55 protein-coding genes (2 of these 55 cut by a window edge) are annotated in these 57,277 nt (G+C 62.4%); 22 read left to right on the plus strand and 33 right to left on the minus strand.

The genetic code is table 11. The features are described from left to right. On the plus strand, positions 1 to 585 hold the 3' portion of the coding sequence (gene pepN / locus PQ627_RS00520) for an aminopeptidase N (protein ID WP_274257783.1). The gene continues 2,022 nt to the left of window position 1, outside the view; 585 of the gene's 2,607 nt are visible here — the last part of the coding sequence; its start codon lies off the left edge, out of view; the stop codon is at positions 583 to 585. On the opposite strand, the gene PQ627_RS00525 is transcribed toward pepN, so the two are convergent. The 5 genes from PQ627_RS00525 to PQ627_RS00545 all read right to left on the minus strand — a co-directional run bounded on the left by PQ627_RS00525 (position 582) and on the right by PQ627_RS00545 (position 4,573). Then, positions 582 to 1,682 (minus strand): lipoate--protein ligase family protein, encoded by a 1,101-nt coding sequence (locus tag PQ627_RS00525; protein WP_274257785.1) that lies wholly within the window; start codon positions 1,680 to 1,682, stop codon positions 582 to 584. The genes pepN and PQ627_RS00525 overlap by 4 nt on opposite strands. Positions 1,683 to 1,768: 86 nt before the next feature. Then, a complete protein-coding gene (locus PQ627_RS00530) occupies positions 1,769 to 2,026 on the minus strand; it encodes a type B 50S ribosomal protein L31 (protein ID WP_066275740.1) in 258 nt (85 codons plus the stop codon). A 141-nt stretch (positions 2,027 to 2,167) separates the two neighbouring features. After that, a complete protein-coding gene (locus PQ627_RS00535; protein ID WP_274257791.1) occupies positions 2,168 to 2,977 on the minus strand; it encodes a TrmH family RNA methyltransferase in 810 nt (269 codons plus the stop codon). Between the two features lie 7 nt (positions 2,978 to 2,984). After that, complete coding sequence (locus tag PQ627_RS00540; RefSeq protein WP_144658804.1) at positions 2,985 to 3,770, minus strand: sulfite exporter TauE/SafE family protein; 786 nt, start codon at positions 3,768 to 3,770, stop codon at positions 2,985 to 2,987. Between the two features lie 17 nt (positions 3,771 to 3,787). Continuing rightward, positions 3,788 to 4,573, minus strand: coding sequence for an ABC transporter ATP-binding protein (locus PQ627_RS00545; protein WP_274257793.1), 786 nt, complete (start codon positions 4,571 to 4,573; stop codon positions 3,788 to 3,790). Between the two features lie 111 nt (positions 4,574 to 4,684). Here PQ627_RS00545 and serB point away from each other — a divergent pair, with 111 nt between their 5' ends. Then, entirely contained in the window at positions 4,685 to 5,578 is an 894-nt protein-coding gene (serB, locus tag PQ627_RS00550) for a phosphoserine phosphatase SerB (protein ID WP_274257794.1), read from the plus strand. Between the two features lie 405 nt (positions 5,579 to 5,983). Then, a complete protein-coding gene (locus PQ627_RS00555; protein WP_144658801.1) occupies positions 5,984 to 6,352 on the plus strand; it encodes a hypothetical protein in 369 nt (122 codons plus the stop codon). Between the two features lie 69 nt (positions 6,353 to 6,421). Here PQ627_RS00555 and PQ627_RS00560 read toward each other — a convergent pair whose 3' ends face one another. From PQ627_RS00560 to PQ627_RS00570, 3 genes are all read right to left on the minus strand, one after another. Further along, complete coding sequence (locus tag PQ627_RS00560) at positions 6,422 to 7,918, minus strand: ATP-binding cassette domain-containing protein (protein WP_274258315.1); 1,497 nt, start codon at positions 7,916 to 7,918, stop codon at positions 6,422 to 6,424. 208 nt (positions 7,919 to 8,126) lie between these two features. Then, on the minus strand, positions 8,127 to 8,879 hold the full coding sequence (locus tag PQ627_RS00565; protein ID WP_274257797.1) for an SDR family oxidoreductase: 753 nt from the start codon (positions 8,877 to 8,879) through the stop codon (positions 8,127 to 8,129). Positions 8,880 to 8,995: 116 nt separating this feature from the next. Then, complete coding sequence (locus tag PQ627_RS00570; protein WP_144658798.1) at positions 8,996 to 9,721, minus strand: beta-ketoacyl-ACP reductase; 726 nt, start codon at positions 9,719 to 9,721, stop codon at positions 8,996 to 8,998. Between the two features lie 154 nt (positions 9,722 to 9,875). Between PQ627_RS00570 and PQ627_RS00575 the strand changes: the two genes are divergently transcribed. The 4 genes from PQ627_RS00575 to PQ627_RS00590 are packed head-to-tail and all read left to right on the plus strand — an operon-like array spanning position 9,876 to position 11,984. After that, positions 9,876 to 10,379 carry a DUF3099 domain-containing protein gene (locus PQ627_RS00575; protein WP_274257799.1) on the plus strand — a complete coding sequence of 168 codons (504 nt, stop codon included), beginning with the start codon at positions 9,876 to 9,878 and terminating at the stop codon, positions 10,377 to 10,379. Beyond that, a complete protein-coding gene (locus PQ627_RS00580; RefSeq protein WP_144658796.1) occupies positions 10,376 to 10,648 on the plus strand; it encodes a hypothetical protein in 273 nt (90 codons plus the stop codon). Before PQ627_RS00575 ends, PQ627_RS00580 begins: the two co-directional genes overlap by 4 nt. Further along, complete coding sequence (locus PQ627_RS00585; RefSeq protein ID WP_274257803.1) at positions 10,649 to 11,515, plus strand: SURF1 family cytochrome oxidase biogenesis protein; 867 nt, start codon at positions 10,649 to 10,651, stop codon at positions 11,513 to 11,515. It begins immediately after the preceding gene. Further along, positions 11,499 to 11,984: a YbaK/EbsC family protein gene (locus PQ627_RS00590; protein ID WP_274257805.1), complete on the plus strand. Its 486-nt coding sequence runs from the start codon at positions 11,499 to 11,501 to the stop codon at positions 11,982 to 11,984. The genes PQ627_RS00585 and PQ627_RS00590 overlap by 17 nt, the downstream gene beginning before the upstream one ends. A 13-nt stretch (positions 11,985 to 11,997) precedes the next feature. Here the strand turns inward: PQ627_RS00590 and PQ627_RS00595 are convergent, their stop codons facing one another. Then, on the minus strand, positions 11,998 to 13,596 hold the full coding sequence (locus tag PQ627_RS00595) for an ABC-F family ATP-binding cassette domain-containing protein (protein WP_274257807.1): 1,599 nt from the start codon (positions 13,594 to 13,596) through the stop codon (positions 11,998 to 12,000). A gap of 276 nt (positions 13,597 to 13,872) precedes the next feature. Between PQ627_RS00595 and PQ627_RS00600 the strand changes: the two genes are divergently transcribed. The 3 genes from PQ627_RS00600 to PQ627_RS00610 are packed head-to-tail and all read left to right on the plus strand — an operon-like array spanning position 13,873 to position 15,883. Beyond that, positions 13,873 to 14,523 carry a biotin transporter BioY gene (locus PQ627_RS00600; RefSeq protein ID WP_274257809.1) on the plus strand — a complete coding sequence of 217 codons (651 nt, stop codon included), beginning with the start codon at positions 13,873 to 13,875 and terminating at the stop codon, positions 14,521 to 14,523. Then, positions 14,520 to 15,257 (plus strand): energy-coupling factor ABC transporter ATP-binding protein, encoded by a 738-nt coding sequence (locus PQ627_RS00605; protein ID WP_274257810.1) that lies wholly within the window; start codon positions 14,520 to 14,522, stop codon positions 15,255 to 15,257. The genes PQ627_RS00600 and PQ627_RS00605 overlap by 4 nt, the downstream gene beginning before the upstream one ends. Next, the gene (locus tag PQ627_RS00610; protein ID WP_144658790.1) at positions 15,254 to 15,883 is read left to right on the plus strand and encodes an energy-coupling factor transporter transmembrane component T family protein; all 630 of its coding nucleotides are present in this window, start codon (positions 15,254 to 15,256) and stop codon (positions 15,881 to 15,883) included. The genes PQ627_RS00605 and PQ627_RS00610 overlap by 4 nt, the downstream gene beginning before the upstream one ends. A gap of 4 nt (positions 15,884 to 15,887) precedes the next feature. On the opposite strand, the gene PQ627_RS00615 is transcribed toward PQ627_RS00610, so the two are convergent. Together PQ627_RS00615 and PQ627_RS00620 are read right to left on the minus strand one after the other, a co-directional pair. Then, on the minus strand, positions 15,888 to 17,081 hold the full coding sequence (locus PQ627_RS00615) for a thiolase family protein (protein ID WP_274257811.1): 1,194 nt from the start codon (positions 17,079 to 17,081) through the stop codon (positions 15,888 to 15,890). Further along, positions 17,074 to 18,465, minus strand: a complete 1,392-nt coding sequence (locus PQ627_RS00620; RefSeq protein WP_274257813.1) for a class I adenylate-forming enzyme family protein — start codon at positions 18,463 to 18,465, stop codon at positions 17,074 to 17,076. Before PQ627_RS00620 ends, PQ627_RS00615 begins: the two co-directional genes overlap by 8 nt. A 61-nt stretch (positions 18,466 to 18,526) precedes the next feature. Here PQ627_RS00620 and ypfJ point away from each other — a divergent pair, with 61 nt between their 5' ends. Next, a complete protein-coding gene (gene ypfJ / locus PQ627_RS00625; protein WP_274257814.1) occupies positions 18,527 to 19,429 on the plus strand; it encodes a KPN_02809 family neutral zinc metallopeptidase in 903 nt (300 codons plus the stop codon). Between the two features lie 96 nt (positions 19,430 to 19,525). On the opposite strand, the gene PQ627_RS00630 is transcribed toward ypfJ, so the two are convergent. From PQ627_RS00630 to PQ627_RS00655, 6 genes are read right to left on the minus strand one after another with little or no spacing between them, the layout of a single operon-like run. Beyond that, complete coding sequence (locus PQ627_RS00630; RefSeq protein WP_144658786.1) at positions 19,526 to 19,858, minus strand: metal-sulfur cluster assembly factor; 333 nt, start codon at positions 19,856 to 19,858, stop codon at positions 19,526 to 19,528. A gap of 13 nt (positions 19,859 to 19,871) precedes the next feature. Beyond that, positions 19,872 to 20,657: a Fe-S cluster assembly ATPase SufC gene (sufC, locus tag PQ627_RS00635; RefSeq protein WP_274257816.1), complete on the minus strand. Its 786-nt coding sequence runs from the start codon at positions 20,655 to 20,657 to the stop codon at positions 19,872 to 19,874. A gap of 43 nt (positions 20,658 to 20,700) precedes the next feature. Beyond that, positions 20,701 to 21,057: a non-heme iron oxygenase ferredoxin subunit gene (locus tag PQ627_RS00640; RefSeq protein ID WP_144658784.1), complete on the minus strand. Its 357-nt coding sequence runs from the start codon at positions 21,055 to 21,057 to the stop codon at positions 20,701 to 20,703. Positions 21,058 to 21,094: 37 nt separating this feature from the next. Then, entirely contained in the window at positions 21,095 to 22,399 is a 1,305-nt protein-coding gene (gene sufD, locus PQ627_RS00645; RefSeq protein ID WP_262274976.1) for a Fe-S cluster assembly protein SufD, read from the minus strand. A 2-nt stretch (positions 22,400 to 22,401) separates the two neighbouring features. After that, complete coding sequence (gene sufB, locus PQ627_RS00650; RefSeq protein ID WP_144658782.1) at positions 22,402 to 23,877, minus strand: Fe-S cluster assembly protein SufB; 1,476 nt, start codon at positions 23,875 to 23,877, stop codon at positions 22,402 to 22,404. Continuing rightward, the gene (locus PQ627_RS00655; protein WP_274257818.1) at positions 23,877 to 24,695 is read right to left on the minus strand and encodes a helix-turn-helix transcriptional regulator; all 819 of its coding nucleotides are present in this window, start codon (positions 24,693 to 24,695) and stop codon (positions 23,877 to 23,879) included. The genes sufB and PQ627_RS00655 overlap by 1 nt, the downstream gene beginning before the upstream one ends. A 110-nt stretch (positions 24,696 to 24,805) precedes the next feature. Here PQ627_RS00655 and PQ627_RS00660 point away from each other — a divergent pair, with 110 nt between their 5' ends. Genes PQ627_RS00660 through PQ627_RS00670 form a run of 3 tightly spaced genes read left to right on the plus strand, consistent with a single transcriptional unit; the run spans position 24,806 to position 27,511 of the window. After that, entirely contained in the window at positions 24,806 to 25,771 is a 966-nt protein-coding gene (locus tag PQ627_RS00660; RefSeq protein WP_274257820.1) for an ABC transporter ATP-binding protein, read from the plus strand. Continuing rightward, complete coding sequence (locus PQ627_RS00665) at positions 25,768 to 26,532, plus strand: ABC transporter permease (RefSeq protein ID WP_274257822.1); 765 nt, start codon at positions 25,768 to 25,770, stop codon at positions 26,530 to 26,532. Before PQ627_RS00660 ends, PQ627_RS00665 begins: the two co-directional genes overlap by 4 nt. A 34-nt stretch (positions 26,533 to 26,566) precedes the next feature. After that, on the plus strand, positions 26,567 to 27,511 hold the full coding sequence (locus PQ627_RS00670) for a COX15/CtaA family protein (RefSeq protein ID WP_274257824.1): 945 nt from the start codon (positions 26,567 to 26,569) through the stop codon (positions 27,509 to 27,511). Between the two features lie 436 nt (positions 27,512 to 27,947). On the opposite strand, the gene PQ627_RS00675 is transcribed toward PQ627_RS00670, so the two are convergent. Then, the gene (locus tag PQ627_RS00675) at positions 27,948 to 28,910 is read right to left on the minus strand and encodes a heme o synthase (protein ID WP_144658777.1); all 963 of its coding nucleotides are present in this window, start codon (positions 28,908 to 28,910) and stop codon (positions 27,948 to 27,950) included. A gap of 428 nt (positions 28,911 to 29,338) precedes the next feature. On the opposite strand from PQ627_RS00675, the gene tkt reads away from it, so the two are divergent. Genes tkt through pgl form a run of 6 tightly spaced genes read left to right on the plus strand, consistent with a single transcriptional unit; the run spans position 29,339 to position 37,589 of the window. Further along, on the plus strand, positions 29,339 to 31,483 hold the full coding sequence (gene tkt / locus PQ627_RS00680) for a transketolase (protein WP_274257827.1): 2,145 nt from the start codon (positions 29,339 to 29,341) through the stop codon (positions 31,481 to 31,483). Between the two features lie 31 nt (positions 31,484 to 31,514). Then, positions 31,515 to 32,633: a transaldolase gene (gene tal / locus PQ627_RS00685; protein ID WP_144658776.1), complete on the plus strand. Its 1,119-nt coding sequence runs from the start codon at positions 31,515 to 31,517 to the stop codon at positions 32,631 to 32,633. 6 nt (positions 32,634 to 32,639) lie between these two features. Next, positions 32,640 to 34,271 carry a glucose-6-phosphate isomerase gene (locus PQ627_RS00690; protein WP_274257831.1) on the plus strand — a complete coding sequence of 544 codons (1,632 nt, stop codon included), beginning with the start codon at positions 32,640 to 32,642 and terminating at the stop codon, positions 34,269 to 34,271. 15 nt (positions 34,272 to 34,286) lie between these two features. Then, a complete protein-coding gene (zwf, locus tag PQ627_RS00695; protein WP_274257833.1) occupies positions 34,287 to 35,843 on the plus strand; it encodes a glucose-6-phosphate dehydrogenase in 1,557 nt (518 codons plus the stop codon). Beyond that, positions 35,840 to 36,781, plus strand: coding sequence for a glucose-6-phosphate dehydrogenase assembly protein OpcA (locus PQ627_RS00700; protein ID WP_144658773.1), 942 nt, complete (start codon positions 35,840 to 35,842; stop codon positions 36,779 to 36,781). The genes zwf and PQ627_RS00700 overlap by 4 nt, the downstream gene beginning before the upstream one ends. Next, positions 36,771 to 37,589, plus strand: coding sequence for a 6-phosphogluconolactonase (gene pgl, locus PQ627_RS00705; protein WP_274257836.1), 819 nt, complete (start codon positions 36,771 to 36,773; stop codon positions 37,587 to 37,589). The genes PQ627_RS00700 and pgl overlap by 11 nt, the downstream gene beginning before the upstream one ends. On the opposite strand, the gene PQ627_RS00710 is transcribed toward pgl, so the two are convergent. The 15 genes from PQ627_RS00710 to PQ627_RS00780 all read right to left on the minus strand — a co-directional run bounded on the left by PQ627_RS00710 (position 37,542) and on the right by PQ627_RS00780 (position 53,466). Beyond that, entirely contained in the window at positions 37,542 to 37,937 is a 396-nt protein-coding gene (locus PQ627_RS00710) for an RNA polymerase-binding protein RbpA (protein ID WP_144658771.1), read from the minus strand. The genes pgl and PQ627_RS00710 overlap by 48 nt on opposite strands. Positions 37,938 to 38,105: 168 nt before the next feature. Next, positions 38,106 to 38,363, minus strand: a complete 258-nt coding sequence (gene secG, locus PQ627_RS00715) for a preprotein translocase subunit SecG (RefSeq protein ID WP_144658770.1) — start codon at positions 38,361 to 38,363, stop codon at positions 38,106 to 38,108. A gap of 36 nt (positions 38,364 to 38,399) precedes the next feature. Continuing rightward, positions 38,400 to 39,215, minus strand: coding sequence for a triose-phosphate isomerase (gene tpiA / locus PQ627_RS00720; protein ID WP_274257838.1), 816 nt, complete (start codon positions 39,213 to 39,215; stop codon positions 38,400 to 38,402). A gap of 77 nt (positions 39,216 to 39,292) precedes the next feature. Continuing rightward, a complete protein-coding gene (locus tag PQ627_RS00725; RefSeq protein ID WP_274257840.1) occupies positions 39,293 to 40,519 on the minus strand; it encodes a phosphoglycerate kinase in 1,227 nt (408 codons plus the stop codon). A gap of 9 nt (positions 40,520 to 40,528) precedes the next feature. Beyond that, positions 40,529 to 41,539, minus strand: a complete 1,011-nt coding sequence (gene gap / locus PQ627_RS00730) for a type I glyceraldehyde-3-phosphate dehydrogenase (protein ID WP_144658767.1) — start codon at positions 41,537 to 41,539, stop codon at positions 40,529 to 40,531. Positions 41,540 to 41,810: 271 nt separating this feature from the next. After that, positions 41,811 to 42,434 carry a superoxide dismutase gene (locus PQ627_RS00735; RefSeq protein ID WP_144658766.1) on the minus strand — a complete coding sequence of 208 codons (624 nt, stop codon included), beginning with the start codon at positions 42,432 to 42,434 and terminating at the stop codon, positions 41,811 to 41,813. Between the two features lie 174 nt (positions 42,435 to 42,608). Then, complete coding sequence (gene whiA, locus PQ627_RS00740) at positions 42,609 to 43,589, minus strand: DNA-binding protein WhiA (RefSeq protein ID WP_018777554.1); 981 nt, start codon at positions 43,587 to 43,589, stop codon at positions 42,609 to 42,611. Positions 43,590 to 43,598: 9 nt separating this feature from the next. After that, positions 43,599 to 44,615, minus strand: a complete 1,017-nt coding sequence (locus tag PQ627_RS00745; protein WP_262274956.1) for a gluconeogenesis factor YvcK family protein — start codon at positions 44,613 to 44,615, stop codon at positions 43,599 to 43,601. Further along, complete coding sequence (rapZ, locus tag PQ627_RS00750; RefSeq protein WP_144658764.1) at positions 44,615 to 45,538, minus strand: RNase adapter RapZ; 924 nt, start codon at positions 45,536 to 45,538, stop codon at positions 44,615 to 44,617. The genes PQ627_RS00745 and rapZ overlap by 1 nt, the downstream gene beginning before the upstream one ends. A 117-nt stretch (positions 45,539 to 45,655) precedes the next feature. After that, on the minus strand, positions 45,656 to 47,671 hold the full coding sequence (gene uvrC / locus PQ627_RS00755; protein WP_274257849.1) for an excinuclease ABC subunit UvrC: 2,016 nt from the start codon (positions 47,669 to 47,671) through the stop codon (positions 45,656 to 45,658). 59 nt (positions 47,672 to 47,730) lie between these two features. Continuing rightward, positions 47,731 to 48,399 carry a lysophospholipid acyltransferase family protein gene (locus PQ627_RS00760; RefSeq protein WP_274257851.1) on the minus strand — a complete coding sequence of 223 codons (669 nt, stop codon included), beginning with the start codon at positions 48,397 to 48,399 and terminating at the stop codon, positions 47,731 to 47,733. Beyond that, positions 48,386 to 49,102, minus strand: coding sequence for an HAD hydrolase-like protein (locus tag PQ627_RS00765; RefSeq protein ID WP_274257853.1), 717 nt, complete (start codon positions 49,100 to 49,102; stop codon positions 48,386 to 48,388). Before PQ627_RS00765 ends, PQ627_RS00760 begins: the two co-directional genes overlap by 14 nt. A 62-nt stretch (positions 49,103 to 49,164) precedes the next feature. After that, entirely contained in the window at positions 49,165 to 52,092 is a 2,928-nt protein-coding gene (gene uvrA / locus PQ627_RS00770) for an excinuclease ABC subunit UvrA (RefSeq protein WP_274257855.1), read from the minus strand. A 65-nt stretch (positions 52,093 to 52,157) separates the two neighbouring features. After that, the gene (locus PQ627_RS00775; RefSeq protein ID WP_144658759.1) at positions 52,158 to 52,538 is read right to left on the minus strand and encodes a GntR family transcriptional regulator; all 381 of its coding nucleotides are present in this window, start codon (positions 52,536 to 52,538) and stop codon (positions 52,158 to 52,160) included. Between the two features lie 148 nt (positions 52,539 to 52,686). Then, positions 52,687 to 53,466: a trans-aconitate 2-methyltransferase gene (locus tag PQ627_RS00780; protein ID WP_274257858.1), complete on the minus strand. Its 780-nt coding sequence runs from the start codon at positions 53,464 to 53,466 to the stop codon at positions 52,687 to 52,689. Between the two features lie 70 nt (positions 53,467 to 53,536). Here PQ627_RS00780 and PQ627_RS00785 point away from each other — a divergent pair, with 70 nt between their 5' ends. Beyond that, positions 53,537 to 56,071 (plus strand): DEAD/DEAH box helicase, encoded by a 2,535-nt coding sequence (locus PQ627_RS00785; protein ID WP_274257859.1) that lies wholly within the window; start codon positions 53,537 to 53,539, stop codon positions 56,069 to 56,071. An 11-nt stretch (positions 56,072 to 56,082) separates the two neighbouring features. Next, a protein-coding gene (locus tag PQ627_RS00790) for a CoA transferase (protein ID WP_274257860.1) crosses the window boundary here: on the plus strand, positions 56,083 to 57,277 show its 5' portion. The gene runs 176 nt beyond the window's last position; 1,195 of the gene's 1,371 nt are visible here — the first part of the coding sequence; its start codon is at positions 56,083 to 56,085; the stop codon falls past the right edge of the window.

Consider the following 57,277-nt stretch of genomic DNA (forward strand, 5'->3'; position numbering starts at 1 on the left):
GGTGAGCTCCCGCTGCTGCGGCAGATTCTGGACGGCTCCACTGTTGTTGAGGGTTTGGTTGTCGATGCTGAACTCCGGTGGAGCCTGTGGCAGGCCCTGGCTGCGCACGCACAGGCGACACAGGCGGAATTGGATCATGAACTCGAAACGGACAGGACGGCTTCCGGAAAGGAAGGGCACGCCCTGGCCTCGGCTGCACGCCCGGACCCCGCAGTGAAGGAGGCCGCCTGGGATGCGGCCGTCAACGGCAGTGGCCTGTCCAATGAAATCCTGAGCGCTACGATTGCGGGCTTCTCCATTGCCCCCGCCTACATGACGGCACCGTACGTTGAACCGTACTTCGAGTGCCTGGAAGGTGTATGGGCCGGGCGCAGCATTGAAATTGCCGGCCGGATTGTCAGGGGCCTCTTCCCGGCAGCCCAGGATCTCGCATCGGGCGTGGACCCGGCGGATCATCCGGTGCTGGTCAGAACGGACGAGTGGCTGCGGACCCATGCCGACGCGCCAGGTGCTTTGCGGCGGATCATCATCGAGCAGCGGAGCCATCTCTTACGGTCGCTGACGGCCCAGGCTGCCACGGACTAGGGCACGCGGTTCAACCACTCATCGGTGCCGAACTTGGAGTCCACGCGTTTCCTGGCTTCCCCGAGTTCTGCTTCGGTGAGCTTGGATTCGACCGCACCGTAGCGCTCGGTAAATACTGCCTGCATGGCTTGGATGATCGCGGCCCGGGCCATGCCGGTTTGGCGTCGCAGCGGATCCACGCGCTTCTTGGCACTGCGCGTGCCCTTGTCCGACAGCTTCTCCTTGCCGATGCGCAGCACCTCCACCATTTTGTCGGCGTCGATGTCATAGCTCATGGTTACGTGGTGGAGCATGCCGCCGTTGGCAAGCCGCTTCTGGGCGGCTCCGCCGATCTTTCCCTGGTCCGTGGCGATGTCGTTGAGGGGCACGTAGAAGGCCGTGATTCCCAGCTTTTCCAAGGCGGCCATGACCCATGCATCAAGGAAGGCATAGGAGTCTGCGAAGCTGATGCCGTCCACAAGCGTCTGCGGCACATACAAGGAGTACGTGATGCAGTTGCCGGCCTCCATGAACATGGCCCCGCCGCCACTGATCCGTCGGACCACCGTGATGCCGTGGCGGGCGACGCCCGCAGGATCCACTTCATTCTTCACCGACTGGAAACTGCCGATGACCACGGAAGGTTCTTCCCAGTCCCAGAACCGCAGGGTGGGATTGCGAAGCCCCGCGCCCACCTCCTCTGTCAGGACTTCGTCCAGTGCGACGTTCACCTGCGTTGGAAGGATTGACGGCGGAATAACGTCCCACTGGTGGTCGGCCCAGCTGGTGGCTTTGGACAGTGCACGTCGCACGGTGATGGCTACTGCTTCCGCGGAGAAGCCGAACAGCGTGGCTCCCTCTGGCAGGCCGGCAGTGACGGCCGCGGCAATTTCGGCTGCCGTGGACGCCTCGGGAAGCCCGGTCAGGGCATTGTTGATGCCCTGGAGCGCTTCATCCGGCTCCAGGAAGAAGTCCCCGCTCAGTGAGACGTCAGTGAACCTTCCCTCCCGGACCTCCAGGTCCACCACCACGAGTTTTCCGCCGGGTACCTTGTATTCACCATGAAGGCGGGCGCCGGCGTCGTTATTGTCTTCTGCGGGTCCGGGAAGGGAAGTCATGCTTCCCATCTTGCCGGAAAACGCAAAGGCCCGCATTGCCGGAAAATCCAGCAATGCGGGCCGTTGAAAGCCTTGGGGTGAAGTGGTTACTTCTTGCCGCCGAAGCCCTTGAAGCGGGCGTTGAAGCGCTCGACGCGGCCAGCGGAGTCCATGATGCGCTGCTTGCCCGTGTAGAACGGGTGGGACTCCGAGGAGATTTCGACGTCGATAACCGGGTAGGTGTTTCCGTCTTCCCACTCGATGGTCTTCGAGGAAGACACGGTGGACTTGGTCAGGAACTTCGTACCGGAAGCGAGGTCGTTGAAGACAACAGCTTCGTACTTCGGGTGGATATCAGACTTCATAATGGGACCTTTTGTTCGCGCAACTGGATTTTGCCAGCTGCCAGGTATGAATGGAGGTGGACCGTGGTCTGTAATGCAAAGATTCCAGCTTCCGGGCCAACAACCAATCATAGCCGAAACGGGCACGGCCTACGAACCGGCTCAATCCCGCGGACGAAGTTCCCAGAAGGCGACGGCGGAGGCAGCGGCCACATTGAGCGAATCGACACCTGCCCTCATGGGGATTTTGACAGCGACGTCGACGACGGCCAGCGTCTCGGGACTCATCCCGGCGCCTTCTGTTCCCAGCACCAGTGCCAGTTTTGGAAGCTGCCTGGCCGCGAGATCGTCCAGGTCCACCGCATCATCGGTCAGTTCCATGGCTGCCACGGAGAAACCCTGGTCCCTCAGCCGGGCCAGGTCACCGGGCCAGCTCTCCAGACGCGCCCACGGTACCTGGAAAACAGTGCCCATGCTGACACGGACACTTCTCCGGTACAAAGGGTCGCCGCAGCGCGGCGAGACCAGCACGGCATCCACCCCCAGGGCAGCGGCTGAACGGAAAATGGCTCCGACATTGGTGTGGTCCACGATGTCTTCAAGGACGGCGACCCGCTGTGCTGTGGCCAGGAGTTCCTCCAGCGGCACCGGGGCCGGCCGGTGCATTGCGGCCATGGCACCGCGGTGAAGGTGGAAGCCCGTGATCTCCTCCAGCAATGAGGCCTTGCCAATGAAAACCGGCACGTCCGGGTAGGCCTTGAAGACATCGTCGAGGTCCTCCAGCCACTTCTCGGCCAGAAAGAACGAGCGTGGCTGGTGCCCCGCGGCCAAGGCCCGGCGAAGCACCCTGGAGGACTCTGCGATGTACATGCCTTCCCGGGGTTCGCGAAGCTTTCGCAGGTGCACATCAGTGAGCGTGGTGTAGTCGCTCACCCGCGGATCATCAGCGGATTCGAGGTAGTGGAAGGTCACCGGGAGACTATTTCAGGAGGTTGGCGATCATGAAGCCAAGAGCCACGATGCCGAGCGTGAAGATAACGCCGCGCAGCACCTTGGGTGACAGCTTCCGGCCCACCTTTGAACCGACCAGCCCACCGATGGTGGAGCTGACGGCGATGAGCAGAACAACCCACCAGTTGATTCTGTCGAAGGCGAAGATGAGATAGGACACAGCCGCCACCATGTTCACCGTCAGGGTGAGGATGTTCTTCATGGCGTTGGCATTTTGCATGGTGCCTGAGAGGAACACGCCGAGGATTCCCACCAGGAGGATTCCTTGGGCGGCGACAAAGTATCCGCCGTACACCCCGGCAAGGTAGATCAGGACCACCAAGAGGATGCCATGGCTCTTGTCCTTGATGGCATGCTCGGGGTTCTGTTCCCTGTCGCGGATCCATGCCTGGAGCTTGGGCTGGAACAGTACCATGAGCAGCGCGGCGACCAGCAGGACAGGTGCTACGTAGCCAAAGACTTTTTCCGGGAGGTGGAGCAGCAGCCATGCTCCCGTGATGCCGCCCAACAGCGACGCCGGCATCAGCTTGAGCAGTTGCCTGCCGCGGCCGGCCAGTTCGCGGCGGTAGCCCCAGGCGCCAGCGGCCGTACCGGCAACAAGGCCCATGGCGTTGCTCATGGAAGCAACGACAGGCACGACGCCCAAGGCGATCAATACGGGGAAGGTCACCAAAGTGCCGGAGCCGACTACCGCATTGATGGTGCCGGCCCACAGGCCGGCAAAAAAGACCAGGATGCTGCTAAGAATCTCCATTTTGAACAGGGACCGCCCTAGCGGCGCGCCGTGGCGGTGTAGCGCCCGGCATTTTCGGAAACGTCCAGGGCCAGGCCGAAGGTGTTGCCCAGGTGCTCGTCGGTCAGGACTTCCTTGATGGGTCCGGCAGCAACCACGCCTCCTTCGCGCAACAGCATTGCGTGGGTGAATCCCGGGGGCACCTCTTCAAGATGGTGGGTTACCAGGACCATGGCCGGCGCGTCGGGGTCGCTGGCGAGTTCGCCCAGTTTATGGACCAATTCCTCACGTCCTCCCAGGTCCAGGCCTGCGGCTGGCTCATCCAGCAGCAGCAGCTCGGGGTCGGTCATGAGGGCACGTGCGATCTGAACGCGCTTGCGCTCCCCCTCTGAAAGGGTGGCGAAAGTCCGGTTGAGGAGGGGGCCCATCCCCCAGTCGTTCAGGAGGCCAAAGGCGCGGCGCTCGTCGTCGCGTTCGTACCCTTCCCGCCAACGGCCGGTGACGCCGTACGCTGCCGTGACCACTACGTTCAGGACGTTCTCGTGCTCAGGGATCTGCGTGGCCAATGCGGCCGAGGAGAGGCCGATCCGGGGCCGGAGTTCAAAAACGTCGACCCGCCCCAGCGTCTCATCGAGAATGCCAGCCTTGCCGCTGCTGGGGTGCAGGCGTGCGGCAGCGATCTGGAGAAGGGTTGTCTTGCCCGCGCCGTTCGGGCCCAGGATGACCCATCGTTCTCCTTCGTTGACCTGCCAGTCAACCTTGTCCAGCAGGGTCTTTTTGCCTCGGACAACGCTGACGGAAGCCAAATCCAGAACATCACTCATAGCAGTAGACACTAGGACAAAAGTGAACATGACTGATAACCGGCACTTTCCGCTGGTTTATCAGGCGAAACAGATTCGGGGGGAAGGGGGCCGATCGATAGGATTGAGGCCATGACTTCGAACTTGGCTGCGGTCAGCTATGGCGTGAATTTGTCCCCTGAATCGCTGGAAAGCGTGCGGAAGGTACTGGCCGACGCAGGCGCGGAAGTGTCAGCGGAATCACACGCCGGCGACGGGCGTTTCGGCGTCCACACCGCCGTTGTGCACGTACCGCGCGCTTCAGCGGAGACTTTGTCCGACCTTCGACGCCGGGTGGCTGGGTCAGCATTGACCGGCACCGATACTGCCCTGGTCCCTGCAGAGCTCCGGCAGGCGAAGCGGAAGCTTCTCATCATGGACGTGGACTCAACACTCATCCAGCAGGAAGTCATCGAGTTGCTGGCCGCCTATGCAGGTAAACGGGAAGAGGTTGCGGCAGTCACCGAGGCTGCCATGCGTGGCGAGCTCGATTTTGCGCAGAGCCTGCATGCCCGTGTCGCCGTACTGGCGGGCCTGCCGGCCGACGTCGTGGATTCGGTGCGCGAGGAAGTGCGCCTCAGCCTGGGCGCGGCAGAACTCGTGGCCGCGTTCAAGACGGCCGGTCACGTAGTGGCGGTCGTTTCCGGCGGATTCAACCAGATCCTGGGCCCTATTGCCGAGGAGCTGGGTTTGGACTACTGGATTGCCAATGAGCTTGAAATCATCGACGGCGCCCTGACAGGCAAAGTCCTGGGGGCTGTGATCGACCGGGCGGCCAAGGAGAAGTACCTGCGCCAATGGGCTGCTGCCGAGGGGATCGAGCTGGGGCATACCATCGCGGTCGGTGACGGCGCGAATGACCTCGACATGCTGGGGGCCGCCGGCATCGGCGTGGCGTTCAACGCCAAACCAGCAGTTCGCGCAGTGGCTGATGCTGCGATCAACATGCCCTACCTCGATGCAGTGCGGCACATAGCCAACGTCTGATTCCAGAGCCTCATTAAGCTGAGGTCCACGCCGGCCGCGCACTGCGAAACACTTATTGTGAATTCGTGACGCGAAAATTGAATCAATTTATTTGATTGTTATCAGCGTGGACCGTTGCCCACAACAATTCCGGTATTTCGGAACTGGAATGGTGTTTAATCCTGATCTGCACATATTCTTGGGGTTGTACGGCGAGGTAGCCTGCGACCAGGCATAAGGGAAGTGCAGAGTTCGAAAGTGAAGCATTCACAGCGAACGTGGAAATGGTGGAGAGTCCGCGAGGCCATGAAGTCCGCGGAGCCACGTATTTACTCGAAGGACGAAGGTCTCACGACCTTCCCCGAACTCTTTTCCAGCCACTCCGGGTTTTTCTTCGAAGACATTACTGAACAGGAAGAAAGCAACATGAGCACGCTTGATGAAGCTGTAAAGCAACTGCTGTCCATTGAAGGTGCCACTGGGGCCGCAGTGGTCGATTACTCCAGTGGCATGGCCCTCGCGCAAGGTGGAAGTCCTGGCTTTGATCTCGGTGTGGCCGCTGCCGGCAACTCAAACGTAGTCAGTGCAAAGCTGCGCACTATGGCTGACCTCGGCCTGGACAGCAACATAGAGGACATCCTCATCACCTTGGACGGGCAATACCACCTGATCAACGTCCTGAACTCGGGCGGATCCAAGGGGCTGTTCGTGTACTTGGTACTGGACCGTACCTACGCGAACCTGGCACTGGCCCGTCACAAGCTCAACAACCTTGCAAAGGGAATCACTATCTGAATCCGCTTAAATGACCAGGGACGGCCGCTGACCAGGTGGCCGTCCCTTTTTGCGGAACCTTCGAGGTTGTCAGCTCTTTGCCCTGCGGGCCGCACTGTTCCCCTGCACCGCCGCGCTGCCCAACATGTGATAAACCAGAACGTCCTCGTTGGTGTTGGAATTGGCCTCGATGGTCACAAGTTCACCATCGCGGACCACGCCGATCCGATGACACCAACTGACCAGTTCTGTGAGGTCCGAGGACAGCAGAATGATCGCGACCCCGGTTTGCCTCAGTTCATCCAGCATCTGGTAGACGACATCTTTCGCCCCTACATCGATGCCGCGGCTGGGGTGGCTCATGATCAGCACGTCGCAGCCGGAAGTCATCCATTTGGCCAGTGAGACCTTCTGCCGGTCTCCCCCGGACAGAGTGGTGAGCGTGCCATGGATATTCGTTGTATTGATCCGCATTCGTCGTACCAAATCAATGACGCCCCGGAGCCCTGAGATCTCGTCCTTGAGGTCCTCGTCGTCAGCGTGGACCCGCAGACCTTGAGCGATACTGGTGTCTTCACCGACATTGCCGGCATCCTCGGAAAGGTAACCAATTCTCAGCCGCAGTGCATCCTCCGGGCCTTGGATGCGCACCGGCCGGCCGTGCAGAAAAAGCTGCCCCGAGGTACCCTGCCGTATTCCGACGATGGATTCCAGCACCTGGTGGACGCCCGATTGGTGAGTTCCCAGCAGTCCGAAAATTTCACCTTTGGCGACGTTGAACGAGACGTTCCGGACAGCGTCACCGACGCTGAGGTCCACAACCCGCAGGGCCTCGTCGCTGCCGGCGAGCTCTGTCGGGCGGCTGCTGCCTGCGGGCTTCTGCTGGAGAAGCAGGAAGGCCAGCTCCTCAGGGTTGGTTTCGCTGGCTTCGACGATGGTGTGGACTTTACCGTCCCGCAGTACGGCAATACGGTGTGCAATGGATCGGACTTCGTCAAGGCGGTGGGTGATATAGATGATCGCCCGTCCCTGGTCGATGAGCATCCTCAATACCTGGTGCAAGGTAGCGACGTCATGATCGGGAAGGGACGCTGCCACTTCATCCATGATGACCAGCTGGGCTTCCTCGGCCACCATCCTGAGGACTTCGACCAGGGCCTGCTCTGCCCGGATGAGCGAGCCAACCAGCGCGTCCGGGTCAAGGGCTATCTTGACGTCGTTGATGAGTTTCAATGCCGGACCCCTAAGATCCGCATGGGACTTATCGGCCTGAAACGTACCCCTGTACATTGCCTTGGCCACCGTCATTTGCGGGTCGAGGCGGAAGTTCTGGGGAATGATTCCCACGCCACACGCTTGTGCTTCATCCCGGGAATCGGGTCCGTATTTCTCTCCCGCCAAGGTGAGCAGCCCGGTGTCGTGACGGAGGGACCCCGATAAAACGTCCATCAGGGTGGACTTTCCGGCACCATTAGTGCCTATCAATCCAAGAATCTCGCCCCTATGTATCGAGAGATCGACGCCTTTGAGGATGCGTCGATGATCATACGAAGCGTGAATACCATCAGCATGCAACAGCAGGTCCAAGGAAGCTCCTAGGTGACTTTTCGGATTCTGTGCCGAGTCAACCAGATCAATTGGCGTATTGCAAAAAGAAAGAGTAAAACCCATATGGGCAATTCGTGACGCGAAAATTAGAGGAATTTATCACATCGTAATCTTGAAGTAGCTGGCTGGTGTTTAAACACCGAAGGCCCGGGACAACGTCCCGGGCCTTCGGCCACTGCGGTGGAAGCTACTCAGCGCTCTTCGTGAAGTAATCAGAGCCACCGACATACTCTGTATGGCCCGTCTCGACGTCTGCGGTCACCATTTTGGCAACCTCGGCGGCAAATTCTTCCACCGAGTACAACTTGCCGGCTTCGGCTCGGCGCGCCTCGATGGCGCCCGGGTTCGATCGGTCAAGAAGGGTGGCCGTCACAGTCCCTTCGATCATGTCGCCGGAAACGACCACCAGCGAGATGCCCTTTTCCGCAAGGCTGGGCACCAGTGCACGCAGGGCGTCCTCCCCCGCGCGCTTGCTCTTGGCTACGGGCTCGTACTCAGGCATCGTGGGGACTGTCTCCACGAAATGTGCTTGGTGGCTGGTCACAAAGACCACGCGCGAACCTTCAGGCATCAAGGGCACGGCAGCGTTGAGCATGTTGATCTGGGCGTCGCGGTTCAACTTGAGCGCGTACCCCTCCTCCATGCCGGTTTCCATGCCGCCCGAGGCATTGAGCACCAGGACATCGAGGGAACCGAACTGCTCCATGGCCGTGCTGGCCAAGGCGTGTACGCCTTCGTCAGTGGTGAGGTCGGCGCCGACGGCTGCGGCGCGGCCGCCGGCGGCCTGGATTTCAGCCACAACCTTGTTGGCGCGCGGCGCCTTCTGGCGGTAATTGACGACGACGGCGGCACCCTCGCCAGCGAGGATCTTGGCAACTTCAGCGCCGATTCCGCGGGAAGACCCAGTGACGATTGCGGTCTTGTTATCCAGCGTTCCCATTCGTGCTCCTTTTGTTCAGTTCATCCAAATTCCGAGGGATCGGATTCCATCATGCCAGCGGCAGCCACGAAATCCTTTGTTGACCCCGGACAATTACTACGGTCCCGGGTAGTGGGTCAGTGGCCCATGCCGAGGCCGCCATCGACAGGAATGACCGCACCGGAGATGTAGGCGGCTTCGTCACTGGCTACCCAGCGCACCACGTCGGCTACCTCCGAGGCCTCAGCAAAACGCCCCGCGGGAACGTTGGCGAGGTAGGACTTCTGGGTCTCTTCGGGCAGTTCGGCGGTCATGTCGGTGTTGATGAACCCGGGCGCCACCACATTGGCGGTGATTCCCCGGCTGCCCAGCTCACGCGTCAGCGACCGTGCGATGCCCACCATGCCGGCCTTTGACGCGGAGTAGTTGATTTGGCCTGGTGCCCCGTAAAGGCCGGAGACGGAAGAGATGAGGACCACGCGACCCTTGCGAAGCCTGATCATTCCCTTGGAAGCGCGCTTGATCACACGGAACGCCCCGGTCAGGTTGGTGTCCAGTACCGAGGTGAAATCGTCCTCGCTCATCCGCAACAGCAGCGTGTCTTTGGTGATGCCTGCATTGGCCACGAGTACCTCGACCGGGCCGTGTGCCTCTTCAACTGTCTTGAAGGCTGCATCAATCGAAGCCTCGTCCGTGACGTCTGCCTTGACCCCCAGGATTCCTTCAGGCAGCTCTGTTTCACTGCGATAGGTAACAGCTACCTTGTCGCCGTTGGCAAGGAAGGACTCGGCAATGGCCAGTCCGATGCCGCGGTTGCCGCCAGTAATCAGGACGCTGCGACCGGTGGATACTGCTTCAGACATACTTTCGCTCCAGGTTCTGCGGTCATCGAAGGCCGCTGTGAAGTGGGATTTTCCTGTTCCGATCTTATCCGTCGGCTGAAGCGACGCGCGGGTAACCAGCCAGCTGCGCGGGTTTGGGCGGTCAGGACGTTGGTGAGAGAATTGGAAGAGGCCTTTGGAGCGTGATGATTCAGCTGTGACACGAGAGAACAGTCCCCTGCAGCGGGTGCCCGGGGAACCGGACGCTGTTTCCAGCGACCCCGAAGTCCACAGCATCACCGACGCAGCTGCTGCCCACTCCGAGGATATGCGCGAGCGGATGATCAAGTACGCCGTCGCCATGGGCATCCGCATGGTCTGCATCATCCTGATTTTCGTGGTGGATGGCTGGTTCAAAATCATCGCCATCGCAGGCGCTGTCTTCCTGCCATGGTTCGCCGTGGTCATTGCCAACGGCAACGACAAAGCCGAGGCGCCCAGCGACTCCCTCCTCGATTACGTTGCGGTTCCCGAAATCGAACGTTCGGATGAGCCCGCGGATGACCCGGAGAATGGGGCGCCAACGGTGCTTCAGGGCGAGCTGGTCGATGACGCGCCTGCCGACGGCGGAGCGGAACCAGACACGGAAAAACATGCAGGACAGGCCGGGCAACCCGGCGACGAACGGGCGGCTTCATGAATATCTTCAACCTTGGCGGCGCAGGCTTGGCCGACCAGGAATCGGCGCGCGCCACGGGAACGGCCATGTGCTCCCGGAAAGGGTGCCGCCAGGATGCCCAGTGGCAACTCCTGTGGAACAATCCGCGCATCCACACCCCTGAGCGGCGCAAGGTGTGGCTTTCCTGCGGGGACCACCGGGAATGGCTTGAAGAGTATCTGCAGACCCGTGGGCTTTGGAAAGAGACCGTCCCTTTCGCGGACGGTTCAACAGTGAACGAGGCTCACTGAATGTATCGGTTCCTTTTCTCCAGCAAATGGCTGGGGTACTTCGTTTTGGCCGTGATCTTCGCAACAGCGTGCGTGTTCCTTGGCCGCTGGCAGATGGACCGGCGGGCGGAGACATTGGCCGAAATCAACCGGGTTGTCACCAACTATTCGGCAACACCGGTCCCCTATGCCGAGATCAAGGACCAGTTCGGTTCGCTCGATCCCGAGCGGGAGTGGACCCAGGTTCAGCTGCGGGGCTCCTACGACACCGAAGGGCAGCGGGTAGTCCGTAACCGTCCGTTGAACGGCCAGCCAGGTTACGACGTCGTGGTTCCCTTCCGCCTGACTACCGGCGAAGCAGTAGTCATCGATCGCGGCTGGCTGCCGATCGGCAACAACACTCCTGGCCGTCCCGACGTCGTCCCCGCGCCTCCCGTAGGTGAGGTCACCGTGATTGCCCGCTTGAAACCGGCCGAACCAAAGTTGGACCGTGGAGCGGTGGAGGGCCAGCTCGCCTCCATCGACCTGGCAAGCTTTGCCACGGAACTCCCGTATCCCATCGCCACCGGCGCCTATGGGCAGCTCGCCAGTGAAGACCCCGCCGTGCAGCCCATGCCCACCCCGTTCCCCAAACCGGCCACCGAGGAGGGAACCCACCTGTCGTACTCCCTGCAGTGGTTCGCATTCGGGGTGTTGATGTTTATCGGGTTCGGCTACGCCGCGCGTCAGCAGGCGCGCAACGCTGCCATCGATGCCGAGGACGAAGAAGACGAGCAGATCGTGGCCGCCGGAGCGGTAGCGCGCAAGCGTGCTCCAGCACCCCGGAAGGGCAAACGGCCAACATCGGAGGAAGAGGAAGACGCCATCCTGGATGCCCAAGGCTACTGAGAACATTCCGGCTCCTGTCCTGAACGTCAAGTCGGCGTTGACCACAGCAGGCGTTGACGACACTGTCCGGATCTTTGAGACGCAAGTGCCCACCGCGGCAGCAGCTGCGACGGTCCTGGGATGCGACGTCGCCGCTATTACCAACAGCCTGATCTTCGAACTCGACGGCGGGCCGCTGCTCATCCTCGCCAGCGGCGCGGCCAAAGTGGACACGGCCCTCGTGGCGGCCCAGTTGGGGACGGCAAAGATCCGCCGGGCCACGCCGGATTTCGTCTTGCAGCATACAGGCCAGGAGGTGGGCGGAGTTGCGCCCGTGGGCCATCCAGCGCCGATAAGGACTATCCTGGACGCCTCGCTTCGGGAACACCCAGTGCTCTGGGCAGGCGCCGGAGACCACCACTCGATGTTCTCGATCACCTACCGGGATTTGGCCCGGATTACCGGCGCGGAAGAACTCCGCGTCCGGTAACCCGTAGCTGGGCTTAGGCCAGCGTGATGAGGTCCAGGTAATCCTCGTTCCAGTGGTCCTCGACGCCATCCGGAAGGAGCACGACGCGCTCCGGGTTCAACGCTGACACAGCACCCTCGTCGTGGCTGACCATGACGACAGCGCCGGTGTAGTTCTTGAGCGCGCCAAGAATTTCTGCGCGGCTGGCCGGGTCAAGGTTGTTGGTTGGCTCGTCCAGGAGCAGCACGTTGGCGCTGGATGCCACGATGGTGGCAAGCGCCAAACGCGTCTTTTCACCGCCGGAGAGCACTCCTGCGGGCTTGTCGACGTCGTCTCCCGAGAACAGGAACGACCCCAGGATGCCCCGCACTTCGGCGTCCTTCATGTCCGGTGCCGAGGACCGCATGTTTTCCAGTACGGTGCGTTCGTGATCCAGCGTTTCGTGCTCCTGGGCGTAGTAGCCCACTTTGAGACCGTGACCTGGGATGATGTCGCCGGTATCGGGTTTGTCTACCCCGGCCAGCATGCGCAGCAGGGTGGTCTTGCCCGCACCGTTGAGTCCCAGGATGACCACCTTGGAACCACGGTCGATGGCAAGGTCCACGTCCGTGAAGATTTCGAGGGAACCGTAGGATTTGCTCAGGCCCTCGGCGGTGAGCGGCGTCTTGCCGCAAGGCGAAGGATCCGGGAAGCGCAGCGCCGCCACGCGATCGTTCTCACGAACTGCCTCGAGTCCGCCAAGCAGCCGCTCGGCGCGTTTGGCCATGTTTTGTGCCGCAACAGCCTTGGTGGCTTTGGCTCGCATCTTGTTGGCCTGGTCGATCAGGACCTGTGCCTTCTTCTCGGCGTTGGCCCGCTCACGCTTGCGGGCGCGTTCGTCGGTTTCGCGCTGCTGAAGGTAACGCTTCCAGCCCATGTTGTAGTAGTCGATCTGGGCCCGGTTGGCGTCCAGGTGGTAGACCTTGTTGACGGTGGCCTCGAGCAGTTCAACGTCGTGGCTGATCACGATGAGGCCGCCCTGGTGGTCTTTCAGGAAGTCGCGAAGCCAGGTGATGGAGTCCGCGTCCAGGTGGTTGGTGGGTTCATCAAGCAGCAGGGTCTCAGCTGAGGAATACAGGATACGGGCAAGCTCGACACGACGGCGTTGACCACCGGAGAGGGTCTTCAGCGGCTGGTTGAGGATGCGCTCAGGCAGTGCGAGGTTGGAGGAGATCGCGGCTGCTTCGGCCTCGGCGGCGTACCCGCCGCCGGCCAGGAATTCGGCTTCGAGGCGATCGTAGCGGCTCATGGCTTTGCGTTGGACTGCCGCGTCCTCGCTGGCCATTTCCTGCTGTGCCTTCTTGAGTTTGCCAACAACCACATCCAGGCCCCGTGCCGAGAGGATGCGGTCCCGGGCGAGCTGCTCCATGTCCGGGGTCCTCGGATCCTGAGGCAGGTAGCCAATTTCGCCACTTCGGGTCACTTTTCCGCCAGCAGGCAAACCCTCTCCGGCCAGTACGCGGGTGAGGGTTGTCTTGCCGGCACCATTGCGACCGACAAGGCCGATCTTGTCGCCCTTGTCCACCCTGAAGTTGACTTGGTCCATGAGCAGGCGTGCGCCGGCGCGGAGTTCGAGTTCCTGGACGGTAATCAATTCGGGTGATGCCTTTCAATGGGGAACGCCTGCGGGGCCGGTGGGCCCAGTGACTGCGGCGGGGTATGGCTGTGAGAACAGCCTGTCCAAGTCTACCGGCACCCTGGACGCGGGTAGACATCCTCCTCAAGCAGCGGAAATTGTGTCAACGTCCAAAGTTCGACCGAACACCGTTGTAGGGTGGCTCCAAAATCCGCATCGCTCCGCATCCGTATTCTCGATCCCAGGGGAAACAACCACTCGTCATCGCACCACTTTGATCCGTTAGGACCTGTCATGAGCAAGACCGACCCGGCCGCCGCCGACGCCACTTCCGCGAACGTCACCGTGCGGCCCGCCGCCACACGCAAACGCTGGAACGCAACCGACCTTGGCCTCATCGCCGTTTTCGCCGCCCTCGTGGCGGCGTCGTCGATCGTTCCAGGCATTCCGGTGGGGGCTCTTGGGGTGCCAATCACCCTGGCGACCCTGACCGTCATGCTGAGCGGACTGGTTCTTGGCGCCGGTCGCGGTTTTGCCGCCGTCGGGCTTTATGTGCTCTTGGGCCTGGCAGGTTTGCCCATCTTCAGCGGCGGCCGCAGCGGGTTGGGGATCCTCGCCGGACCCTCTGCGGGATACATCATCGCTTTCCCGCTGGCGGCAGCGGCCGTCGGCTACCTTGCCGGGGTCGTGATCCGCAGGACGGTCAAGTACCGGGGACTGTGGCTCTTTGCCGCAGCCATGGCCAGCAGCATCGTAATCGTCCACGGCCTGGGCATCGTGGGCATGATGGTCAACGCGAAACTCGACTTCGGCAAGGCACTCCTGGCCGACCTGCCCTTCCTTCCAGGAGATACCCTCAAGAACGTCTTGGCGGTGGTCATCGCGTTGGCCATCCACAAGGCTTTCCCCGACGTCCTGGTGCGCCGGGTCAAGAAGAGGTCATGAAAACCATCAATTTCCGCGGAGTCTCGGTGCGTGTCGCCGTAGACTCCAGCGATATGCCCAAAACACTCCTGCAGGATGTTTCCCTGGAGCTCAAAGAGCGTCGGATTGGTGTCATTGGTGCCAATGGGTCGGGTAAGTCCACTCTTCTGCGGCTCCTGAACGGCCTGGTGGAGCCTTCTGAGGGAAACGTCGTGGTGCATGGCCGCGACACGCTCTCAGACGTGCGGCGGGTCCGGGCGAATGTTGGTTTTGTCTTCACGGATCCTTTGTCGCAACTGGTGATGCCGACGGGCAGGGAAGACGTTGAGCTGTCCCTGCGCCGCTCCATCAAGAACTCCACAGAACGGGCCACCCGCGCCGAAGAGGTGCTGGACCGCTTTGGCCTTCTCCGAGTGGCAGACCAGAGTATCTACGAGCTCTCTGGCGGGGAGCGCCAGCTGTTGGCGCTGGCTGCGGTACTGGCAGTCGATCCGGGGGTTCTGGTTCTCGATGAGCCCTCTACACTTCTGGATCTGCGTAACCGGGAGCTTTTGCGCCGGACCATAGCCGGACTGGAGCAGCAGGTCATCATGTCAACACATGACCTCGACTTGGCCTTGGACATGGACCGGGTCTTGGTGGTGGAAGAGGGCCGCATAGTGTTCGACGGCGGCGCGGCCGAAGGCGTCGAGCGTTACCGTGCGTTATGCGCAGCTTCCGTCGATGGGCTGCCGTTGAATGGAACGCTGCCATGAGGGGCCATGGCTTCCTGTTGGCGAACCATGTTCCAGGAAACTCCCTTCTCCACCGCGCTCCCCTCTGGCTGAAGTTCCTGGTGGTCGTGGCCTGCGGGACGGCCTCATTCCTGATTGTGGACTGGGCGGTCTCCCTTGCCGCCTTTGTGCTGATGTCCTTGCTGTTCCTTCTCAGCGGCGCAGGCATCAAGCGATTGCTGCGCACCCTTTGGACAGTGGCGCCCATACTGCTGGCCATAGGCCTCTTCCAGTGGTGGCAGCTGGGCGGTCCCACAGCGGCCCGCATCGTGCTCAACGTGCTCGTCTGTGTGGTGGCTGCATCCCTGCTGACAGTCACCACACCCGTGCAGGAACTGTTGGACGGGGTGGTTTCCCTTGCCACTCCATTCCGCCGGTTCGGCGCCGACCCGGAGCGCTTCGCCCTGACCATCGCGGTGATGCTCAGGAGCATTCCGTTTATCGCCGGGGCTTTTGCCGACGTGCGGGACTCGGCCCGCGCCCGCGGCCTGGAGAGGAATCCGCGGGCTTTGGTCCTGCCGGTGTTCATCACCACTGTGGCATACGCCAGGCAAACCGGCGACGCCTTGGCCGCACGCGGATTGGGAGAGGCGGAGGAAAGACCGTGAGGGACTACAACCGGGTGTAGCGCAGGAGGCTGGCGGTGCCCATACCTCCGGCGATACTGATCATCGCCAATGCGAGGGCAGCTGTTCCTGTCTCCTGGTACCGTGCGCGGGCCTGCGCCAATAGGCGGGTTACCAATACCGCGCCGGACGCACCGTAACCATGCCCCAGTGCCAACGCACCGCCCTCCAGATTGGCCTTTACAGGATCAACACCAACATGTTCCAAGCACGCGATGGTCTGCGAGGCGAACGCCTCATTGAACTCCACCAGGTCCAGGGCTTCGGCTGACATCCCGTGGCTGGCGAGCAGCCGTTCGGCGGCGTAGGCTGCCCCGATCCCAAGCAGTTCCGGATCAACTCCGGCGGTATCGTTGCCGAGCACTTCCAAGCCGTCCACCGCACCCAGGGTGCGTGCCCGGGCCAGGGACGTAATGACGACGGCGGAGGCCGCGTCGGCGTCGAAGCAGGAATTTGCTGCCGTGACGGTTCCCCCGGGAACGAACGCCGCCGGGAACCGGCCCATGAGGGCGGGCCGCAGCGTCGCCTTGGGGCCGTCGTCGGCAGTTACCGGCGCACGCGCGCCAGCCAGCGGGACGATCTCGTCGAAGAACTTGCCCGTTGCCGCAGCCTCGACGGCGCGCCGATGGCTGCGCAGGGCATACTCATCCTGCTGTTCGCGGGTGACGGCAAAGGTCCTGGCGACATTTTCCGCAGCGACACCCATGTCCGGGTCGCCGAACTGTTGCGGGACAAAGGTGGCCCGTGAATAGAAGTCCAGGCCGCCGTCGTCGTTCCTGTTGGCCCGGGCCGGGGCCGTGCTGATGCTTTCGACGCCGCCGGCAAGGAACACCGGATCACCGCCGGCAGCCACAAGCCTCGATGCCAAGGCGATGGCGTCCAGGCCGGAACCGCACTGACGGTCGACGGTGATTCCAGGCACGGTGACGGGCAGGCCCGCCTCAAGCGCGGCATACCTGGCGAGGTTACCGCCGCCGCCCACTGCATTGCCGATGATGACGTCGTCAATGTCCGCCGGGTCCAAACTTGTTGTTTCCAGCAGCGCCCCCAGCACAGGCGCCAGCAATTCAGGGGCGGCGAGGTGTTTGAGTTGCCCGTTGGCCCGGCAAATCGGCGTCCGGAGGGCAGCGATGATGACGGGTAGGCGGGACGGGTCGGTTTCCGACGCTGCGTTAGCCAAGGATTTGGGCCCGCGGGTCGTGGTTCTTGATCCAGTCCAGGAGCACTTTGCGGCTGACTTTTCCGCGGTCGGTCATCGGCAGCTCGGACAGCAGGTAATACTGCAGCGGCCATTTGTCCCGCGCCAAAAGGCCGTCAAGACCCGTGCGGAGCTGCGTGGCTGTCACGGCACCATAGGCAGGAACGACGCCGGCGATCACCTTTTGCCCGCGGACATCGTCAAGTGCGCCGGCGGCGACCGCAACCTCGATGCCCGGAACGGAGGCCAGGGCCAGTTCCACCTCATGGGGATACACGTTCTTCCCGGACGTGACGATCATGTCCGATCGGCGGCCAAGTATGTGGAGCACTCCGTCCTGCACGTAGCCCTGGTCCCCTACGGTGTACCAACCGTCGAGGCATCGCAAGGCCTGGCCGTCGTCGCCCCAAAGGTAGCCGTTGCTGACCATGCCGCTGCGTACGCTGATGTTGCCGTGCGATCCGTCAGGCAAGGCGTGACCGGCATCGTCAAGGATGCGCAGTTCCACGCCGGGAAACGGGCTTCCGATACCTGTGCCCCCGGCATCGAGCGGCTCACCGGCGGACAGGCGCGTCCCGGACACGAAACTCAGCTCCGACGCGCCGTAGTACTCATAGATGGCGGCATGGGGTGCCCATCGACGGGCGGCCCCCAAGGTGCGTGCGTCCAGCTTCGATCCGGCACAGATGATGCTGCGGATTCCCGAGGCATCCACGTCACCGGCCAAGCCCCTTTCGCTCAGCAGGCGGAGCATGGTGGGTGCCAGCACCAAGCGGGTGATGCCGTCATGGCTGATGGCCGCGTGTGCGTCCCCCACATCGAATGAGTCAAGGGTGTGGAAGGCGGCGCCAGCATAAAGGCACTCGGACAAGGCATAAAGATTAAGGCTTGCCGAGAGAGGCCCCGGCGCCAAGGTGTGGTCATCTGGAGAGAGTCCGAAGAACTCAATGGAAGCTTCGAACGAGACCTGCCACGAGCGCCGGGACCGGGTAAAGGCTTTTGGCACGGAGGTGGTGCCTGACGTCAGGCCAACCAGGAAGGTGCTCGAAGGATCTCCGTCGCCAAGACTGTCCCCCGCAGCAGGCCCGGAGTCGACGATACGGGAGGCAACTTCCTCGATCATGGGTGCGGGCCAGTGAGGGTCAAGGACAGCGCATCGCCGCTCCCCCGCGACTGCGGCGGCATACCGCTCAACGAAGCGAACCGAGTTGGGCTCGGCAAGTACTGTGGTGGCTCCGGTGGCACTCAAGAGCTGCGTTGCTGCGTCTCGAAGTCCGGCCCAGGTAATCCGGCTGGTGCCCACGACGACAGCGGTGTCGTGCGGGCGCTCATCAGCCCAGAGGTTGAGTTTGTCCAGGAAAGGCATCCAGCCAATTTTACGGCAGTGTCCGGCGCCCGGCAGCAAAAGTGACGTCTATTCTGGCTGTATGAGTTTCAATGATGGCGCGCAGCTTGACCCGTCCCAAGTGGAGGACCGACGTGGCAGTGGTGTGGGGAGGGGGACCAAGATCGGTGGTGGCATCGGCGGAGGCATCGTAGTGCTGCTCTTGGCCCTCTTCGGTATCAACCCCAATATCCTGGGGGACCTCGGCGGCGGAACAGCGCCTCCTGCCATCGACAGCGGCAGTGGTTCCGGAGGTGTGCAGGAATGCAAGACCGGGGCCGACGCCGACAAACGGCTCGACTGCCGGATCACCGGAACGGTCAACAGCCTGAACGCCTTCTGGCCCGATTACCTCGCCCAGTACAACGTGAAATACTCCAAGCCCGGAACTGTCATCTTCGACCAAGTAACGAGCACCGGATGCGGCCAGGCCACAACGGCTGTCGGTCCCTTCTACTGCCCTGCCGACGTCAAGGCGTACTTTGATCCGGGCTTCTTTGACGAACTGGTAACGCGCTTCGGATCCTCGGGCGGACCGCTGGCCCAGGAGTACGTTGTGGCCCATGAATTCGGACACCACATTCAAAACATTCTCGGCAATCTCGACCGCGCACAGCAGGATCCTCAAGGTCCCCAGTCCGGCGGAGTGCGAGTGGAGCTGCAGGCCGATTGCTACGCCGGCCTCTGGGTGCGCTACGCCTCCACGCAGGCCGACCCCGCAACCGGCAAGCCCTTCCTGGATCCCATCACGCAGCAGGATCTGCAGGACGCGTTGTCTGCTGCTTCCGCGGTGGGCGACGACAGGATCCAGCAGGCCGCAACCGGGCGGGTTTCGCCCGAGTCGTGGACCCATGGCTCCAGCGCGCAGCGTCAGAAATGGTTCTCACAGGGTTACAGCACCGGTGACATCAACAAGTGCGACACCTTCGGGGTTGCCACGCCATAGCTTGTCCCGCGGGATGTTGCCTAACAAACAAGGAAGGGTTCCGGGTGCAATACCCGGACCCCTTCCTTTATGCCTTTCAGCAGGCTAAGCCGTTGATCAGATGTTGAAGCCGAGGGCCCGCATCTGGTCCTTGCCGTCGTCGGTGATCCGTTCCGGACCCCATGGCGGCATCCATACCCAGTTCAGGCGCCAGTCATCGACGATGCCGTCCAAGGACTTGCCAACCTGTTCTTCCAACACGTCCGTCAGCGGGCAGGCCGCAGTGGTGAGGGTCATGTCGATCAGGAGGGCGCCGTCGTCGTCGGAGTACTTCAGGCCGTACAAAAGGCCCAAGTCCACGACGTTCACCCCAAGCTCGGGGTCGATGACGTCCTTAAGCGCTTCCTCGACGTCCTCGAGGCTGGTGCGCGCAGCGTTGATTTCGGTCATAAGGTGATCCTAACTAGGCCTGTGCGGCAGGAGCAACAGCGACGCCGGCACCTGCGGCGTAGCGGTCGTAGCCTTCTTCTTCGAGGCGCTCTGCGAGCTCGGGGCCGCCCTCTTCAACAACCTTGCCGTCGACGAAGACGTGGACGAAGTCCGGCTTGATGTAGCGGAGGATGCGGGTGTAGTGCGTGATGAGCAGGGTACCCATGTTGCCTTCGGCGTGTGCGCGGTTGACACCTTCGGAGACAATCTTGAGCGCGTCGACGTCGAGGCCGGAGTCGGTCTCGTCAAGGACAGCAAACTTGGGCTTGAAGAGCTCGAGCTGAAGGATCTCGACGCGCTTCTTCTCGCCACCGGAGAAGCCTTCGTTGACGTTGCGCTGGGCGAAGTCGGCATCGATGCGCAGCTGCTGCATGGCTGCCTTGACGTCCTTGGTCCACGTGCGCAGGGCGGGTGCCTCGCCGTCGATCGCGGTCTTGGCCGTACGCAGGAAGTTGGTCATGGTGACACCCGGAACTTCTACCGGGTACTGCATGGCCAGGAAGACGCCGGCGCGGGCACGCTCGTCGACGCTCATCTCCAGGACGTCTTCACCGTCCAGGGTGATGCTGCCGCTGGTGACCGTGTAGCGCGGGTGGCCGGCGATGGTGGAAGCAAGGGTGGACTTGCCGGAACCGTTGGGGCCCATGATCGCGTGGGTCTCGCCGGTCCTGATGGTCAGGCTGACGCCCTTCAGGATCTCCTTGGTGCCCTGCTCCGTCTCGATGCTGACGTGCAGGTCCTTGATCTCAAGAGTAGACATGCTCTTCTTTCTTTCCGTTCGTAAGTCTGGCGGTACTGGGCGCTCAGTAATTGTTGACAGGAGCGCCGTTCACAACGTTGGTCACGTCCACGTACACGTCTTCGCCATCGATGGTGACGGCGAAAACAGGGACCGGATCGTAGGCAGGCAACTGGAGCGGCTGGCCACTGCGCAGATCGAATTGGGAACCATGCCCCCAACATTCGATTGCGCAGCCCTCGACCTCTCCCTCGGACAAGGAGATGTCAGCGTGCGAGCAGGTGTCTCCGACGGCGTGGATTTCGCCCATCGAGTCCTTGACGATGGCTACCGGGTAGTCATCGATCAGGACGCGCAACGCCTGCTTGACCTTGATGTCATTGGCGTTGCACACCAATTCGCCCTTGATGTGATCACTCATGCTTGTCCTGTTGGCCTGTCCTGGTTGTTGGTGGACGTTAGTTGTCGGTTTCGGCGAGCTCGCGCTCAACGGCGTCGGTCAGTCGTTCTTCGATGGCCGGTACCTTGATCTTCTGGATGATCTCGTTGAGGAAGCCGCGGACTACCAAGCGACGGGCGACATCTTCCGGGATGCCGCGGGCCATCAGGTAGAACAGGTGCTCGTCGTCGAAGCGGCCCGTGGCGCTGGCGTGGCCAGCTCCCTCGATGAGGCCCGTTTCGATTTCCAGGTTGGGAACGGAGTCCGCGCGGCAGCCATCGGTCAGCACCAGGTTCTGGTTCTTCTCGTAGCTGTCGGTGCCTTCGGCGTTCTTCTGGATGAGGACGTCACCAACCCACACGGTGTGCGCGCCTTTGCCCTGGAGTGCGCCCTTGTAGAGCACGTTGGAGACGCAGTTGGGCTGCGCGTGGTCAACGTAGGTGCGGTGCTCAAGGTGCTGGCCGGCGTCGGCGAAGTACAGGCCGAAGAGCTCCACTTCGCCGCCGGGAGCTGCGAAGCGGGCCGTCGGCGTAACGCGGACGAGGTCGCCACCGAGGCTGACCACAATGTGCTTGAACTTGGCGTCACGGCCGATCTTCGCCTGCTGGGATGAAGCGTGGACGGAATCGTCGTTCCACTCCTGCAGCGAGACAACCGTCAGCTCGGCGCCGTCCTCAAGGACGATCTCCACATTCTCGGAAACAACCGCAGAACCTTCATGGCCCAGGACCAGGACGGCCTTGGAGAACTTCTCAGCCACAACCACAACGTGCTGGGCAGCGGCATCCGTACCGGCGCCCGAGAGGGTTACGGTGATCTCCGACTCAAGGGACGTCTCCGAGGGAACCGTGATGACGGTGGCTTCCTTGAAGTTTGCCCAGGCGTTCGCGGAGACGCGGTCCTCGGGAATACCTGCCTGGCCGATGCGCTGGTCATCGCGGCCGACGGTCTCAACCGTCACGCCCTCGGGAGCGTTGACGGACACAGCGGGAGCAGCGCCGGTCAGGGCTTCGCTGTGCAGCCCGCGAAGGCGGCGCAGCGGGGTGAACCGCCAGTCCTCTTCCAAGCCGGTCAGTGCCTTGAAGTCCTCAACGTTGTATGAGGTGAGGCGGCCGGCGCGGGAGCTGTCCGGGACGCCAACGCCGCCACCGTGCGAGTGACCCTTCGCCGAAGCACCGGCTAGAGGACCGCTGGAGGGCTGTGCCGCCGTCGGGCTGTCCGCGTTGATGGGCGAGAGGTTCTCGCCTTCTTCGGTGAAGCCGTCGATAAAGGGCTGTGCTGAGGGCGCGCCGATGCGTGCCTTTTCAGTAGTGATATCAGTCATTGTTAACCGACGGATCCTTCCATCTGAAGTTCAATCAAGCGGTTGAGCTCGAGGGCGTATTCCATGGGCAGTTCACGGGCGATCGGCTCGATGAAGCCGCGCACGATCATGGCCATTGCCTCGTCCTCCGGCATGCCGCGGGACATCAGATAGAAGAGCTGTTCTTCGCTGACGCGGGAAACGGTTGCCTCGTGGCCCAGTACGACGTCGTCCTCACGGATGTCGATGTACGGGTAGGTGTCCGAACGCGAGATGGTGTCCACCAGGAGGGCGTCGCAACGGACGGTGTTGGCCGAGTGCTTGGCACCTTCGCGGACCTGTACCAGGCCGCGGTAGGCCGCACGGCCCCCGCCACGGGCCACCGACTTGGAGATGATGGAGCTCTTGGTGTTCGGAGCGATGTGAACCATCTTGGAACCGGTGTCCTGGTGCTGGCCCTCACCGGCGAATGCGATGGAGAGGGTTTCACCCTTGGCATGCTCGCCAACGAGGTAAACAGCCGGGTACTTCATGGTCACCTTGGAACCGATGTTGCCATCGACCCATTCCATGGTGGCGCCCTCTTCGCAGATGGCGCGCTTGGTGACGAGGTTGTACACGTTGTTGGACCAGTTCTGGATGGTCGTGTAGCGGACGCGGGCGCCCTTCTTCACGATGATCTCCACAACAGCCGAGTGCAGCGAATCCGAGGTGTAGATCGGAGCCGTGCAGCCCTCGATGTAGTGCACGTAGGAGTCTTCGTCAGCAATGATGAGCGTGCGCTCGAACTGGCCCATGTTCTCCGTGTTGATGCGGAAGTAGGCCTGCAGCGGGATATCCACGTGGACACCCTTGGGAACGTACACGAACGAGCCACCGGACCAAACGGCCGTGTTCAGCGAAGCAAACTTGTTATCGCCCACGGGGATGACGGTGCCGAAGTACTCCTGGAAGATTTCCGGGTGTTCCTTCAAAGCGGTGTCGGTGTCCAGGAAGATTACGCCCTGGGCCTCCAGGTCTTCGCGGATCTGGTGGTAGACAACCTCGGACTCGTACTGGGCCGCGACACCGGATACCAGGCGGCTGCGCTCAGCTTCCGGGATACCCAGCTTTTCGTAGGTGTTCCGGATGTCCTCGGGAAGGTCTTCCCACGTGGCTGCCTGCTTCTCGGTGGAGCGCACGAAGTACTTGATGTTGTCGAAGTCGATGCCCGAGAGGTCTGCACCCCAGGTGGGCATGGGCTTGCGGTCGAAGTACTTCAGACCCTTGAGGCGCAGATCGAGCATCCATTCGGGCTCGCTCTTCTTGTCGGAGATGTCACGGACAACCTCCTCGTCGAGGCCACGACGGGCATTGGCGCCAACGTCGTTCTTGTCGGCCCAGCCGTACTCGTAGTTGCCGATACCGTGCAGCTCGGGATTCTTTTCCAGAATCTCCGAGATTACAGTGCCGTCAGCTACCGCCTTCTCTGCTGTTCCTTCAGCTAATTGACCCGTCATCACGGCCTTTCTTGCTGGTTGTTTGATTCCTGGGACAGGTTTCCGGTCTGCGCTTCAGTGCCTGGGAGCACTGTGGCAGCCGGTCGCCCGGTAGGTATGTGGGTGGTGCAGACGTGACCGCCTTGCGCCAAGGTGGACAGCCGGCGGACATCGACGCCGACCAGCCGGGAAAACACTGCGGTTTCGGTATCGCAGAACACCGGAAATTGGGCAGCGAGCTGCTGGATGGGGCAATGTCCTTGGCAAAGCTGGACACTGGACAAAGCCGCGGGCAAGGGAGCTTTGGCTTCGATCGAATGGGCGGAGGCTACGAAGCGGTCGCGGCTCAAGGCTTTGGACAACGCCAGGGCACGCGCCGTGATGTCATCACCGGCCGCCTGGACCTCAGGTGCGTAACGGCGTTCCATCTCCGCGAAACGCTCTTCGGCGTATTCCCGGACTGCGTCTTCGCCTGCAAGCTCCTGCAGGCGCTTGAGGGCAGAGCTCGCGATGTTCAGGTAATCATCGCCCAACTTGGACTGCCCCTGGGAGCTGAGCACGTAGCGGCGTGCAGGACGTCCGGCGCCTGAACCGGCCTTGGCGACCCTTTTGACCTCGATCACGCCACTGCGCTCCAAGTGGTCCAGGTGCCTGCGGACAGCAGCAGGTGTGAACCCTAGAAGATCCCCCAGTTCGGCAGCGCTGACCGGACCATTCTCGAGGACAGCGCTCAGGACGCGGTCCCGCGTGCGGTCATCCGCGTCCGGCAACGACGGGGCACTCAAGGCCTCTGCCGTTGCAGCATGCCGCTTTGGAGGCATGGATATAGGACTGCTCATGGAATACACAACACAATCATGTCGTAATTTGTTTCATGCATCCAGTAAGGCAAGACTGACCTTGGCTTCGCCGCAAAGTGTGACCGTACTACTTCACGTAGAATACTTTGGTGCGATCACCCGAATCTCCCGTCCTCATCATAGATGGACTCATCAAGGACGTAGGCCCCTTGGCTTCCCTGGACGGCAAAATGCTTCGGGTGGTCAGTGGACTTTCCCTGGTGGCTGAGCGTGGCCAGATCACCGCCCTTCTTGGTGCCAACGGAGCCGGAAAGACCACCACTCTCGAATGCGCCCAAGGCCTGCAAAAGCGAACGGGCGGCAAGATCTCCCTCCTCGGATCGGATCCCGATACCGCAAGTGCCCAGTTGCGCGCCCGGGTAGGTGTGATGCTCCAGGACGGTGGCCTGCCGCCGTCGGCCCGTCCCATCCCGCTGCTGCGGCACGTCGCCGGCATGTACAACAACCCGATGAATGTCGACGCCTTGGTCGAACGGCTGGGCATCAACCAATTCAGCAGGACCGGTGTGCGGCGGCTTTCGGGCGGCCAGAAACAGCGGCTGGCGTTGGCGGCGGCACTGGTGGGAAACCCCGAGATCCTGTTCCTCGATGAGCCCAGCGCCGGTCTGGATCCGCAGTCAAGGCAAATGGTTTTCGACCTCATCGCCGAACTGCGCGATGCCGGCATGGGTATTGTGCTGACTACGCACCTGATGGACGACGCCGAACGGCTGGCGGACTACGTCTACATCATCGACGGCGGCCATAACGTGGCCGAAGGGACCGTGGCCGAGCTCCTCAGGCACGACCACTCAGCCGACCCGGCGTCGTCGGACCGGACCCTGTACTTTGATGCCCCTGCCGGACTGGACTTCACCGGCGTCGTTGACGGCGGGCTCCGCATCACCGAATCGCGTTCCGGAAGCTACTCCATAACGGGCGCCATTACTCCCACCGACCTCGCACGCCTGACGGCCTGGTGGGCGGAACGGAACATTATGCCGGCCTCGCTCCGACTCGAAGCGCGGAGCCTGGAAGACGTCTTCCTCGATATCTCCGGAAGGGATCTGCGATGAGCGGGCTTCTGACTCCCAACGCAGGGCCGGCATCCTTGCCGCGCCGCATCATGCAGCAGGGTCGATACGAAACAATCACCATGCTTCGCAACGGTGAACAACTGATTCTGGCCGTTGTCCTTCCGCTGATGGCACTGGTGGGGTTGGTCGTCACTCCCCTGCTGGATGGCCCCGGCGCCTCACGCGTTGATACCGCGACGCCGGGCATCCTGGCCCTTTGTGCGATGTCAACCGCCTTCACCGGACAGGGCATTGCCACAGGGTTTGATCGCCGCTACGGAGTTCTACGGTTCCTGTCCACCACGCCGCTTGGCAAGGGCGGGCTTATTGCAGGAAAGATCCTTGCCGTGCTGGTGGTCCTCTGCCTTCAGGTCCTGGTAGTGGGGGCGGTGGCCGGATTCCTCGGATGGCAGCCCCGTGCGGAAGCCTGGCTTCCAGGGTTGGGCCTGCTGGTCCTCGGCGCAGCAGCCTTCACTGCTTTGGGATTGCTGGTAGCAGGCACCGTTCGGCCCGAGGCTACGCTTGCCATCACCAACTTGCTCTGGATCCTGCTTGGCGCGCTGGGCGGAATCGTTGTACCGGCGGACCGCCTCCCGGCCGCGCTGCAGGGCATTGTGCATTTCCTGCCTTCGGGCGCCCTCGGCCAAGGCTTGCGCGATGCGTTTTTGCTTGGCACGGTATCCCTCCCTGCTGTCCTTGTCCTCCTGCTGTGGACTGTCGTGGCCGGCGCAGCAGCCATCCGCTGGTTCAAGTGGAACTAAGCACATCCGAACAGAACTAAGAAGCGAGAAAACTGTGAGCACGGCATCGCGCCTCCCGAAAACCGTCCAGCAATGGACGTCCAAGCTTCCGACCGAAGTCAATGCCGCCGTACGCCGGCTGGCGATGTTGTCCCTTATCGGGCAGACCATCCTGGTGGTGACCGGAGGGGCTGTGCGGCTCACGGCGTCAGGCCTGGGCTGCCCCACCTGGCCCCGCTGCACCAGCGACTCCTTGGTGAATACGCCCGAAATGGGAATCCACGGTTTCATCGAGTTCGGCAACCGCCTTCTGACGTTCGCCCTGGCCGCCGTCGCCGCGTTGATGCTGGTGTACCTGTGGAACCTCCGCAAGCAGCGCCGTGACCTCTTCCTGCTGGCCCTCGGCCTCCTTGCCAGCATCCCGGCGCAGGCCGTCATTGGCGGCATCACAGTTCTCTCCAACCTCAACCCCTGGGTCGTTGGACTCCACTTCCTGGTTTCCATGGCCTTGGTGGTCTTCGCCACCCTGCTGGTCAACCGGGCTTACGGGCGCACAGGCCATTTCATGAACCGGACACTGCCCGCACTGCCTGCTGTGACGCGTCCCGTGATGATGGCGGTTGCCGTATTCTCAGCGCTCTCGGTGATGCTCGGCGTCGTGGTTACAGGCGCCGGCCCGCACGCAGGTGACGCCGATGCTCCGAGGAACGACCTCGACTGGGACCTCTTCTCACACATCCACGCGATTCCTGCGTACCTCATCACAGCCGGGACGTTGTTCGCCGTTTTCCTGGTTGTCTGGCGCAAGATCAGCGGTCCGTTCCGCACTGCTGCCCACCTCTTGTTGGGCGTCACGTTGATTCAGGCGGCCATCGGATTCACCCAGTACTACAACGGCATTCCCGCCCTTCTGGTGGGTGCCCACATGCTCGGTGCTGCACTCCTGATGAGCGCAGCTACGAACGCCGCGGATGTGGCCAAGCACAGTCCGGTCGGCTAGCCGCGCACGTTCGTGTAGGCGGAGTTTGTCCGATTGCCGTGGTTCGGTTGGCCGCCATAAGGGTGGCCAACCGAACCACGCTGCGTTGTGACAGCGTTTCTTAAGGCGCCGAGTCCACCACTGACGTCCTCACAGACGTCCATGCCGCAGCCGTGTTGGCCGGGATGCCGGATTGGCTACTAGATACACTGTTCGCTCTACGCTGGGGAGTTCTTACGCCCACACGGCGTCAGGGGCCCGCCTCGTGTTCTATGTGAGCGAGCGTGGGCGGGATGCCGTAGGGATGTGAGCGAGCGTCGGGCTCAAGCGGGAGGGATGTGAGTGAGGGTCGGGGGGAAGCGGGAGGGATGTGAGCGAGGGTGGGGAAACGGAACGACGTCGGCACCCGGGTGAGTGCCGACGTCGTCGGATATTGCTGCGCTTGTGAGCGCCGGGGTCAGCCGCCGATGAGCGGCGACCCGATGAACGGGTCAACGGCAAGTGCGATGAAGAGCAGTGTCAGGTAGCTGATGGAGCCGTGGAAGACCTTCATGGCGCCCTTGTTGGAGACGTCGCCGCCCTGTGCCCGCTTGTAAAGGGCGTGGCTTTCGTAGAGGAACCAAGCACCGGCAGCTACGGCGCTGATGGTGTAGACCCAACCGGCCCCGCCGACGGGAATCATCAGCAGTGAGCAGGCGACCATGGCCCAGGCGTACAGGACCACCTGCACCGAAACAACCTTGGCACCGGCGATGGCTCCGAGCATGGGAACGTTGGCGTTGCGGTAGTCCTCGCCGTAGCGCATGGACAGCGGCCAATAGTGCGGGGGCGTCCAAAGGAAGATCACCATGAACAAGACGATCGCGGGCCACTCAACGGTGTTGGTCACCGCAGCCCAGGCAATGAGGACGGGGAAGCAGCCCGCGGCGCCGCCCCAGACGATGTTCTGGGCTGTGCGGCGCTTGAGGATCATGGTGTAGATGACCACGTAGAACACAATGGCACCCAAGCCGAGCCATGCCGACAGCGGATTGGCGCCGAACCACAGGATGGCGATGGACGCGGCGCCCAGGATCCAAGCGAACACCAGGGCTTCGCGAGGTGATACTTCGCCTGTCACCAAGGGGCGCTTTTCCGTGCGGTGCATCAGTTTGTCGATGTCACGGTCGATGTAACAGTTAAAGACGCCGGCGCTGCCCGCTGCGAAGGCGCCGCCCACGAGGGTCGCCAGGATGAGTCCGATGGAGGGGAAACCGCGCTGGGCGAAAATCATCGTGGGGAGAGTGCTGACCAGGAGCAGTTCAATCACGCGGGGTTTGGTCAGTGCCAGATACGCCTTTAGCTTACGGGAAGTTCCGATGCTCCCCCGGGCCGGGGAAGCGTTCACGGGCGTATCAGTTGTGCTCACGGCGGCAGTCACTCTGTTCTATGCTCTGGGGTTCTCACAGCGGTTGTTCGTCCCGGTCGTTGAAGCAAACGTGGGCGCATGAACCGCTGGTGGCCTCCAAATATCATACCGTGGACGGAAGTGGCCCGATGTCCGCAAAAAACGTCAATGTTTCCGAATCTTCACTGCCGGCGGAGGCAATCGTGATTCATATAAGGGAATTTCTGTCCAGTTAGTGGGATTCCCTGAGTTCCGCGACACGTTTGGGGCTAAGCTGTTGAGCAGAACAGCACACGTTGATCATCCGGGAAACCGTATTCTCGGATATCCGTGGGTCTGGATGAGAGATCAACGTTTCAATGGTGAACGGCTGGTAGACACATTGCAGCGGGCGCCATCCTGTGCTTCCTGCGTGCCGTGTCCATACGCCTGCCGTCAGCACAGAGAGGGGCTCGGTTTTCGTGCCACATTTGGAAGAGCAAGAACTGTCATGGACCGATCTGGACAAGAAGGCTGTTGACACGGTTCGCGTGTTGGCTGCCGACGCCGTGGAGAAGGTCGGCAACGGCCACCCCGGTACGGCAATGAGCTTGGCTCCGGCAGCATACTTGCTGTTCCAGAAGCTGATGCGCCATGACCCGAAGAACCCGGACTGGCTTGGCCGCGACCGTTTCATCCTGTCCCCCGGTCACACCTCGCTGACCCTGTACATCCAGCTGTTCCTCTCCGGCTACGGCCTGGAACTGAAGGACCTTGAGGCACTGCGTACCTGGGGTTCGCTGACTCCGGGCCACCCGGAGTACAAGCACACTGCAGGTGTGGAAATCACTACAGGCCCCTTGGGCCAGGGCCTGGCATCCGCCGTCGGCTTTGCCTACTCGCAGCGCCGCCAGCGTGGCCTGTTCGACGCCGATGCTCCCGCCGGCGAGTCGCCGTTCGACCACACCATCTGGGTCATCGCCTCCGACGGCGACCTCCAGGAAGGCGTGACCTCCGAGGCGTCCTCGCTTGCCGGCCACCAGGAACTGGGCAACCTCGTAGTGATCTACGACGAGAACCACATCTCCATCGAGGATGACACCGACATCGCGTTCACCGAGGACGTCCTGAAGCGGTACGAGGCCTACGGCTGGCACACCCAGCGCGTTGACTGGACCCGTCCCAGCGAAAACAATCCGACCGGCGACTACGTCGAAGACGTCCAGGAACTGTACTCGGCCCTGCAGGCAGCCAAGGCTGAGACCAACAAGCCGTCGATCATTTCCCTGCGCACCATTATCGGCTACCCGGCACCGAAGAAGCAGAACACCGGCAAGATCCACGGTTCGGCCCTGGGCGCCGAGGAAGTCGCAGCACTGAAGACCGTGCTCGGTTTCGACCCGGCCAAGTCCTTCGACGTGGACGAAGAAGTTCTGGCCCACGCCCGCAAGGTCCTTGACCGTGGAGCCGAGTCACGCGCCGCGTGGCAGGAGTCCTTCGAGGCCTGGCAGTCCGCGAACCCGGGGGCCGCAGCCCTGCTGGAGCGTGTGGAAGCGAAGAAGTTGCCGGCCGAGCTTGACGCCGCACTTCCGGTCTTCGAGGCAGGCAAGGACGTTTCCACCCGTGCGGCATCGGGCAAGGTCCTGAACGCCATCGGCCCCGTCCTGCCCGAACTGTGGGGCGGCTCCGCCGACCTCGCCGAGTCGAACAACACCACCATCGAGGACTCGCCGTCGTTCATTCCGACGTCACGTTCGACGGACGCCTGGAAGGGCAACCCCTACGGTCGCGTCCTGCACTTCGGTATCCGTGAGCACGCAGCGGCCTCGATCGTCAATGGAATTTCCCTTCACGGCCGTACCCGTGCGTTCTCCGGCACGTTCCTGATCTTCTCGGACTACCAGCGCCCCGCCATCCGCCTTGGCGCACTGATGGGCGTTCCGTCCCTGTACGTCTGGACGCACGACTCCATCGGCCTTGGTGAAGACGGTCCTACCCACCAGCCCGTGGAGCAGCTCGCTTCGTTGCGTGCCATTCCGGGCCTGGACGTCGTCCGCCCGGGCGACGCAAACGAAGTCTCCGCTGCCTGGAAGGCCATGCTGGAGAACCACGAGAACCCCGCCGGTATCGTGCTGACCCGTCAGAACATTCCCACCTACGCCCGCGGTGAAGGCGAAGCCACCGGTGATACCTTCGCATCCACCGCAGGTGTGGCCAAGGGCGGCTACGTCCTGGCCGAAGCCTCCAAGGACGGCGAAACCGTTGACGCGCAGGTCATCCTGATCGGCACCGGCTCCGAAGTCCAGCTCGCTGTCGCAGCCCGTGAAGCACTGCAGGCCGAAGGCATCGCAGCCCGCGTTGTTTCCATGCCCTGCGTTGAATGGTTCAAGAAGCAGGACGAGGCCTACCGCGAATCCGTCCTGCCCGCAGCAGTGAAGGCCCGCGTTTCCGTGGAAGCCGGCCTGGCACTGGGCTGGCGTGAATTCGTCGGCGACGCCGGCCGTTCCATCTCGCTCGAGCACTTCGGCGCCTCGGCTGACTACAAGCGGCTCTTCAACGAATTCGGCATCACCGCCGAAGCCGTTGCGGCCGCCGCCAAGGACTCCCTCGCAGACGCCTCCGCGTAACAGCCTGATACCTCACAACAGGAGAAATCACATGTCTACAACTCCCACGCAGCAACTCTCCGACGCCGGCGTTTCGATCTGGCTCGACGACCTCTCCCGCACCCGCCTGGAAACGGGCACCCTGCAGAAGCTCATCGACGAGAAGAACGTCGTTGGCGTTACCACCAACCCGTCCATCTTCCACGCCGCCATCACGGCCGGCACGGACTATGACGCGACCATCGCAGCCAAGGCCGCAGCCGGTGCCAGTGTCGAAGAGACGATCTTCGAAATCACCACCACTGACGTTGCCGACGCCTGTGACCTCTTCGCACCCGTCGCAGCAGCCACCAACGGCGTGGATGGCCGCGTTTCCATCGAGGTGGACCCCCGCCTCGCCTGGGACACCGAGGGCACCATCGCCGAGGCCAAGAACCTCTACGCGAAGGTCAACAAGGACAACGTCCACATCAAGATCCCGGCAACCCTCGAGGGCCTCGAGGCCATTACGGCCACCCTGGCCGAGGGCATCAGCGTCAACGTCACGCTGATCTTCTCCCTGGAGCGCTACCGTGCGGTCATCAACGCCTTCCAGTCAGGCCTGGAGCAGGCCAAAGAGAACGGCCATGACCTCTCCAAGATCCACTCGGTAGCCTCGTTCTTCGTCTCCCGCGTCGACACCGAGATTGACAAGCGCCTGGACGCCATTGGAAGCGAAGAGGCCAAGGCCCTCAAGGGCAAGGCGGGCGTCGCCAACGCCCGGTTGGCCTACCAGGTCTACGAAGAGCTCTTCTCCACCGAGCGCTGGGCAGTGCTGGCCGAGGCCGGCGCACTCCCCCAGCGTCCGCTCTGGGCCTCCACCGGCGTCAAGGACCCGGCATACCCGGACACGCTCTACGTCACCGAGCTCGTTGCCGCCGGCGTGGTCAACACCATGCCGGAGAAGACCCTTGACGCCACGTTCGACCACGGCGTGGTCACCGGTGACACCATTACCGGTACCTACGACGAAGCGAACGAGACCCTCAACGCCCTTGAGGCACTCGGCGTCTCCTACAACGACGTCGTGAAGCTCCTTGAGACCGAAGGCCTTGAGAAGTTCGTTGCTTCCTGGAAGGAACTGCTCGCCGACGTTGAAGGCGCCCTGGCCACCGCACGGAAGGCTTCCTAACCCACCATGAGCACACTCAGCTACGACGCCAGCGGTGCTGCGCAGCAGGCCATCGCCAAGCACATCGACAACCTGGTCGAAGACAGGATCGCTACCCGCATCTTTGCAAAGGACCACACCTTGTGGGGTCCCGATGCCGAGTCCGAGTCGGCAATCCGCCTCGGCTGGGTAGAAGCCGCTACGGTTTCCCAACCGTTGGTTGCGGACATCCTGGAACTTCGTGATGCCCTCCGATCCGAAGGCGTCTCTCGCATTGTCCTCTGCGGCATGGGTGGGTCCTCCTTGGCCCCCGAGGTCATAGCCGGGACTGCTGGCGTCGAGCTGACTGTGCTGGACAGTACGGACCCCGAGCAAGTCAGCGCCGCCTTGGCGGACCGCTTGGCTGAAACGGCCATCGTTGTTTCCTCCAAATCCGGTTCCACGGTGGAGACAGACTCGCAGCGACGCGTATTCGAAAAGGCGTTCAACGACGCCGGCATCGATGCCAAGGGCCGCATCATTATCGTCACCGACCCCGGTTCGCCGCTGGACAAGGCCTCCCGCGAGGCCGGCTACCGCGCCGTTTTCAACGCGGATCCCAACGTTGGCGGCCGCTTTTCGGCCCTGACCGCCTTCGGCCTTGTCCCCAGCGGGCTTGCCGGGGTGGACATTCAGGCCTTCCTCGATGAGGCCGAAGAAGGAGCCGAAATCCTGAACGACGATTCTACGGACAACATCGGCCTGGCCTTGGGCATCGCCCTCGGCGGTACGAGCCCGCTCCGGAACAAAATCGTCATCGCGGAGGACGGTTCCGGAATCGTTGGTTTCGCGGACTGGGCCGAGCAGCTTATCGCCGAGTCGACGGGCAAGCTCGGCACCGGCGTCCTTCCGGTCGTCGCAGGTCCGGACTCCCCCGAAGCCCTCGGCGGCGCTGACGATGTCCTGGTCGTCCGGCTGGTTGGCGCGGATTCCGACGTCGAACTGCGCGAAAATGAAGTTGCCGTTGCCGGTGGCCTGCCTTCACAGATGTTCCTCTGGGAGTTCGCTACCGCCGTTGCGGGACGTCTCCTGGGCATCAACCCCTTCGACCAGCCCGACGTCGAAGCTGCCAAGGTTGCAGCCAGAGGCTTGCTGGACGCCCGCCCGGAACCCACTCCTGCGGCGTTCACCGACGGTGCCGTAGAGGTTCGTGGCGGCGACTGGCTTGGTTCCGCAGCCTCGGTGACTGAAGCCGTCCAGGCCCTGCTGGGCCAGCTTGGCACCGACGGCTACCTCAGCGTCCAGGCATACCTTGACCGCATCTCCCACGCCCCCCTTGAAGGGGTCCGCGAAGAGCTCGCAGCAGTCAGCGGGCGTCCGGTCACTTTTGGCTGGGGTCCGAGGTTCCTGCACTCCACCGGGCAGTTCCACAAGGGTGGTCCCGCCATTGGCGTGTTCCTGCAGATCACCGCGGCGTCATCGACCGACCTTGAGATTCCTGAGCGTCCGTTCACCTTCGGGCAGCTCATCGCTGCCCAGGCGTCCGGTGACGCTCAGGTCCTCGAAGGCCACGGACGGCCGGTGCTGCGCCTTCACCTCACCGAGCGCGCTGCAGGCGTAGCTCAGCTTCAGGAAGTCGTCGCTGCGTTGGCCGGCAAGGCCAGCACACTCGAAAGCTAAGGCACTTAGACAAACATGCCAGAAACTGAAAACGGCAGGAAGAACGGGGCCCTGCGGAATCCTTTGAGGGATCCGCGGGACCGCCGCCTGAACCGCATTGCCGGGCCGTCCTCGTTGGTGTTCTTCGGAGTCACCGGCGACCTTGCCCGTAAGAAACTTATGCCTGCGGTCTATGACCTGGCCAACCGTGGTTTGTTGCCGCCTAGCTTTGCCTTGGTCGGTTTCGGGCGGCGCGATTGGGACAACGCGGACTTCGCGGCCGAGGTCAAGGAAAACGTCAAGGCGCACGCGCGGACCAAGTTTGATGAAGCGGTCTGGGAGCAGCTCGCTTCCGGCATCCGTTTCGTCCAGGGCGAGTTCGACGACGACGACGCTTTCGAGCGTCTGGGCGACGTTCTGGACGAGCTCGATGAAACCCGAGGCACGCGCGGCAATCACGGCTTCTACTTGTCCATCCCGCCGAAGGCCTTCGAGCAGGTCTGCCGGCAGCTGTCCAAGCATGGTCTGGCGCAGGCCCAGCCCGGTCAGTGGCGGCGTGTGGTGATCGAGAAGCCGTTCGGGCATGACCTCGAGTCCGCGCGTCAACTAAACGACATTGTGGAGTCGGTGTTCCCGCCGGATGCTGTGTTCCGGATTGACCACTACCTGGGCAAGGAGACGGTCCAGAACATCCTGGCGCTTCGCTTCGCGAACCAGTTGTTCGAGCCTCTGTGGAACGCCAACTATGTGGACCATGTGCAGATCACCATGGCAGAGGACATTGGCACCGGTGGTCGGGCGGGCTATTACGACGGCGTGGGTGCGGCCCGCGACGTCATCCAGAACCACCTGTTGCAGCTTCTTGCCTTGACGGCAATGGAGGAGCCGATCTCGTTCAACGCCGATGACCTGCGCGCTGAGAAGGAAAAGGTCCTGGCAGCAGTCAAGCTGCCCGATGACCTGTCCACGCACTCGGCACGTGGTCAGTTCACCGGTGGCTGGCAAGGTGGCGAAGAAGTCCTGGGCTACCTGGACGAAGAAGGCATCCCGGCGGATTCGAAGACAGAGACGTATGCCGCCATCCGCGTGGACATCAATACCCGCCGTTGGAACGGGGTTCCGTTCTATCTGCGTGCCGGGAAGCGATTGGGCCGCCGCGTCACCGAGATTGCCGTTGTGTTCAAGCGTGCACCGAACCTGCTTTTCCGGGACCACGGCGAGGACGACTTCGGCCAGAACGCCGTGGTCATCCGTGTCCAGCCCGATGAGGGTGCCACGATCCGTTTCGGCTCCAAGGTCCCCGGTACCCAGATGGAAGTCCGTGATGTGACCATGGACTTCGGTTACGGTCACTCCTTCACGGAGTCCAGCCCCGAAGCGTATGAGCGTCTTATCCTTGACGTGCTTTTGGGCGAGCCGCCGCTGTTCCCCCGGCACCAGGAAGTCGAGCTGTCCTGGAAGATCCTGGACCCGTTCGAGGACTACTGGGCCGGACTTGATGAACAACCGCAACCGTATGCACCCGGCAGCTGGGGTCCGGCTTCGGCCGATGCCCTGCTGGCCCGTGACGGACGAACCTGGAGAAGGCCATGATCGTAGATCTTCCCAACACCACTACTTCCAAGATCTCCAAGAAGATCATGTCCCTGCGCGAGCAGGGTGGCGTGATCGCTTTGGGCCGGGTCCTGACCCTCGTGGTGGTGACCAAGTCAGGGCTGGAAGAAGAAGCCATCGAGGCGGCCAACGAGGCCAGCCGTGAGCACCCCTGCCGGATCATCGTCCTCGCGGACGCCGGTGTTGAGGGACCGGACCGCCTTGACGCGCAAATCCGGGTCGGTGGTGACGCGGGGGCCTCCGAGGTCATCGTGCTCCGCGGCCATGGCCACATGGCCCACGAAAGCGAATCGTTGGTAGCGGCCCTGCTTCTGCCGGATGCCCCGATCGTGGCCTGGTGGCCGCACGGAGCCCCGGAGAGTGCCTGCGAAACCTCGATCGGACGCATCGCCCATCGACGGATCACGGACTCCGCCAACGAACCCGATCCCCGCCTGGCGCTGGAGAACATCCGCGCCACCTACAAGGCAGGCGATACGGACCTCGCGTGGACCCGCCTGACCAACTGGCGCATGCAACTCGCCGCTGTCTTCGACCAGATGGATGGCGATCCCGTATCCGCCATCGCAGTGGAGGGCGCCTCCGACTCCCCCAGCACGCTGCTGCTGGCGGCATGGTTGAGCATGGCTTTGCAGGCACCGGTTACGATCGTTGCTGACCCCGCAGGCACAGGCATCCGCCGGGTGAGGCTTACAAGGGCCAGTGGTGATGTCCAGCTGTTCCGTCCGGGTTTGTCCGTGGCGGAGCTGACCCAGCCTGGCCAGCCGGCACAGCGCATTACGCTCCCCCGCCGCAGCCTCAAGGATTGCCTCGCCGAGGAACTCCGCCGGCTCGATCCGGACGAAGTCTTCGGAGAAGTGATTACTATGGGACTGCCACTTACCAGCCAGAGGAGAGTCCAAACCAGTGCACGCTGACCCAAGAGTAAGCATCCACCCCGACTCAAAGGTGCTGATGGCCGCCATTGCGGCCAGACTCATCACCAAACTGGTGGATGTCCAGGACAAGCACGGCGAGGCCACGGTGGTCCTCACAGGCGGAACGGTGGGCATCGGCACACTCAAAGCCGTGGCAGACTCTGCCGCAGCTCCAGCCGTGGACTGGTCCAGGGTCAACTTCTGGTGGGGTGACGAACGGTTCGTAGCCGCAGACAGCGACGACAGGAATACCCGCCAAGCCCACCAGGCGCTGCTGTCTCACCTGCAGGTGGACCCTGCCCGGGTCCACGAACCCGGGTCAGCCGATCAGTTCGCCACCGCGGCTGAAGCTGCTGCGGCCTACGAGGAAGAGCTCCGGGCAGCCGCGGAAGCCGAACACGCCGCGGACATGTCGGACGACAGGCCTGAAACCCCTGGAAAGCTTCCGCGGTTCGACGTTCTGTTGCTCGGAGTCGGGCCGGATGCGCACATTGCTTCGCTCTTCCCGGAGCAGGCGGGGATCCGCGAGAAGAGCCGCACTGTGGTTGGCGTTGAAAACTCGCCCAAGCCGCCGCCGTCGCGCATTTCCTTGACGCTGCCGGCCATCAACACAGCCCAGGAAATTTGGATGGTGGTGGCAGGCGAGGACAAGGCTGGTGCCGTAGGCCTGGCCTTGGCCGGCGCGAATCCCGTTCAGGTTCCGGCAGCTGGCCCTGTGGGCCGCTCCAGGACTTTGTGGCTCATCGACGAAAATGCGGCCTCACGTGTCCCCCAGCAACTGGTCCGAAAGGATCCCGCGGGCGCGTAACCGCTCCAACGCTCCGGCCAGGACAGCTTCGGCGTCTTGGCTGGAGCGTCTTTCTTTAACGTAGTCCAGATGGGACTTGAAGAGCTCCTCGTCGGCCCGGGGAGCAGCAGGGCGACCGGGATCCCGCGATGCCGGCATCCCGCATTTGGGGCAGTCCCAGGTCTGCGGAATCTGTTCGTCGGGAAGCTTAAGAAAAACAAGCCGCGTTTCGTGGCCCTTTGAACACCAATAGGGAACGCGAATACGCGGCAGTTGATCGCCCTGGCCGTGGTCACTGTGATTTCTTGCCTCGGATCCTTGGGCGACTCCTACACGAGTGCCCCGATAACCAGGCGTGCCATGAACCATCTTTGAACCCCTAACGACTCAGTGGTCGGCCGTCACGGCCCTGGAGGCATTGCAGCCAACAGGGTCAGTCTAATGCTGGGGGCCCGACGGCGGCACTGGTAGTTGCGTGCCGATCGGAACATAAAAATGGGGAGGCTCCCGTAAGGGAACCTCCCCGCCCTGCGGAGACTAGGAGTCGCCGCCGGAGCTGAAGCGCATGATAAGTCCCAACCCGATGATGACAACGCCCCACGTAATACCAAGAATGATGGTGAAGCGGTTCAGGTTGCGCTCGGCCACGCCGGAGGAACTCAATCCGGAGCTCATTCCGCCACCGAACATGTCGGACAAACCGCCGCCACGTCCCTTGTGCAGGAGTATGAGCAGCGTCAGCAGAAGGCTGGTGATGGCCAGCAGAATCTGCAGGATGATTTGAAGAACGTCCACGACGGCCTTTCGAAGAAGCGGAAAACGGGAGCCGGACTAGTCCGTGACGAGGTGGCTCTCGAACCTGACAATGTTAGCAAATTCAGCGGGGTCGAGGCTGGCGCCACCCACAAGAAGTCCATCTACGTCTGTTTCAGCCATGATAGCGGCCGCGTTGTTGGCTTTGACGGATCCTCCGTAAAGCAAGCGCGTCTTGGCGGCGACGGCATCATTGAACAGAACTGCCAGTTCCGCGCGGATGGCCGCACACATTTCCTGTGCGTCCCCCGGGCCGGCGACTTCACCGGTACCGATGGCCCAGACGGGCTCATAAGCCACCACGAGTTCAGCGGCTTGTTCGTCAGTCAGTCCCTCGACTCCGGCACGCAGCTGGGCGAGAGTGTGCTCCACGTGGGTTCCCGCCTGGCGGATGTCGAGGCCTTCTCCAACGCAAAGGACCGGGGTGACTTCATGACGGAAGGCGGCCTTCACCTTGGCGTTGAGGACCTCGTCTGATTCGTTATGGATGGTGCGGCGTTCGCTGTGGCCCACCAGGACGTAGGAGCAGCCGAGCTTGTTAAGGAACTGGCCGGAGATGTCACCGGTGTAGGCTCCGGAGTCGAACTGGGACAGATCCTGTCCACCATAAACGACGTCGAGCTCGTCACCCTGGACCAGCGTCTGGACACCACGGAGGTCGGTGAACGGCGGGAACACGGCAACCTCGACACGGGTGTAGTCGTGGTTCGCGTCGGACAAGGTCCAAGCGAGCTTCTGCAGCAAGGTGATGCCTTGCACGTGGTCCATGTTCATCTTCCAGTTACCGGCGATGAACGGCCTGCGGACAAAGTTGCCGTTGGCGGAGGTAGTCACATGTACTCCAAGGGAATGCGTCGGGATGTTGAACGGCCGGCAGGACGCTGTGGCGTCCTGCCGGCCGAGTTGGTGCTTTAGCGGTCCAGGACGCTCAGTCCGGGAAGGTCCTTGCCTTCAAGGTATTCCAGGCTGGCGCCGCCACCGGTGGAGATGTGGCCGAACTGCGAATCGTCGAACCCGAGGGTCCGGACGGCTGCGGCGGAGTCGCCACCGCCGACCACAGTAAAGGCCACCGTGTCGGTCAACGCCTGCGCGATGGCACGGGTGCCATTGGCGAACGCTTCGAACTCGAAGACGCCCATGGGACCGTTCCAGAAGACCGTCTTGGCGCCTTCGATTTGCGCGGCAAAAGCGGATGCTGATTCCGGTCCGATGTCCAGGCCGATGCCGGAAGCGCCGAAAGCACTGTCCTCGATGGCATCTGCCTTGACTACCTCATGCTCGGCATCCGCGGCGAAGCGGCTGGCGACCACGACGTCGGTGGGAATGACGAAGGATGTGCCTGCGTCGGCGGCACGCTTCAGGTAGTCCTGGACGACCGGAATCTGGTCCTCTTCGAGCAGGCTGCCGGCTACCTTGTGCCCTGCAGCTGCAAGGAAGGTAAACAGCATGCCGCCACCTACGAGAATGGTGTCAGCCTTGCCCAGGAGGTTGTCGATGACAGCCAATTTGTCGGAGACCTTGGAGCCGCCGAGAACCACCACGTAGGGACGCTGGGTGTCCGTGGTGAGCTTCCGCAGGACCTCTACCTCAGTGTGCACAAGGTCACCAAGGTAGGAGGGCAGCCGCTTTGCGACGTCGAAGACGCTCGCATGCTTGCGGTGGACCGCTCCGAAGGCGTCGTCCACGTATGCTCCGTTGCTGCCCGTGAGGGCAACCAGCTCGTCAGCGAAGGTGCCGCGCTCGGCGTCGTCCTTGCTGGTCTCCCTGGCGTCAAAGCGGACGTTCTCCAGGACGAGGACTTCACCGTCCTGCAGAGCAGCAGCGCGTTCCTTGGCGGACGCGCCAACAGTATCCGCAGCAAGCTGGACCTTGAAGTCCGCGAGTTCCGTGAGGCGCTCGACAGCGGGCTTCAATGAGTACTTTTCTTCGGGTGCGCCCTTGGGGCGTCCAAGGTGGGCGGTTACGAGCACACGGGCACCGGCGTCCGAGAGCTTCTTGAGGACCGGGAGGGAGGCCTTGATGCGGCCGTCGTCGGTCACTGTAGAGCCGTCGAGCGGCACATTCAGGTCACTTCTGACCAGAATGTACCGCCCGCGGACACCTTCAGCGATGAGTTCGTTGAGGGTGTGAGATGTCATGTGTCTACCCTAGCCCAGCTTGGATGCAACGAGCTCCGTGAGGTCTACGAGGCGGTTGGAGTAACCCCACTCGTTGTCATACCAGGAAACAACCTTGACCTGGTTGCCGATGACCTTGGTCAGGCCCGAGTCAAAGATGGACGACGCGGGGTCCCCAACGATGTCGGAGGAGACGATCGGTGCGTCGGTGTAGGTGAGGATGCCGGCCCACTGCTCGGACTCGGCTGCGGCCTTGACGGCTGCGTTGACTTCCTCAACCGTGACTTCGCGGGAAACGGTAACCGTGAGGTCCGTTGCGGAACCGGTGGGGACGGGAACGCGGATAGCGTAACCGTCGAGCTTGCCCTTGAGCTCCGGAAGCACAAGGCCGATGGCCTTGGCTGCACCGGTGGAGGTGGGAACCATGTTGATGGCTGCGGCGCGTGCACGGCGGAGGTCGCCGTGCGGGCCGTCCTGCAGGTTCTGGTCAGCCGTGTAGGCGTGGACCGTGGTCATGAGGCCACGCTCGATGCCGAAGGCGTCGTTGACTACCTTGGCCAGCGGGCCGAGGCAGTTGGTGGTGCAGGAGGCGTTGGAGATGATGTTGTGCGCTGCGGGATCGTAGAGATCCTGGTTGACACCCATGACGATGGTGATGTCTTCATCGCTGGCAGGAGCGGAGATGAGGACCTTCTTGGCGCCGGCGTCGATGTGCTTCTGGGCTGCTGCGGCCTTGGTGAAGAAACCGGTGGATTCGATCACGATGTCCACGCCGAGGTCGCCCCAGGGGAGGTTGGCGGGATCACGCTCTGCAAGGACCTTGATGGACTTGCCGTCGACTACCAGGTTTCCATCGACAACTTCCACGGTCTGGGTGAGGCGTCCACCGACGGAGTCGTACTTCAGGAGGTGGGCGAGGGTCTCAGGGCTGGTGAGGTCGTTAACGGCAACGATCTCGAGGTCAGCGCCCTGGGCCAGTGCTGCGCGGAAGTAGTTACGGCCGATGCGGCCGAAGCCGTTGATACCAATACGGGTGGTCACTATGTGTCAATCTCCTTGGTGCTCTTGCAAGCACGCCTAGTGAGTCGGATCAGATATTTCCAACTAACAGACCCCGCACGTCGTTGGGCAGAGGTGATTATCAGATCGGAGGGCGACCAGCCACGTTGCTGAAGGCTAACCGCCTTCCGTGATCCATCTTACGTTTAACTAAGCCTGCCCCCGCAACTGCGGAGGCAGGCTTTTCAGCATTTCGGCCCAATTCACGCAAAAAGTGACTTTTGTTACATCCGCGTGAACCGGAACTCACCAACTACAGGACGATAAGGCCCGTTGCGTTGGTGCGGGCTGCTTCAAAACGCTTGGCGACGTCGGCCCAGTTGGCGATGTTCCAGAACGCCTTGACGTAGTCAGCCTTGACGTTGACGTAGTCCAGGTAGAAGGCGTGCTCCCACATGTCGAGCATGAGCAGCGGGGTGGTGCCGACTGCTACGTTGCCCTGCTGATCGTAGAGCTGTTCGATGACCAGGTTTCCACCGATGGGCTCGTAGGCCAGGAAGGCCCAGCCGGAGCCCTGGAGACCGAGGGCTGCTGCGGTGAACTGTGCACGGAAAGCATCGAACGAGCCGAAAGCGTCGTCGATGGCGGCAGCGAGTTCGCCTTCGGGCTTGTCGCCGCCATCCGGGGAGATGTTGTTCCAGAACACGGAGTGGTTGATGTGGCCGCCGGTGTGGAACGCGAGGTCCTTGGAGAGGCGGTTGATGTTGGCGAAGTCACCCTTGTCGCGGGCTTCGGCGAGCTGGGCGAGGGCGTTGTTGGCGCCTGCAACGTAGGCAGCGTGGTGCTTGCTGTGGTGCAGCTCCATGATCTTCGCCGAAATGTGCGGCTCGAGTGCTGCGTAGTCGTAGCCGAGCTCGGGCAGAACGTACTCTGTCACGAAATCCTCCAATGTAATGGACTAGCGTCCGGTTTGGTAACTCTCGTTATGTTCATCCGGCCGGCGGGCCAACCGGAAATCCTTGGGGAAGAAGCTGCTCTTGCCTCCCCCGGGAACAACCCGTGGGTGCCTCACAGTATTTCCTCCCTGCTGTCCCGATTCTATGGGTGCTTACTACTCGTCCATCATTTCGGGAGTCACATTTGCCTCAGTCCCGGGAATTCCGAGGTCCAGGGCGCGCTTGTCAGCCATGGCCAGGAGCCGGCGTATACGGCCCGCAATCGCGTCTTTGGTCATGGGCGGGTCGGCAAGCCGGCCGAGTTCGTCAAGGCTCGCCTGCTTGTGTGCCACGCGGAGTTCGCCGGCGTATTTGAGGTGGTCCGGAACGTCGTCGCCCAGAATCTCCAAGGCTCGGTCCACCCTGGCGCCGGCAGCCACTGCGGCCTGGGCCGAGCGGCGAAGGTTGGCATCGTCAAAATTGGCCAGCCTGTTGGCGGTGGCCCTGACTTCCTTCCGCATCCGCCGTTCCTCCCACACCATGAGGGCGTCATGGGCGCCCATCCTCGTCAGGAGGGCGGCGATGGTGTCTCCGTCCCGGATCACCACGCGGTCCACACCGCGCACTTCACGAGCCTTGGCCTGGATGCCAAGACGTCGGGCGGCGCCGACCAAGGCCAGGGCCGATTCCGGCCCCGGGCAGGTTACCTCGAGGGAGGAGGAACGCCCCGGTTCGGTGAGGGAGCCGTGGGCGAGGAAGGCGCCCCGCCATACTGCTTCGGCGTCAGCGGCCGAACCGTTGACTACCACTGACGGTAGACCGCGGACCGGTCGCCCACGGCCATCCAACAGGCCTGTCTGGCGTGCCAGGGCTTCCCCGTCGCGCACAACGCGGACCACGTAGCGGCTTCCGCGCCGCAAGCCGCCACCTGAAACGACGATGATTTCGCTTTGGTGGCCGTAGACTTCGGCAATCGCGGCCCGCAGGCGCCGTGCCGTGGAGGCGAGGTCGACTTCAGCCTCAATGACGATCCGGCCGGAGATGATGTGCAGTCCGCCGGCGAAGCGCAGCATTGCAGAAACCTCCGCTTTGCGCACCGAAGATTTCTTGATGTCCAGCCGGGACAGTTCGTCCTTGACCGACGCAGTAAGTGCCATCGCGTATTCCTAACTGTTCCCGAAAATATCGTGGTAAGCCGCTGCCAGCAGCAATGGGTCATGGACTGGGCGGCGCCTCGACGCCCCTACTCTACCCAACACCACTTCAGCCCCGATCATCCCGGCAGCCTTTTCAAAGGCCTTGATGTCCTGGACTGCCGCGGGATCGGCGAGGACCACGTCCACGCTGAATTCCGGTGCGTAGCGCCGCAGTACGTCAAGGTGGTCGGCAGCAGTCATGCCGGAGGTCTCTTTGGTTTCAACGTCCAGGTTCATGGTCAGGCAGCGCTTGGCTGCCGTGTCACCAAGGGCCTGCCGCAGCTCGGGAAGCAGCAAATGCGGCAGCACGGAGGTGTACCAGGAGCCCGGACCAAGGATGACCCAGTCAGCAAGTTCTATTGCGGTCAGGGCTTCCGTGCAGGCGGGAGCGTCCTCGGGAAACAGCTTGACCTCTTCAAGTTTGCCCGCGACCGCACACTTGGCCTGCCCGCGCACGGTATGAAGCTCATACCCGCCATCCGGCAGCTCCCTGCGGGCCTTGCCTTCGATGGTCAGCGGGATACTGGACATCGGCAACACCTGGCCGCGCGCGCCCAGCAGTGCCCCCGCCCACTTCAGGCCGGCTACGGTGTCCCCCAGCAGCTCCCAGAGCGTGACGATCAACAGGTTGCCCATGGCGTGGTTGTCCAGGGATCCGCCCTTGGCCGATCCCGGCTTGAAGCGGTGCTGCATGACGTCGCGCCAGGTGCGGCCCCAGTCGGTGTCGTCGCACAGCGCGCTTAGTGCCATCCGGAGATCTCCGGGCGGGAGGACGCCGTACTCCTCCCGCAGACGCCCGGAGGATCCGCCGTCGTCCGCTACCGTGACAATGGCGGTCAGCTCAGAGGTGAGCAGCCGCAATGCCGAGAGTGAAGCCGCCAGGCCGTGCCCGCCGCCCAGGGCGACAACGGACGGACTCTTCTTCTGTTGGCTTCCGGGCACGCCTTTGGGCGGGATGAGGGGCAGCGGGCCCGTAAGGACCCCCACTACTCGCGTCCCAGGTCGCGGTGGGCGGTGGTAACGGTCACCCGCGGATACTGGGCAAGTCGTTTGGAAAGCTCGACGGCGACAGCCACCGAACGGTGTTTGCCGCCGGTGCAGCCAACAGCCAAGGTGGCGTAGTGCTTGTTCTCCTGGCGGTAGCCATCAAGGACCGGTTCCAGCGCCTTGACGTACCGGTCGACGAACTCCTGGACGCCGTTGGCCCCCAGTACGTAGTCGCTGACGTCTTCGTCAAGGCCCGTATGCGGACGCAGCTGCGGGACCCAGTGCGGATTGGGAATGAAGCGGGCGTCGGCGACGAAGTTGGCGTCAACGGGCAGGCCGTACTTGAAGCCGAAACTCATGACGTTCAGTCGCAGAGTCACCGGTCCCGTGTCACTGAAGAGCTCGGTGATGGCGGTGGCAAGGCCGTGGACGTTGAACTCGGAAGTGTCCAGGACAACGTCGGCGTGCTCGCGCAGTTCCCGCAGGACCTCACGCTCGATGCCGATGCCATCGAGGATCCGGCCGCCGCCCTGCAGCGGGTGCGGCCGGCGGCCCTGCTCGAAACGGCGGACCAGGACGTCGTCCTTCGCATCAAGGAAGAGCACCCGGAACGTAATACCGCTGGCGCTCAGAGCGCCCAGCGCCGTCTGGATGTCCGTGAACAGGTCCTTGCTGCGAACGTCCACCACCACTGCAAGCTTGGGAATGGACTTGGGGGCATGGGAAACGATCTCAGCCAAGGTCCCCAGCATCTGCGGCGGCAGGTTGTCCACGACGTACCAGCCGTGGTCCTCAAGGGCATCCGAAGCAGTGCTGCGGCCTGCCCCGGACATGCCCGTAACGACCAAAAGCTCCGCCTCGGGCGGCTTAACGGGCGTCAGGCCGTCCTGCTCCGTGCCGGACCCAGCCGTTGCCTCATCCATCAGTTGTCCCCGTTTCCTCGCAAAAGTTCATAGCTGCGTGCGTCCCCCCACCGGACACGACCAAGTACACGTGGTCTCCGGCTCCGGAATGCGGCAGCGGCCAAGTTCTTACCCTAGCTAAGATTCGATGATTTCGCCGGTGGTCATGTTCACGGCAGGCGCAGTTTCGACGTCGTCGGCTGTTGAACCCAAGTGCTGTACCACGGCGGCGGCCAGCGCGGGACCGATGCCCTTTGCTGACGTCAATTCCTCTACTGAGGCAGCCTTGATCTTCTTGAGCGAGCCAAAATGCGCAACCAGTGCTTTGCGTTTGGCCTCGCCCAGCCCCGGAACGCCGTCCAGGACCGAGACCGTCATGGCCTTGCCCCGCTTTTGCCGGTGGAAGGTGATGGCGAAACGGTGGGCTTCGTCACGGATTCGTTGCAGGAGGTACAGACCCTGGGAGGTTCTGGGCAGGATCACCGGGAAGTCGCTGTCCGGAAGCCACACCTCTTCCAGGCGTTTGGCCAACCCTACGACGTAGACGTCGTCGATCCCGAGGTCTGCAAGGGCGCGCGCAGCGGCGTTGACCTGCGGCTGACCGCCGTCGACCACCACGAGGTTGGGCGGGTACGCGAACTTGGCCTTCGGTGCCGGTGAGGTACCGTCCGACGGCGGTGCTTCCGTAACGCCGCTGGAGGCGGACCGCGTCGGGTTGACGATCTCGCCGGACACGACAGGTACCTGGGCCGCTTTGTCCGTCAGATAGTGCCTGAACCTCCGCGTCAGGACGTCATGCATCGCTGCGGTGTCGTCGGCAGCGGCTGCCCCCGTAATGGAAAACTTGCGGTAGTCGGCTTTTTTCGGGAGTCCGTCCTCGACCACCACCATGGAGGCAACCACGTTCGTTCCCTGCACGTGGGAAATATCGAAACATTCGATGCGCAGCAAGGGGACCGGGATATCCAGGGCCTCCTGGAGCTCCTGGAGTGCCAGCGAACGGACGGTGATATCCCCCGCCCGGCGGGTCTTGTGAAGCTTGAGGGCTTGCTCGGCATTCTCACGCACGGTGGACATCAACGCTGCCTTGTCGCCGCGTTGGGGAACCCGGATGTCCACTTTAGCGCCACGCAATCCCCCAAGCCATTGCGTGAGTTCGTCATGGTTGCTGGGGTTCTCCGGCACCAGGACTTCGCGGGGGATCCTGCCCTGTACCTCGCTGTCTTCCCCATAAACCTGTTGCAGCAGGTGCTCGATGAGTTCCGGAGTGGTGGCGTCCTCGACCTTCTCAACAACCCAGCCACGTTGCCCACGGACCCGACCTCCTCGGACGTGGAAGACCTGGACGGAGGCTTCCAGTTCGTCATCGTGCAGGGCGAAGACATCGGCATCGGTGTCCTCGGCAAGGACCACGGCGTTGCGCTCAAACACCTTGCGCAGGGCGATGATGTCGTCCCTCAGCCCCGCAGCTTTCTCGTAGTCAAGCTCAGCCACCGCCGCTGCCATGTCCTTCTCCAGCCTGCTGATGAAGCGCTTGGCCTCTCCGCCCATGAAGGAACAGAAGTCTTCGGCCAGGACCCTGTGCTCATCGGGAGTAACCCGTCCCACGCAGGGTGCCGAGCACTTGTCGATGTAGCCCAGCAGGCAAGGACGGCCACTGGCCTGGGCCCGCTTGAAAACGCCTGCACTGCAGCTGCGGACCGGGAAGACCCTGAGGAGCGTGTCCATGGTTTCCCTGATGGCACCGGCGGTATACGGTCCGAAGTACCGTGTGCCTTTCCGGCGTTCCCCGCGCATGACCTGCACCCGGGGAAATTTCTCGCCCATGGTCACGGCCAGGTACGGATAGGTCTTATCGTCACGGAAGACCACGTTGAAGCGCGGCTTGAATTCCTTGATCCACGTGTACTCGAGCTGCAGCGATTCCAGCTCGCTCCCAACCACAGTCCACTCAACGCTGCTGGCTGCATGGACCATGGCATGGGTCTTCGGGAGCAGCCCGGCGGGGTTGGCGAAGTAGGAGTTCAGCCTGGAACGGAGGTTCTTTGCCTTGCCCACATAGATGACCCGGCCATGGGGGTCACGGAAACGATAGACGCCCGGGGTGGTGGGAATTTCACCCGTGCGGGGCCGGTAACTTGATGGATCTGCCACAGATCCAGTCTAGTGAACCGGACCGACTCCCAAGTGCGCGGACAGCTGGCCAGAATGCCTTAGTCCACCGACTTGCTCTGGTTGTAGCTCCCGGAACGTTCCTGGCCGCTGAGCAAGGCAATCGCATCCATGATCTTGTCCGTGACTTCCCGGCGCGCCGGCAGGGAATGGTCCGGTCCCGTCTTTTCAAAGTACAAGGGCTCGCCCACCTTCATGGTGAAGTGTTGGGGACGCACAGCGTTCTTGTCCGCCGGTTGCAGTTTTTCCGTGCCGATGAGGCCGACAGGGATCACGGGCGCTCCTGTGGTCAAGGCCAACCACCCGACGCCGGTCCGGCCCCTGTAGAGAATTCCATCCCGGGACCTGGTGCCCTCGGGATAGATGCCGATGCCTTTTCCGGATTCGAGGATATCCAGGAGCGTCTTGAGGGCCTGCACACTGGCGGCCTGCTCGCCGCGCTCCACGGGAATGGATCCTACTGCCTCAAAGAACGACTTCATCACCGCACCCTTAACGCCTTTGGTGGTGAAGTATTCGGCCTTGGCAAAGAAGGCAACAGGACGCGGCATGAGCGCTTGCACGATCACGCTGTCCAGAAAGGAAAGGTGATTCGGAGCCACAATGAAGGGGCCGCTTTTGGGCACGTTTTCCAGACCGATGACCGTTGGCCGGCAAGTGGATGAAATCAGTCCACGGGTTGTCCACCGGATCGCATCAAAGACTGCCATCGTTTTGTACCTCGCTAAGGGCCGTCGCGCGGACAGCATCAAGTTCTTCAATTCGCGTACGAAGTTCCAAGGCAGTCTTTACTACCGCCACGGCACCGGCTTCTTCGAGTTCCCCGTCGGGCGCAAAGCCCCAGCTGACACCTATGCAGTCCAAGCCATTGGCCATGGCGCCTGCAACATCCTGGTACCGGTCCCCCACCATGACTGCCGGCTGCGACCGCAGGTCGGCGAGTGCAGCGCCAACTATTTCGACCTTGCCCGGAGCTGTATTGGCTCCAATTGACTCGTCATCGGCCGCGCCTCTGATCGAAACAAAGAAATCAGCAATCCGATGGTGCTCCAGGACCAGGCGCGCAATGGACTGCGGTTTCTGCGTCGCTACGGCCACCGGGCGCCCAGCTTCTGCAAAGTACTCGAGGAGTTCGAAGATTCCCGGGTAGAGCTTGCTTTGCCCTATACCGGTTTCTTTGTAGTGGCGCCGGTAGCGCTCAATGGTTTCATCCACGACGGCGGCGGGAACGCCTGCCAGGTTCAGAAGGGAATCGCTGAGCTTGGGACCCACCATCGAATTCAGGACGGCTTGTTCGGGAACGGGAAGGCCCATTTCGCGGAGGGCGGCCGAAATGCCTCCGGTGATACCGCCGGCAGGATCGACAAGGGTGCCGTCCAGATCGAATATTACGGGCACCTTTGTTTGAGTCACGAGGGTTAGTTTCTCACGAGTAGCGGCATGCCTGAAACTCGCATGCCGCTACCGGAATACTTCTACCCCAGAATTTCCGCGAGGAAAGTCGCAGTGTGGCTCTCAGTGGATTTGGCGACTTGCTCCGGCGTTCCGGTCGCGACGATTCGTCCGCCGCCGGAACCGCCGTTGGGACCGAGGTCCACGATCCAGTCGGCCGACTTGATGACATCCAGGTTGTGCTCGATGGTGATGACGGTGTTGCCCTTGTCCACCAAGCCCTGAAGGACCATGAGCAACTTCCTGATGTCTTCGAAGTGCAAACCGGTGGTGGGCTCGTCCAGGACGTAGATGCTGCGGCCGTTGGAACGCTTCTGGAGCTCTGCTGCGAGCTTCACGCGCTGTGCCTCGCCGCCGGAAAGCGTGGTGGCGGGCTGGCCGAGCCGGACATAGCCAAGTCCCACATCCACCAGGGTGTTCAAGTGCCGGGCGATCGGAGTGAAGGCAGCAAAGAATTCCGCACCCTCTTCGATGGGCATATTTAGGACGTCCGCGATGGTCTTGCCCTTGTAGTGCACCTCCAGCGTTTCACGGTTGTAGCGCGCACCGTGGCAGACCTCGCATGGAACGTAGACATCCGGCAGGAAGTTCATTTCAATCTTCAGCGTGCCGTCGCCTGAACATGCTTCGCAGCGGCCACCCTTGACGTTGAACGAGAACCGCCCTGGCTGGTAACCACGTACCTTTGCCTCGGTGGTCTCCGCGAAAAGCTTGCGAATGTTGTCAAAGACACCGGTGTAGGTTGCCGGGTTGGAACGCGGTGTGCGCCCAATGGGACTCTGGTCGACGTGCACAACCTTGTCCAGATGCTCAAGGCCCGCTACTGAGCGGTGGCGGCCCGCCACCTGCTTTGCGCCGTTGAGCTTATTGGCAAGGACTTTGTAGAGAATCTCGTTGACGAGAGTGGATTTGCCCGAGCCGCTGACCCCTGTCACAGCCGTGAAGAGTCCCAAAGGGAAAGTAGCGTCGACGTTGTTGAGGTTGTTCTCGCGGGCGCCAACAACCTTCAGCTCGCGCTTCTTGTCATACTTGCGGCGTTTGGCAGGAACATCGATCTTTCGACGGCCGGCGAGGTAGTCACCGGTAAGGGACTTCGTGTTTTCGAGGAGTTCCTTGTAGGTGCCGGAGTGAACCACCTGGCCACCGTGCTCGCCGGCGCCCGGTCCGATGTCGACCACCCAGTCGGCCTCATGAATGGTGTCTTCGTCGTGTTCGACCACGATGAGGGTGTTGCCAAGGTCCCGAAGCCGGGTCAGTGTCTCAATAAGCCGGCGGTTGTCGCGCTGGTGCAGCCCGATGGAGGGTTCATCCAGGACGTAAAGGACGCCCACCAATCCCGACCCGATCTGGGTGGCAAGACGGATACGCTGTGCCTCGCCACCGGAGAGCGTACCGGATGGCCGTTCGAGGTTGAGGTACTCCAGGCCGACGTCAAGAAGGAACGTCAGGCGGGCCTGGATTTCCTTCAAGACCTGGTTGGCGATCTGCGCTTCCCGGTTTGTCAGGGTCAGGCTGCCCAGGAATTCCGCGCACTCCCGCATGGGAAGGGCAGCAACTTCGGCAATCGACTTTCCGTTGATCAACACGGACAACGATGCCGGGTTCAGGCGGGCACCGTTGCACTCCGGGCACGGAATTTGGCGCATGTATTCTTCGTACCGGTCGCGGGCCCAATCCGAGTCCGTTTCACCATGCTTGCGGTGAACGTACTGGATGGCGCCTTCGAAACCGGTGCTGTACTTCCGCTCACGCCCAAATCGGTTGCGGTACTGGACAACAACCTTGTGGTCCTTGCCATGCAGCACTGTGTTCCGGACGTCCTTGGGAAGCTTTTCCCATGGCGTCTTCATGGAGAAACCGAGTTCCTGCGCGAGACCTTCCAGCAGACGGTTCCAGTACTCAGTGGTGGCTGTGCCCAGGGACCACGGTGCAATGGCACCTTCACCCAGGGAAAGCTCAGGGTTGGGGACGATCAGTTCTTCATCAACCTCAAGCTTGGTTCCAATGCCGCTGCAGGCGGAGCAGGCACCGAAGGGGTTGTTGAAGGAGAAGGACCGGGGCTCGATTTCATCGATGGCCAAGGGGTGTTCGTTCGGGCAGGCCAGATTTTCCGAGAAGGCCCTGATTCGTGCCGGGTCCTCGGCGTCGAGATCAACGAATTCCACCAGGACGCGGCCTTCGGCCAGTCCGAGGGCGGTCTCTACAGAGTCGGTGAGGCGTTGGCTGATCTCATCCTTCACCACCAGGCGGTCAACTACGACCTCGATGGTGTGCTTGAACTGCTTGCCCAATTTGGGGGGATCGCTCAGCTGGACAAGCTCGCCGTCCACCCGGGCACGGGAGTAGCCCTTGGCTGTCAGCTCCTTGAAGAGGTCGACAAATTCACCCTTGCGGCCACGAACCACCGGGGCAAGAACCTGGAAGCGGGTACCGACTTCAAGTTCCAGCAACTGGTCTACGATCTGCTGGGGCGTCTGCCGCGTAATGGGCTCGCCACAAACTGGGCAATGCGGGCGTCCAACGCGCGCCCACAGCAACCGCATGTAGTCGTAGATTTCGGTGATGGTGCCCACTGTGGATCGTGGGTTCTTGCTGGTGGACTTCTGGTCGATCGACACTGCGGGCGAGAGGCCTTCGATGAAGTCGACATCGGGCTTGTCCACCTGGCCCAGGAATTGGCGGGCGTACGCGGACAATGACTCGACGTACCTGCGCTGGCCTTCGGCAAAAATGGTGTCGAACGCAAGGGACGACTTGCCCGAGCCGGAAAGTCCTGTAAAGACGATCATGGCGTCGCGCGGGAGGTCCAGATCCACGTTGCGCAGATTGTGCTCCCGGGCGCCCTTGACTACCAGCCGTGAGAGATCCGGCTTGGCTGGCTTGTTATCAGAAACGACGGAAGCGCTGTTCAGGGAATCGATGGCTGCATCTTCAGCTAAGGCTTTGGGCACCCACCAATGCTAATCGAAAACTTCTTCGAATTTCCATGTCGTGCCTCACATGCTACCGATCGGTATCAATCGGCGTCGTACGCAGCGGCAAAAAGCTGTACGGCTTCCGCGAAGGAAGCGCCCTGGGCCTTGGCGGCGGCCGCGTACTGCGCAGCGACCTCGGCCAGAGCACCCCAACGGTCGTCCCTGGCGCAGACCACAGTTCCGTTGCGGCCGTGCGTCGCAACAACCCCGGCAGCTTCAAGTTCCTTGTAGGCGCGCGCCACCGTGTGCGGGGCCACGTCGAGTATCCCTGCCAGGTTCCGGACCGGCGGAAGCTTCGATCCGACCGCAAGGGACCCTGAGTCAGCGAGTTCGATGATCCGGAGCCTTAACTGCTCAAAAAGCGCCACAGCGCTTCCGGCATTGGGCCGCCAATTTCCCGGGAACTCCCCTGCGGGAGTCACAACGAGCTCCCGGAAGGCGCTGGAGCCACCAATGGTGGTCGATCTGGATTACGTCCTTGGTCCATGCCGAGAATTAGACCAGCGCCATCCCCCCCGAACAAGCCATGCCAGCGTACGAACCCCGTTCGGCGCACAAATGATTGACCACTCACGCGTTTTTCCTCGCAACCGCGAAAATTCGACGGAAGGGGTACACCGTTCCGTGGCCTGTTGGCGGGTACGCCTCGCGAAGCAACGCCGCGTACTCCTTTTCGAAGGCGGCCGCATCGGGAGCCGTCAAGACAGCCAGGACTGGGCGAAGTCCTGTCCCCCTCACCCATTCCAGCACCGGGTCCTCGCCTTGCAGTACCTGCAGGTAGGTGGTCTCCCAAGCGTCAGCCGAGCAGCCGGCGTCGAGCATGATGCCCAAGTAGTCCGCAGGAGTGCCGACAACGCCGTCGTGCCGGAGGACTCCTGCCAGTTGCTGCCTCCAACGGGGGCTTTCGGCCAATTCGCGCATCAGCGAGTGGGAGGCTGAGCTGAAATTCCCCGGAACCTGCATGGCGAACCAGGCCCCGGGCTTCAACGCCGAAAGCCAACCGCCAAGCATCTCCTGGTGTCCGGGAACCCATTGAAAGGCCGCGTTGGTGACTACGACGTCGGTACTGCCGTCCGGGCTCCAGTCGGCGATATCACCCTGCCTGAACTCCAGCCCGCCAAACTTTTCTGCCAGCGGGGCGGCCTTGGCGAGCATTTCGCCGGATGAATCGAGGCCCACGACGCCCGCCTCGGGCCAACGTTCTGCCAAGGTTGCTGTCAGGTTCCCGGGACCGCACCCAAGATCCACCACCTGGAGGGGATCCGTTGCCTGGATTCTTCCTATCAGGTCCTGGAACGGCCGGTCCCGATGGTTGCCGAACTCCGCGTACTTGGACGGATCCCACTTCACAAAAGCCTCCTCGAGCCGGGCATCGCTGCTGGGCTGAGCCTAAACCGTCCGGGCACTAAGCTGGAAACCAATGAAACTTCTTGAGCAGCTTCCCGGTTCCACCGCCACAGGTCCCTTGGACCCGGACGAGATCTACACACGCTTCGTGGAGTGGACAGAGAGCCGCGGGCTGCAGCTGTACCCCGCCCAGGACGAGGCGATCATGGAGCTCGCCTCCGGCGCCAACGTCATCCTTGCCACCCCTACCGGATCCGGTAAGTCACTGGTGGCCATTGCCGCGCATTTCGAGGCCATGGCCCGCGGGCAACGCAGTTACTACACGGCGCCGATCAAGGCACTGGTGTCGGAGAAGTTCTTCGCTTTATGCGAGATCTTCGGTGCCGAAAACGTAGGCATGATCACCGGTGACTCGGGTGTGAACCAGGATGCCCCGATCATCTGCTGCACGGCGGAGATTCTCGCCAACATCGCTTTGCGCGAAGGCTCAACTGCCGAACTCGGCTCAGTGATCATGGACGAGTTCCACTTCTACTCCGATCCGCAGCGCGGCTGGGCGTGGCAGGTGCCGCTCCTGGAACTTCCCCAGGCCCAGTTCCTCCTGATGTCGGCCACCCTGGGCGATGTCACCCGCTTCGAAACGGGCCTGACTGGGCTGACCGGCCGTCCCACGACGACGGTGAGCTCGGCGGAGCGGCCCATTCCGCTCCACTACTACTACCACCTCACCCCGGTTCACGAGAGCCTGGAAGAGTTGCTCGCCACCAAACAGGTTCCCGTCTACGTGGTGCACTTCAGCCAGGCCGAAGCCATCGAGCGTGCCCAGAATCTCATGAGCATCAACATGTGCAGCCGGGACGAAAAGGACCGCATCGCCGAGTTGATCGCAGGATTCCGTTTCGCCGCTGGGTTCGGAAAGACACTGAACAGGCTCGTCCGGCACGGCATCGGCGTCCACCACGCCGGAATGCTCCCCAAATACCGGCGGTTGGTGGAGCAACTGGCCCAAGCAGGCCTGCTGAAAGTCATTTGCGGTACGGACACCTTGGGCGTGGGCATCAATGTTCCGATCAGGACAGTGCTTTTGACCGCGTTGAGCAAATACGACGGCGTACGCACCAGGTCGCTCAACTCCCGTGAGTTCCACCAGATTGCCGGCCGCGCCGGACGTGCCGGATACGACACCGCCGGCACCGTTGTGGTTCAGGCACCCGAGCACGTGGTGGAGAACACCAAGGCCATGGCGAAGGCAACAGCCAAGTTCGGCGATGACCAGAAAAAACTCCGTCAAGTGGTGAAGAAGAAGCCGCCTGAAGGATTCGTTTCCTGGGGCGAGCCGACGTTCAAGAAGCTTGTGGAATCCATTCCCGAGCCGTTGACATCCAGTTTCACGGTGACACATGCCATGCTGCTGAACCTCATGGAACGTCCAGGCGACCCCTTCCAGGCAACACGGCGGTTGCTCAGCGAAAACCATGAAAGCCGGCCTTCCCAGCTCAGGCTTATGAAGAAGGCCCTGGGGATCTACCGGGAGCTGCTGGCGGCCGGGGTGGTTGAACGCATTCCGGAGGAAGAGCAGGAAGCTGAAGGACGCTCGGTTCGGCTGACAGTCCATTTGCAACCCAACTTCGCCCTCAACCAGCCATTGTCTCCCTTCGCCCTTGCTGCCTTGGAACTGCTGGATCCGGAGTCGCCCTCCTACGCCTTGGACGTGGTGTCGGTGATCGAGTCGACCCTCGAGAAGCCACGGCAGATTCTCTCCGCGCAGCAGAAGAAGGCCCGCGGGGAAGCTGTCGCCGCCATGAAGGCTGACGGGATCGAATACGAACAGCGCATGGCCATGCTGGACGAAGTGACCTACCCCATGCCGTTGGCCGGGATTCTTGGCGAGGCCTTCGAGGTCTACCGGAAGGCTGCCCCATGGGTTGGGGACTTCGAGCTTGCCCCCAAATCCATCATCCGGGACATGTATGAGCGTGCCATGAATTTTGGCGAGTTCGTCCAGTTCTATGGACTGGCACGCTCGGAAGGTATCGTCCTGCGGTACCTCGCCGACGGATTCCGCGCACTCCGGCAGACCGTTCCCCAGGACTTGTTGCGGGACGATCTTGAAGACCTGATTGCGTGGCTGGGAGAGCTGGTGCGCCAGGTTGACTCCAGCCTCCTCGATGAATGGGAGGAACTGACCTCCGGGCTGGCGCCCACCCCCCATGACGCACCGCCTCCCCCGCCACCACTGCTGACGTCCAACATCCGGGCCTTCCGGGTGATGGTCCGGAACGAGATGTTCCGCAGGGTGGAACTGTTCGCTGACGAGGATTCAGCCGCCCTGGGTGAACTTGATGCCGAGGCCGGCTGGGATGCGGAGCGGTGGGAGGACGTGCTGGATGATTACTTCGACGAACATGACGACATCGGCACAGGACCGGACGCCCGTGGGCCCGGATTGCTCATCATTACCGAGGAACCAGGGCTGTGGAAGGTCCGGCAGATCTTCGACGACCCGGCCGGAAACCATGACTGGGGCATCTCGGCCGAGGTGGACCTCGCGGCGTCCGATGACAACGGTACAGCTGTGGTGCGCGTGACCGACGTCAACAGGCTCTGACCGGTCGGGCAATGGACGTCCCGGACCTGGCCAGCAGCCTGCGGAGCCTTGAGGCGTTGCGGGCGGTAACCCCGGCCGCGACCACAGGACTGCGAAAGTGGTGGCACGGTGGCCTGGATGTGGAGGGCCTTGCCCTGGGATCGGTGCAGGCCGCAGCTACCGCCCTTGAAGCCCTGACCGGCTCCGTCGGACGCTATTCAGTGTCATCCGGGGCTGTTGCTGCCTCCTTCGATTCACTGGGGCACCTGAGGATCAACGGGGCCAAACCCCAAGGGTTCGCGCCGGCGTCGGGCTTCCGGCGCACCGCTGACGGCTGGATCCGCCTGCATGCCAACTATCCGCACCACGCAGCGCGGCTCATGGAAGCGCTGAACGCCACCACACCGCAGGATGTGGACGAGGCGCTGCTCTCCATGACGTCCGTGGCCGCGGAGAATGCCATCAACGGCAACCGCGGCGTCGCGGCCGCTGTCCGGACCCGCGCTGACTGGCTCGCGTCGCCCATGCATGCAGCAATCAGCAACGGTCCATGGATCACCTTCGAGCCCTCGTCAGGTTCGCCCGCCCCGGGCCGCTCCAGTACGTGGCGACCGTCCAGGGAGCCGTTCCAGCCCCTCGCCGGATTGAGGGTCCTGGACCTGACGCGCGTCATCGCTGGCCCCACGGCCACGAGGCTCCTGGGAGCCCTCGGTGCCGAGGTCCTGCGGATCGACCCACCGCAGCTTCCGGAATTGGAGGAGGCGTTTGTCGACGGCGGTTTCGACAAACGTTCCGCCGTGGCTGATGTGGACGATCCAGATCAGCTGGAGGTCATCCGTGGCCTGACAGGCGCTGCAGATGTCGTGGTGTCGGGCTACCGCAACGGAAGCCTGGACCGGTTCGGTCTCGGAGCTGAGGCCTTGTTGGCCGATAAGCCAGACCTGGTGGTCGCAACATTGTCCGCCTGGGGAAGAGAGGGTCCCTGGCAACGGCGGCGGGGCTTTGACAGCCTGGTGCAGGCCGCTTGCGGTATCGCTGAGGTTTACGGTCAAGAGGACGACGGCGGGTGGAAGCCTGGAGCGCTGCCGGTCCAGGCCCTTGACCACGCCACGGGCTACGGAGTGGCCGCCGCCGTCCTGGCACTTTTGGCCCAAAGGCTCGGGACGGGTACCGGAGGGATCGCCGCGCTCTCGTTGGCGCGGACTGCAGAGGAACTCTTCAGTTTGC

The organism is Paenarthrobacter sp. AB444 (assembly GCF_028736865.1).
Lineage (GTDB): Bacteria > Actinomycetota > Actinomycetes > Actinomycetales > Micrococcaceae > Arthrobacter > Arthrobacter nicotinovorans_B.

Coding starts and splice junctions, on each gene's coding strand:
- PQ627_RS00590 (WP_274257805.1), top strand. CDS start 11,499: ATGCCCAAGGCTACTGAGAACATTCCGGCTCCTGTCCTGAACGTCAAG.
- PQ627_RS00665 (WP_274257822.1), top strand. CDS start 25,768: ATGAGCGGGCTTCTGACTCCCAACGCAGGGCCGGCATCCTTGCCGCGC.
- PQ627_RS00555 (WP_144658801.1), top strand. CDS start 5,984: ATGAGCACGCTTGATGAAGCTGTAAAGCAACTGCTGTCCATTGAAGGT.
- PQ627_RS00710 (WP_144658771.1), bottom strand. CDS start 37,937: ATGGTTCATGGCACGCCTGGTTATCGGGGCACTCGTGTAGGAGTCGCC.
- PQ627_RS00760 (WP_274257851.1), bottom strand. CDS start 48,399: ATGGCAGTCTTTGATGCGATCCGGTGGACAACCCGTGGACTGATTTCA.
- PQ627_RS00605 (WP_274257810.1), top strand. CDS start 14,520: ATGAAAACCATCAATTTCCGCGGAGTCTCGGTGCGTGTCGCCGTAGAC.
- PQ627_RS00570 (WP_144658798.1), bottom strand. CDS start 9,721: ATGTCTGAAGCAGTATCCACCGGTCGCAGCGTCCTGATTACTGGCGGC.
- PQ627_RS00540 (WP_144658804.1), bottom strand. CDS start 3,770: ATGGAGATTCTTAGCAGCATCCTGGTCTTTTTTGCCGGCCTGTGGGCC.
- sufB (WP_144658782.1), bottom strand. CDS start 23,877: ATGACGGGTCAATTAGCTGAAGGAACAGCAGAGAAGGCGGTAGCTGAC.
- PQ627_RS00545 (WP_274257793.1), bottom strand. CDS start 4,573: ATGAGTGATGTTCTGGATTTGGCTTCCGTCAGCGTTGTCCGAGGCAAA.
- PQ627_RS00610 (WP_144658790.1), top strand. CDS start 15,254: ATGAGGGGCCATGGCTTCCTGTTGGCGAACCATGTTCCAGGAAACTCC.
- PQ627_RS00655 (WP_274257818.1), bottom strand. CDS start 24,695: ATGAGCAGTCCTATATCCATGCCTCCAAAGCGGCATGCTGCAACGGCA.
- ypfJ (WP_274257814.1), top strand. CDS start 18,527: ATGAGTTTCAATGATGGCGCGCAGCTTGACCCGTCCCAAGTGGAGGAC.
- PQ627_RS00630 (WP_144658786.1), bottom strand. CDS start 19,858: ATGACCGAAATCAACGCTGCGCGCACCAGCCTCGAGGACGTCGAGGAA.
- PQ627_RS00585 (WP_274257803.1), top strand. CDS start 10,649: ATGTATCGGTTCCTTTTCTCCAGCAAATGGCTGGGGTACTTCGTTTTG.
- PQ627_RS00725 (WP_274257840.1), bottom strand. CDS start 40,519: ATGACATCTCACACCCTCAACGAACTCATCGCTGAAGGTGTCCGCGGG.
- serB (WP_274257794.1), top strand. CDS start 4,685: ATGACTTCGAACTTGGCTGCGGTCAGCTATGGCGTGAATTTGTCCCCT.
- PQ627_RS00530 (WP_066275740.1), bottom strand. CDS start 2,026: ATGAAGTCTGATATCCACCCGAAGTACGAAGCTGTTGTCTTCAACGAC.
- zwf (WP_274257833.1), top strand. CDS start 34,287: ATGCCAGAAACTGAAAACGGCAGGAAGAACGGGGCCCTGCGGAATCCT.
- rapZ (WP_144658764.1), bottom strand. CDS start 45,538: ATGGATGAGGCAACGGCTGGGTCCGGCACGGAGCAGGACGGCCTGACG.
- sufD (WP_262274976.1), bottom strand. CDS start 22,399: ATGACTGATATCACTACTGAAAAGGCACGCATCGGCGCGCCCTCAGCA.
- tal (WP_144658776.1), top strand. CDS start 31,515: ATGTCTACAACTCCCACGCAGCAACTCTCCGACGCCGGCGTTTCGATC.
- PQ627_RS00580 (WP_144658796.1), top strand. CDS start 10,376: ATGAATATCTTCAACCTTGGCGGCGCAGGCTTGGCCGACCAGGAATCG.
- PQ627_RS00600 (WP_274257809.1), top strand. CDS start 13,873: ATGAGCAAGACCGACCCGGCCGCCGCCGACGCCACTTCCGCGAACGTC.
- PQ627_RS00620 (WP_274257813.1), bottom strand. CDS start 18,465: ATGCCTTTCCTGGACAAACTCAACCTCTGGGCTGATGAGCGCCCGCAC.
- whiA (WP_018777554.1), bottom strand. CDS start 43,589: ATGGCACTTACTGCGTCGGTCAAGGACGAACTGTCCCGGCTGGACATC.
- PQ627_RS00640 (WP_144658784.1), bottom strand. CDS start 21,057: ATGAGTGATCACATCAAGGGCGAATTGGTGTGCAACGCCAATGACATC.
- PQ627_RS00565 (WP_274257797.1), bottom strand. CDS start 8,879: ATGGGAACGCTGGATAACAAGACCGCAATCGTCACTGGGTCTTCCCGC.
- sufC (WP_274257816.1), bottom strand. CDS start 20,657: ATGTCTACTCTTGAGATCAAGGACCTGCACGTCAGCATCGAGACGGAG.
- PQ627_RS00690 (WP_274257831.1), top strand. CDS start 32,640: ATGAGCACACTCAGCTACGACGCCAGCGGTGCTGCGCAGCAGGCCATC.
- PQ627_RS00525 (WP_274257785.1), bottom strand. CDS start 1,682: ATGACTTCCCTTCCCGGACCCGCAGAAGACAATAACGACGCCGGCGCC.
- PQ627_RS00700 (WP_144658773.1), top strand. CDS start 35,840: ATGATCGTAGATCTTCCCAACACCACTACTTCCAAGATCTCCAAGAAG.
- PQ627_RS00785 (WP_274257859.1), top strand. CDS start 53,537: ATGAAACTTCTTGAGCAGCTTCCCGGTTCCACCGCCACAGGTCCCTTG.